Consider the following 57,671-nt stretch of genomic DNA (forward strand, 5'->3'; position numbering starts at 1 on the left):
AATTTTCACCTCAAGTCCTTATCTTTTTAATCTTAACTTTTTTATTATCAACCGTTTGTTGTCAATTTAATCCATAGCTTACGTTAATTTAATGAGTTCGTGAATCTGCGCTGCGCTGCGATTTCAGAATGTATCTTTGACGTATTGATAAATACCGTTATTTCCCTGCACAACACAGCAACTTGAGTTGTGATTTGCTTTCAGAATGTATCTTTGACGTATTGATAAATACCTGTTGAAATTTTACTGTAAACTTCATTAGCGTTGTGATTTGCTTTCAGAATGTATCTTTGACGTATTGATAAATACCTTTATGATTACTTCGATAATTTCAAAACCGTTGTGATTTGCTTTCAGAATGTATCTTTGACGTATTGATAAATACCGCAATTGCTTTGGCTTCTGCTAATGAACGGTTGTGATTTGCTTTCAGAATGTATCTTTGACGTATTGATAAATACCCGCAACTAACGTGGCAGGCACAGCGCCAGTGTTGTGATTTGCTTTCAGAATGTATCTTTGACGTATTGATAAATACCGCGTGCAATGTGATTTATCCGGTCAACCACGTTGTGATTTGCTTTCAGAATGTATCTTTGACGTATTGATAAATACCACTTGGCTGAACACTCATTGCAGCACAATAGTTGTGATTTGCTTTCAGAATGTATCTTTGACGTATTGATAAATACCTTATCCATATTGGTTGGAATAACTGTATTGGTTGTGATTTGCTTTCAGAATGTATCTTTGACGTATTGATAAATACCTTCTGCAGGTGCATCGAACGCCTTGCAATAGTTGTGATTTGCTTTCAGAATGTATCTTTGACGTATTGATAAATACCGTTTATGACAGTATTGATCCTGTAGATAATGTTGTGATTTGCTTTCAGAATGTATCTTTGACGTATTGATAAATACCCGAAGAGTTATGGGGAGAAGATGTAAAGAGTTGTGATTTGCTTTCAGAATGTATCTTTGACGTATTGATAAATACCTCGTGGGAATTTTTGTCTGTCATTAGTTCAGTTGTGATTTGCTTTCAGAATGTATCTTTGACGTATTGATAAATACCCAATTTAAAAACAAAGCCACCGCACAATTGTTGTGATTTGCTTTCAGAATGTATCTTTGACGTATTGATAAATACCAGTGATAGCCAATGTCATTATAACCCTGAGGTTGTGATTTGCTTTCAGAATGTATCTTTGACGTATTGATAAATACCTCCGGTTCCCGCAGACCAAGTGTCTTGATGGTTGTGATTTGCTTTCAGAATGTATCTTTGACGTATTGATAAATACCTTCTGCTGCCATATTGTTTGATTTTTAATTGTTGTGATTTGCTTTCAGAATGTATCTTTGACGTATTGATAAATACCAAAGTAAGATAAGGAACATAACCTTATATGTTGTGATTTGCTTTCAGAATGTATCTTTGACGTATTGATAAATACCTTTTTATCGAATTTAAGCGTATTTTTGGGTGTTGTGATTTGCTTTCAGAATGTATCTTTGACGTATTGATAAATACCTGAAGATATGTTACAAACTTTAATTGATGAGTTGTGATTTGCTTTCAGAATGTATCTTTGACGTATTGATAAATACCTTAAATAATGACTACAGCGGAATTTATTCGTTGTGATTTGCTTTCAGAATGTATCTTTGACGTATTGATAAATACCTGTTTAGATTATTCGTTTTACTCATAATAGTTGTGATTTGCTTTCAGAATGTATCTTTGACGTATTGATAAATACCTTACTCTTATAGCGGGCGCTCAGGGTTGCGGTTGTGATTTGCTTTCAGAATGTATCTTTGACGTATTGATAAATACCTTAAAAACATGGAGACTAAATTAGAAGTATGTTGTGATTTGCTTTCAGAATGTATCTTTGACGTATTGATAAATACCGAAGCATACAAAGATTTACGCAAGGCAGTAGGTTGTGATTTGCTTTCAGAATGTATCTTTGACGTATTGATAAATACCTCAGTTGCGGCGTGTATTGACTCGCCTAAGTTGTGATTTGCTTTCAGAATGTATCTTTGACGTATTGATAAATACCCCTTAATAGCCACACCTGATGTAACATCAGGTTGTGATTTGCTTTCAGAATGTATCTTTGACGTATTGATAAATACCTCCAAATAAAATATGTTCTGTTGCCCCTCGTTGTGATTTGCTTTCAGAATGTATCTTTGACGTATTGATAAATACCTTGATTAGCTTGAGCCCGCTGGATCGGGAGGTTGTGATTTGCTTTCAGAATGTATCTTTGACGTATTGATAAATACCCTTAGTAAAATTCTCAATGGCCTTATCTACGTTGTGATTTGCTTTCAGAATGTATCTTTGACGTATTGATAAATACCAGATAGGTCAATAACCTCAACAATATCAATGCTTTCGGGTAGTTTTATCAATACAAAAAATGGGTGTTTATCTTTACAAAATCCCGCTAAAGGCGGGATTTTTTGTTTCTGTACTCACCACCGGCCCTTCTCCGAAGGTGGTGGGGGAGTAGAAAGGCTAAAATAATTCCAATTGTTGGGGTATATCGGGTAATTCCTGCGGTTTTTGTCCGTAAAATATCTCCATTTGCCCGAATTGTTTGTCCGTAATTTGTAATATCCCCACTTTCCCGTGTTCCGGCAGTGATCCTATTGCCCTTTTTCTGTGTACATCCGCGTTTTCGCTGCTGGCGCTATGGCGCACATACATGCTGAACTGGAACATAGAGAATCCATCCTGGAGCAGGTTTTTCCGGAAACGTGCTGCTGCTTTCCGGTCTTTCTTGGTTTCTGTCGGAAGATCATACATTACGAGTGTCCACATAACCCGGTAGGCGTTTAGGCGTTCGGTTGAAGGGCTCATTTTTTATTGCATTAGTCAGTTCAAGCCTATTGTGTGAGTTTGTCAGTTCGAGCCCTTCCAGGATAAACTCCGTCGAGAACGTGGGGAAGCATACTTCCTTGCTTTATGTGATGTCTCGTTCTTACACTCCGCTTCTATCCTTAATTGATCCCAGTTTTCTTGCATAAGGGCTTCTTTCTTTTTTCTGCTCCGGTCTTTAACTCTTTTCTCCCATTTTATAGCCAGGTTAAAATCAGAAAACTGTTCGCAGTAAACCATTTCTACAGGCCGCCTTGAGAATGTATAGCTTTTCTCATTCATGCCCGAATTGTGTTCATTCAGTCGTCTTTCGGGGTCGTTGGTTACCCCCGTATAATAAGTTCCCTCGGGAACACTTTAAAATGTATACGTATAAATATCTTCTTATAGCTCTCATGTTCTGTTTAAAAATAGCCTGCGCATGTTCTCGACTACGCTCGAACTGACATGCGCACTCATAATTCGGGATATAATAATTTACGTGCTTCACCCTCAAAACATTTTACAAGACTTACAGCGGTTCGCTGTGTGGCATTCATCAGCGGGCTTTTTTCACCATCAATTGTTACATCAATAACCGGAATTTTCAATAATTCTGCTTTTATTTCTTTCGGAATGTCTGTGTTGATGCCCTTTTCCTTCACTATGTCGTAAACGATCCTGTCCACATAAGGCCTGTAGGGTTCCATCAGGTCATCGGCCAGGCAATAAGCGTTGTATTTGTTGGCGTGGTGTATGCCCAATGTGGGCAACAATCCGGCGCCAACTATACTCCTGGCCATAGTAGCCCTTAATATAGCATACCCGTAATTCAGATAATTATTGGGTGGCGGGCCTTCTCTGAACCGTATAAATCCGTTCACATGACCGAATATTTTTTGCCAGAAAAATACGGCTGCCGTGGCTTCGCAGTTATCACTATCACCGCTTTTTACGTTTTTGTATAAGGGCACCAGGTAAGACGAGTCAATGTCAAGCTGCTCTAACAGCAAATGCTGGTTCTTTATTTTTTGTACAGTGGTTTGCTGCCACAATTGTTTTTTAAGCGGTTCTGTGGCGTCTAATTGTGCCCTGAAGCGTTCATTCTGTAAAGTATTGCTGCAGAGCGTAAGCAGCAGGCCGGTAGGATGGTGGGTGCTATCGCAGGTTATAACGGCCGCGTTATTGGCCAATAATGCTTCCAGCAGACCTTGTGTAAGGGTTATTTGTTTGTTGTCTAACACAACAATCCCGATATCTTCTACCGGAATTGTAGCCGTGGCTTCTTTTTTAAAAAACTCAGGCAAGTCATCATTCTTTTCTACTTCTGGCAAACGAACGATTAATTGCCCGTTGCTGAGGTTAAGGTAGGCGGGATTGCCGAAGTAGAGGCTGCGCTTAATCATCTTTTTGATTTATTTATTTTCGGAAGCTGAGTGTTGATAAAATCATTTAGTGCACAAACAGTGATGTTCCCTGTTTTGGTATAGGTATCCCCGTCAGGTATAATGATAAAATTATTTGTTGTTTTCAGGTCGTTTACACAGGAATAAAATCCTTTTGAGATTTGTGGCGCGTTCGAGCGTTTAATTTCGATGCAGGCCATAGGGGTTATCCCTTTTACCAAAACCAGATCGCATTCGGCATCCTGGTGTGTGCGGTAATAAAACGCGCGTAAGGTGTCGGGGATCGATTGCAACACTTGTTCTATAACATAACCTTCCCACGATGCTCCCACATGGGTATATCCCTGAAGCGCGTCAAAGTTTTGAATGTTACAGAGGCGGTGCAGCAAACCGGTATCGCGGATATAAATTTTAGGCGCTTTAACCAGGCGTTTCTTCGCGTTCACAAACCATGCCGGCAGCCTGCGTACAAGGTAAGCCCCTTCCAGATAGTCCAGGTACCGGGTTGCTGTATGATTGCTTATGCCCATAGCTCTTCCGAATGAACTGGCATTCCATATACTTCCATGCGCGTGCGCTATCATCGACCAGAAATTTCGTAATTGAACAGGCGTAAAGTCAATGCCAAAAAAATGTGAAAGGTCGCGCTCTACATACGAATTGATAAAATCGCCCGCCCATCTGCCGTACTCGCTGTCATTTTTCGCGGTAAGCGATCTTGGGAATCCACCCCTGAACCAATGCCGGGCCATAGGTATTTTATGCCGCAAAGCTTCCTGTAATGTTACGGGCGGCAGTTCGTGGTACGCTACCCTTCCGGCCAGCGACTCGGAAACACCTCTTACTAATGCGGGATTTGCGGAACCTAACAGGAGAAAGCGTCCCGGTTTTCTTTTCATGTCAATTAACGGGCGAAGCCAGGTGAACAGCGCGGGCAGTTGCTGCACCTCGTCAATAATTACGCATTTGTCGCTATGAGGTTCAAGATAACTGAATCCGTCCGACATTTTTGTGATGTCTGTCGGGTTTTCCAGGTCGAGGTAAAGACATTTCTTTTTTAATTTTTTAGCAATGGTTTTTGCAAGGGTGGTTTTCCCCACCTGCCTGGGTCCCAGTATTACCGTCGCCGGCTGAAACCGCAGGCTTTCAAGCAGCCCTTGCTCATGTATTCGTTTTATCATAAAACAAAGATAGTATTTATCCATGAAAATTGGAAATATAAATTCCAATTTTCATGGATAAATAATTTATGCCGCAATTTTACAAAGTGCGGCACGGGTATTAATTTTTACCCGAAAACACAACATCTCTTTTTTTGTCAATACTTCCGCCTGTATAAGCGCAAACCCCCATACGCGGCGAGTTTACCACAGGGAACGAAGCGTAATCATCAAAATCGGCGCAGTCTTTAGTGTGTTTTTTGGCACATTTGGTACAAAACATGCTGTCTTCGCCCCATTGGTGAGCAGTACATAGCTGTGCAGCAGGGGCGGCCTTGCAGTTATCGCACAAAATTTTAAGCGGTTCGTTACGCGATAACAAAACAATATTCTTTTCGGCAGCGACAAGGTATTCAGCCACAACGCTTATTTTAAGTTCGGTGGTACTGCCAAAATCGTATTGGTATTCCAACACCATATCTTTATAAAGCGCATCTTTTGTTTTCCGGCTTTTTGGGATTTCACCTTTGGCATCTTCCATCATTTTTTCATACTCCTCTGTTTGCCCGTTATCGAGCAGTTTTTCAGCCTCAAAAAAATCCCACATACCGCCTCTCACTTTCTTATTAGCCACATTAACAAACGAACTCATGTGCCCGCAACACTCTAACCAAATTGCGCGCAAAAACTCATCAATGTCTGTAAAGCGCGCTTCCCCATCCACCCACAGCGATAAAAAGTAACCAGCGCGTCCCCATTTGGGCGAAAGCTCAATTTTTAACAAAAGTGATTTGCCCGGTTTGTTATGTATCGCTTTTTCCTGCAAGTGCTTTTGCAAATGCCTGTTAATGGCCACTTTTGAGAATGTTTCATTGCAAAAAATACATTTGCCTTCTGATTTTGGTTTTTGTTCCATGGGTTTATTGTGATTGTTTATAGATGCGTTTGATCATTTTTATACAGGTTTTATATTTCCTAATCGGTCAACTTTTAGTTTTATGCAAATTTCTTTAATCATTGTCCCGTTATCTTTTCTTGTTTCCTTCTCTTTACTGTTTTTTTCGTAGAAAACTTTTCCGTCCCATGCTTTTTCAGATTTATTATTGGCTCCAAGTTCTTTCGTATCAATAATTGGTTTGGAAAGAAAGTTTGGAACAAAAAAACATTGATTACCTGAACAACTCACCATCTTAAAAGTTCGTTCAAATATTTTCTTTTTATTCCTCCAATCAATTGCCTCATCAATTGAAATGTTATTTTTTACTTTACCGAATTCTTCTTGTGTCGGTACATAAACCAGATCATTAGGAGAAAGAATTATTGTTTTGTACCCTTCTCTTTTTTCAGCAAATGATTCACCCTTTACTAAGCGTTCAATAGCTTTATGTGTTGCAAGTGATTTATAATCGTCCCTTTCTTTTGTGGCTTCATTTTCGTAAATAATAAAGTAAGCATTACTACCTGCATCGACTTCCACATACTGATTACGAAATTTACTTTCAGAGCTTTTTTGTTCTGCAATTGTAACTTTGTTGATTGTTTTTCCTTGATTCTTTTTAGCTAATGCTTCTAAACCTTCTCCTGAAAAAGCAAGCCCAGGATCGTTTTTGTATTCAACACATTTTAAATGGTTGAGTAATAATGTTCCAATTACTGATTTCCCTTCCTTTGCATACGGTATTTTCTTAATTTTCTTTTCATCAAATGATTTATCAAGTGTTACTCTTTTAGCTGCATATTCTGTAAATACAGCTATTCTTACATTATAAATTTTTTCACCATTTAAATTCATTGGCTTAAACTTCTTCAAATATTTTTCTATTGCCTCTACTTTACCCCCCGATAATTCAATAATATTTTTCACCATCTCCCTTGTCTCCTGATCGTAGATGTAACTTGCGTGTTTTTGGTTTGGAGTGTTCTGTGCCTCCATCCTTGCAATTTGCAGTTTCACTATATCCAACATTTCTTTATGAGTGCGGAAGCTTTTGGTTTCTATCTCTTTAATATAAACAATGCCTTGAGGTTCTTTGAACATTGACTTACGTACAGCCATCCATTTAGGATTCGATTTTTGTTTAAAAATCACTTTTTCAAAACTTCCATCGGCTTGCTTTTCCCATTTTGTAAACTTATTGTGAGGTTTGCTTACAACTTTATGATTGGTTTTAAAACTAACAATTGTTTCTTCTAATTTAGTTCGGGCATCTTTTGTAAATTCCATCCAAGGTTCTTTAAATTCTCTGATTTTCCCTTTGACTAAGGTTTGTTGAACCTTTTTTAATTCAGCATCAGAATCAACAGCATTCAAGGAATTAAGATAACGAATATGTTCCCGTGTAGTTGCTGCTATTATCAAGGCATCCAAGGCATGGTGGCGGTGGTCAATTCTCTTTAATTCCAATTCTGGATTTTCGGGAACATTAATATCTATATCATTTGCATCAAACTTATTTTGCTGGACATATTCTTTTTTATTTATCTCTTCAAGTCGTTTAAATCTTGGCAATAATAATTTTTTCCATTCCTTATTTAATCCCCATTTTTTCTTTAGTTCAGTAGTAACACTCCCGCCTGTAAAAATTATTCCTGTTTTATCTTTAGCAACAGGGCATAAGAGTTCAGCAACTTTCCTTGTAATGTATCTTGTATCGTTGAGCTGCCTGGATACAAAATCTTCGGGAACTTCTGTAGCGAGAAGGTTTTTTAATTTACTCTTTTGATATTTGAATGTTTCGCTGCATCTATTTTCATAATCATTTTCGCCAAGAATAAAATATTGTTTGCCATTTATAACATGTTCTTTCCCCTTTTCACCTCCAAATGTTTTGATGAAATTTCTTGCTAGAATGTTGCCTTTATAAGGTGGTGGATTAATTGCTGCCTCTGATATTACCAAATTATTCATGCTGTCATTTGCGAATTTTGATTGAGGAATGATATGCTCAATTTCATAGTCTGTTGAAAATAATTTACTGATAGGTATTATTTTTCCTGTGTAAGGAGAACGGCACGATTGTGTCAACCAAAGAATGTACTTTTTTATTTCAGCTTTGGTTGGGACTCTTTCCTTGTTCCCATCTTTGAATAATTTTTCAAATTCATCATCTTTAACATTTGAACCGCTTTTCCAAATCCTGAATTTGTCAATATCTCTTGGACTTTCAGGGTTTGGCTTTACTAAAAATTGCGAAGTAACTTTTTTTTCTTCGTCATTATATTCTTCAAAACTCTCATTCAGTAATTCCTTCAATAGCTTTTTGATGCGTTGTTTTTCAGCATGGTTTTTGTTCTGATTCTTAGTGATTTTTTCTTTTTCTTCCATATTCTTTTTCAATTCTCTTCCAAGCTCAATGTGTATTTCATCGGGCTGTCCATGTTTTTTCCAAACATCTTTTACCAAGAGTAAAGTTTCACGTACTATTTGTTCTACAACTGGATTTCGTAAACTATTATTAGGAATTAATTTTAAAACATCTAATTCATCAATTTTAGTGTAAGTGATATCATTTCCTTTTTCTGAATGTCTGTCATATACCAAGTAACAAGCCTGATAGGTGTTTAATTCTTGAAGAAGATTTTCTTTTTTAATAAAACTCTTTAATAATTGCTTTTGAATGTCATCGTCAGCAATTTCATTTATTTTTCTTTCGTTATAATTTATTTCTTCTAATCGTTTCGTTATTTCCGCTGCTCTTATTTTTACTTCTGAAGTAATTAAATTTTCATTCCAGTATTTACCAACTCGCATTAAAGGCAGTAGTTTTCGGATAGCCTTAGTTGAATAGGCCGCATATTTTTTTTGTTTTTCTAACTCCGGTGAAATAGCAAGTTGATTTATTACATTTTGAGGCAAATCAAATTGATTCGTTTTATTTTCTAAGGCAGACTTAATTCCCTTTACTGATTTTTCAGCATCTGCAGAACTAATAGAGAATAAGATATGCCACAATTTGTAAAACTTTTCGCTATCGTTCAATAATAGTTCTCCTTTCGCTTCGTAATTACACATGTTAAATACTTTTCGGAAATAATATTTTGTTTCATTACCTTGTAATTTTTTATCGACTTTGAAAAACATATTTATACGATGTGTTTTGTCCCTGATTTTTATTACCGAATTGTTATTTATAATTTTAAATACATTTTCTTGGCTTATTTCTTTTGACGTATCAAACTTCTCAAACAACTCCTCTTTTACTTTTGGATTTATAAATTGAGAAGTAACATCGACATCAATTTTTTTATAGCCTTCGACCATTTTTTCCCTTTCGAGAATTTTAATGTTATGAATGTCTTGCCAAATACGAAATTCCTGAAAATCAGGACTTGATTTGGACGCACACTTTGAGCCGTACATTATACCATCAACCCCTTTTTTCTTTTCATATTGACATTCGCCGATAGAATTTTTTTGTGATTTTAATTCTCGTTGATAATAGATAATGTCGTTGCTTATGATATGAAGTAAGTCCTTAGTAAGAAACTCATTGACCTTAGACATTTTTGCTTTTACCTGTGTAGGATAAAGCACTTCAACAATATTTTGTAGTAGAATTGTATCTGTATTTAGTTTTTTCAATTCCTCATTTAATTCTAATTGTTTTTGCCAAATTGCTTCAAGTTCCTTTTTATATTTACTTCTGTATACGGCATATTGTCTGATTTTAAAATCATTTTTATTTTCTTTTAATCCATCAAAAAAGTATTCTCCTGGATGTTTATCACCCATTTTATTGTCTTGAGCTGTCGTACACAAAGCCCAATCGTCAGGCTTTGGTATTTGAGGTTTTAGTTGTTTTTCTTTCCCGGTTTTTTCATCAACTGATACAGTAATCAAAAAAGTGTATTCTTTTTCTTCCCATTCCGGCTTTTTCTTTCTCTCTTCCGTCCATGGTTTTACCCTATCACTATATGGTGTAATTTCATATTTATAGTTCCCTTTTTTATTCTTTTCCTCACTTTCAAGTTTAACGGATTTTATTTTTAAAATCTCTACCCATTTTATTTCTTTTACGTCACCTTCTTTCAAATCTTTTCTACTACTCTTAAATCCTCTTCGCTGGTTCAACATATAAAGGATCCGAGCAAGTTCAGAAAATGTAATCTTTTCAGTAAGTGCTTTTTTTCTCAAATAATAAATTATCCAATCTTCTGATAAAGCTAATTTTCCGTCTTTGTTTTTCACTCCAAGTTCCTTCGTGGCTTCATTAATAGTTTGTTGGGTAAATGGTAAGTAATCACTAATGGAAAACTTAAAATTCTCATCATCTTGTATGTTCTTTTTAAAATTTTCAGGGAACTCTTCATTGAGCCAACCAAGAACTTTAAATACTTTTATTAATCTTGTCCTTCTTAATTTATATCTCTGCTTTAATCTTCTGGAACCTCTTTTTACTCTTCTGAAAGCCGCTTTAGTTTCTACCGGAGAACCTGATTCAAATTTTGTAAGATAATCACCATCCATTGGAATTATTCTGCTACCAAGCCATTCAATACTTCCTTCTTTGCCATAGTCAGCAAATGACTCCGGTAGATTAATTAGAGCTCCACCTATTGAATTCGTACCGATATCAAGTCCAAGAATTTTTTTAGCTTTCATATTTATAATTTATTTATATTTGTAGCGAAGCAAATCACAATAAGGATTTATTCCGTAGTGAGATTCGTCTCAATTAGGTTAGCCCTTGTCCTCAACAGGGGCTTTTTTATCCCCTTGTGAAAACATCTAAAGCGATCCTTCCAAAAGCGGGATCGCTTTTTTACTTACTATGCATTAGTGTAAGTTGCATCAACCACCGGGCAATAATAAGTTAAATTTTAATAAAAAACATCGGTATAAATACTTAATTTTTAGAAGCTGTAAATTGCTTTGAAATTGCACCGGAGATAAAGGGAATATGAGAAATTTTAAGCCGGGTTTTAAGGTTACACCCTAATCCCCACCACCGTCATATTATCGATCTGGTTTTCATTTTTCATCCATTATTTGATGAAATGGTAAAGAACCCGGCTTTGGAATAAAAAAGTAAATGTCGTACCTTTAAGAAGTAATAAAAAATCGCAACCATGACAAGAATAGCATTAAAAAAACAGCTGTACAAAGCCATTGATAATATAGAAGACACAAGCTTTTTAAAAGCGGTATATAATATTTTGAATGACAAAATAAGAGATCGGGCTTATGAATTTACTGATGAGCAAAAGGCAGAGTTAGACGAGCAATTTGCACTACATAAGACAGGTAAAACAAAATCGTACACGGTGAAAGAAGTAAGGGCAATGGCGTTGGCAAGAAAGAAAAAATGAAGCTGAAAGTTGTTGTAAAGCCTTTAGCAGCGACACAAGTAGCCAAAGCGTATGAATGGTACGAAAAGCAGCTTAATGGTTTAGGGCTTGATTTTTTAAAAGAGTGGGAAGCTGTCACTGATTATATTGCTTCGCATCCTGAATCCTTTCAGAAAAAATACAAGCACTTCCGCCAGGGATTATTTAACCGATTTCCATATATGGCGGTGTACATATACGAGGTAAAAGAAAGAAGGATTGTAATTTTCACCGTAATCAGTGCAAAGCAAAAACCTTCAAGACGTTATAAAAGGAAATAAATATTCAGGTTATTGGGTTTAACAGTCTCCTACACCCTAACCCCCACCACCGTCATATCATCAATCTGATTTTCATTTTTCATCCATTCTTTAATCGTATAATAAAGCGCTTCTCTCTGCTCGTTCATTGGTAATGTGCAAATGTCGAGTAATAGTAACTGGAATGGAGGGTAGTAAAATTTTTTTCGCATGTCGCCGCCTTTCTGGTCGGCATAGCCATCGCTGAATAAATACAAAATGTCGTTTTTTTCTAACTGAAATGTATGTTGCTCAAATACCTGGCCGAGCTGGTTTCCCATAGCAATCCGGTCGGCTTTGGCTTCCGTTAATTGGCCATTACGAATAATGTACATGGAGTTATGCGCGCCCGCGTATTGCAGCTGCAAAGTGCTGAGATCAATGGAGCAAAAGGCTATGTCCATGCCGTTTTTAAGCGATACTTTTTCATCCTCATCTTTGAAGGTATGGGCAATAGCATTATTAAGTTCCTGTAAAATCAATGCCGGCCCGTAAACCTGTTTTATTTTAACAATGTGTTCGATCATATTATTTCCCGCCAGCGACATGAATGCTCCGGGAACACCATGCCCGGTGCAGTCAACAACGGCAAGTAATGTTTTATTGCCAACCCGGTGGTGCCAGTAAAAATCACCGCTTACTATATCTTTCGGTTTAAAAAACACAAATGAATCGGGAAAGCTTTGTTTAATATCATCTTCGTGCGAAAGTAATGTTTGCTGTATATATTTTGCGTATTCAATACTGTCGAGTATATTCCGTCTGCTGTCATCCAACTGCTTGTATGCTGTTTTTAATTCCACATTTTTAAGTCGCTCAATTTCCGATTCCTTTTTCATGGAGTCGATCTGGCTGAGCAGCATCATGTTCTCAATTTTTTTGGCAGACTCCAGGCTGGAAGCTTCTTCTTTCAGCCGGTAATATTTATTTGTATGTCTCAGGGCGGTCTTATGATCACCAAGGTGTTCATAAGCGTCTGCCAATAGTTTATGACAATAGGAGAGATCTTTTTTGGTTTTCAGATCAGTATAAATAAACAAAGCACGTTTTACCTGGTCTATTGCTTCGGGCAGTTTCCCCTGTACTAAAAATAAGCGGCCTATCGTTTGTAAACAGGCCGCTTCAGTATTCCGGTTGCCAAATTCAACGGCAATTTTCATGCTTTCCATCAGGCATTTCTGGGCATTTTCAAAATCATTCAGCTCAATATAGCAATCGCCTATGTTGTGGAGAGTTGATGCAGTGCCCCTTTTGTCGCCGATATTATTTTTTATGGCAAGGCTTTGAATGTAACACTCAATGGCTTTTTCGTTATCGCCGCTCACCATATATATGCCGCCAATGCCATTCAATACCCTCGACCAGATACTTTTATCATCCAGGTCCCGCGCGATTCTCTCGCTTTGCAAATAGAATTTCAAAGCATTGTCAAAATCTTTTATCGAGGAATATACATTGGCAATATTTAGCAACGAAGATGATTGATCAGATTTTTTTTCGATCTCTTCGCGGATCTTTAAGGCCTGGAAATGGTATCGCAGCGAATTTTCATAATCGCTCATTAAGAAAGAGTCGGTTCCGATACAGGAGTAAATGGTGGCGAGCCCTCTTTTTTCCTGTAGTTCTTCAAAAAATGGAAGCGCTTCGAAGCATAATTTTAAAGAAGTGTCGTAGTTTGAAAGCAGCTGGTTGCAGACAGCCATGTTACGCAAACTGTGTGCTATTCCGCGCTTGTAATTTAATTTTTCTGACAATTCACGGGCTTCCAACGCTAATTCCAAAGCCCGTTCCGTATTTAAATTACGGATAGCCCATGATTCCTCTGTAAGAGTATCAATCCGTTCCTGCCTACTTATTTTATTTGCCGCTTCACTTTCTGACACAAAACCTCGGTTATATCTTTATTCCAATAACAAGCATATCATCTATTTGTTTTTCATTTCCCATCCATTCGTTAATGGTTTCACGAAGTAACCACTTTTGCTTTTCCATTGATTCCGTATATATTTTCAGGAGCAGATTTTTAAATGGTTCATAATAGAATTTTTTTCTCAGAGGTCCGCCTTTTTGGTCAGCAAATCCATCGGTAAAAATATAGATGCAATCACCTTTTTTTAGTTTAATGCGGTGGTTGGTAAATTTAGCTGAAGCGCTGTTTCCTATTGAGATGCTATCTCCTTTATATTCGGTAATGATACCAGACGAAATATGATACAGGGGATTGTGGGCCCCGGCAAACAACAGCTCTGTTTTCGTTTTGTTTATCGAACACATGGCGATATCCATACTGTCGCGTAACCCGCTGTCATCGTGAGCCTTCAGCGTTCGCTCCATAAAATGATTCGTTTCATTTAAAATAAAGGATGGATTTGGCATCCATTGATTAACCGCCACCTGGTTCAAAACACTATTGGCTACTACCGACATAAGAGCCCCTGAAACCCCATGTCCGGTACAATCAACTGCCGCGACAAGAATATCATTTTCTTTTTCATACATCCAGAAAAAGTCCCCGCTGATAATATCTTTCGGCCGCTGAAAAACAAACGATTCGGAAAAGTATTGTTTGAAACTGCCTGCATGCGGCAAAATGGAATCCTGTATATGCTTCGCATAATTTATACTTTCCACAATACTTCTGTTTGTTTTTTCAACCTCCTCATTTAATTTTTTCAGTTCATCATTTACGGCCCGTTGCGATTCGCTTTCTTTTTTAAGCGTTTCAACCTGGTGAAGCACAAGCAGGCTTTGCGTTTTTATATCGGCTTCCCGGCTGAACTCCCGTTCTTTTTCTTTACAAAATAGTTTGTGATAAGACAATGCCTTTTCATAGTCCTTATTTGAAGCCCAGACTTCAGATAAAGACAAATACGCTTCGGCTAAAATGTTTTCTTCGGAAGTAAATTCGGCTTTGGATATTGATCCTTCAAGGTACTGAATGGCCAATTTGTGTTTCCCTCTTTTATGTGCAACCTTGCCAAGCCCGAGCAGGGCTTTCGCTTCTCCAAAATTACTTTCAAGTGATATTGCTTTTTTAAGTCCCAGTAAATAATACTTTTCTGCATTCATCAGGTCTCCGATATTGAAAAATGATTCGGAAATGGATAAAAGGACACCTGTATTGTTTAAGTAGTTATATCGATTTAAACTTTCAAAATAAAATTCAAGTGCCTTTTCATGCTCTTTATTGCGGGAATGAATACTGCCCAGGTTAATCAGCAATATAGCTTCGTCGGCCGGCCGGCCACCAATGGACCTGGCTAGCTCAAGGCCTTTTTCAAAATGTTGTATAGCATGGTGGAAATCTTTTTTGATGCAATATATAGTTCCAATATTTGTAAGTGATACAATAATGCCAGGAATGTCGTTGATTCCCTCCTGGATCTGCCAGCTGAGGATATGATATTTTAAAGAGTTTTCGTAATCTCCTAAGCTATAGCTATTGATACCTAACATTGTAATAATGGCTGCTTCGCCGGACCTGTCCTTAAGTTCACGGAACAATTCAAGGGCTTCAATTGCTTTTTGAAAACTTTGGTCATATTTTGAGAGCACGTAAAAGGCATTCGCCTGGATCCGGAGTGATTCGGCTTTACCTTTAATATAACTTACCTCTAAAGAAGAATTATAGGTAATGGTTGCATTTGCCAATGATCCTTTAATGTCGCTCAGACGAAGCTCCCACGCCAACTGATTTTGAAGATCAATCTTCTCAAAAGTATTCCTTGTCAAATTGATTTTATCCCGTATGTTTTTTAAATTATCAGACATTCTATATTTTGATCATTATAAATTCGCCCCCGCAACCCTGATTTTTTAATAATTCACTTTCCCTTGTTCGTTTTCAAAACATGCTTTAAAATTTAATTTAAAAATTAAATTAACTATATTCGCCCTACTTTATATTTTCATTTTAATGGTGTATATTTAAGTCCCTTATAAAAGTATATACATTAAGTCAATAAAATTAGCAATAATTTAACGATCAGATTTTAGCTTTATGAACACAAACATTTTTCTTGTTCCTACAGATTACAGTAAAGTCGCCGACTGTGCTATTAACCATGCTGTAAGATTGGCCCAGACTTTAAAAGGAGAAATACAGCTGTTGCATGTTGTTGCAAAAGACAGGGATGTTGAAGAAAATAAAACAAAGCTTCAAAAAATAGCTGCTGACATAAATAAGGCAAGCAATGTTAAGGTTGATTATATTGTGCGGGTTGGAAATATTTTTGATGACATCGGCAAGGTGGCCTCGGAAATAAAAGCCCAGCTGATTATAATGGGAACGCATGGTGTAAAAGGATTTCAACACATAACGGGCAGCCATGCATTAAAGGTAATTACCAACTCAAAGGTTCCTTTTATTGTTGTACAACAGCGCAATATCCGGGAAGGATATTCTAAAATTGTATTGCCGCTCGAACTTGCCAAGGAAACAAAACAAAAGATCGCCATTACAATTTCTATGGCAAAATATTTTAACTCAAAAGTGTATGTGTTTTCTCCCCTGGAAACAGATGAGTACCTGAGGAATTCGGCAACACGTAACCTTAATTATACAAAGAGTGAAATGCAGATCCACAAGATTTCTTTTGAAACGGCTACTGCTGAAAAGTCCGGCAACTTTGTAAAACAATTGTTGCATTATGCGTCAAAAATTGACGCGGACCTGATCACTATGCTTAACATACAGGATATAGGTCTAACTGAATTTATTGCGGGGCCCGATGAACAGCAGGTCATTACAAACGAAACTCAGATACCGGTACTTTGTATGAATCCTGTTAACGTTACTGTGAGTGGAGGAAGCATTTTATTTTCCTGATATTCACTTTTATATAATTTCTGATCTCAGGATTGGGCAGCATCAGTTTTAGCTGGGTATTCATCATCATACTTACCTGTTGTATAGCGTTCATTTATTTCCCGGAGATATTTTTGTTTCTTTTCGTCTCTGCGTTTTATTGATGTTGCAGTGAAATATTTATGCTTCCCTAAAAACTTTATTTGTATTTCATCCCACTGACGTTTTGAAGTTATTTTACCCTGTGATACCAATTCCTGGCACAGGGAATCAGCTATATCATGGAAATCATTCCGACCGAGATAATCAAGGTCGGAATCGCATATTATCTGTTCAAGCAGGTCGTTAGGCTGCTGCGGGATCTTTGTTGCCATGATAAGCCGGGCTACCACTTCAATTTGTTTTTTACTATAGCCATATTGCGGCAATACTTCTCTCGCGATCTCAACACCTAATTCTTCATTGTTATCATAACGTTTTATAAATCCGGCGTCATGAAACAGGGCCGCTGTTTTAAGTAAATCTATTTGTTCGGCCTCAACACCTTCCAGTTTACCGATACGTTCCACCGCACTGCATACACCAAGGGTATGATGAATATTATGATAGGTTAATGTTTCCGGCAAAAATTCCGATAATAATTTTATGATGTGCTGGCCGGCATCTTTATAATTCATCCGGTTAGCGAGATTGGTAGATAATAACTTAAAGAAGTCATCGTTTGGCGCACGCCCATCAAGGTTAACTGATAAACGCGGCTTGATCCGATCAACAAAATACATGTCGATCTCACCTTTGTTCTTCGCAGTAATTTTTCCGCGGAAGGTACAATCGAAAAAAGGACTTATATAATCATAGGTTGTTCCTGAAATATTTATTTTCCCGGCTTCTCCGCTTGATTCCATACGGGAAGCAGTGTTAACGGTATCGCCCCATATATCATATGCGAATTTTTTACTTCCCACAATTCCTGCCACAACCGGCCCGGTATGGAGTCCGATCCGGATCTCCCAAAATTCCTGCCCTTTCGCCATTTTTTCCCGTTTCCAGCTCTCTATGAAATCATAGATTTCAAATGCCGCTAATGTTACATCAACAGGATTGCTTCGGTTACGAATAGGAATGCCTCCTGCACACATATACGCATCACCTATAGTTTTAATTTTTTCAATTCCGTAACGACTCATTATCTCATCAAACTTCCGAAAGCAATAATCTAATTCGTATACTAATTGTTCCGGAGTTAGTTTTTCGGCTATTGTAGTAAATCCTTTAAAGTCAGTAAAAAGTACAGTTACCATCTTATAGGAACGGGGTGCCGCCTTTCCATAGTTCTTTAATTCTTCAGCTGTTTCAGTTGGTAAAATATTCAGTAATAATTCTTCCGATCTCTTCTTTTCTTTTTCTCCTTCTTCTTTTTGCTTCATTATTATGGTATTCTTTTCTGCAAGCTCTTTCAGGGCCGCTTTCTTTTGCGAGTAACTTATGTATATTAATATACCGAATAGTAAAAAGATCACCAGTCCGCCAACTAAAAAATAAGATATTAAACGTTGGCGTTTCGCTTCAAGTTCTTTGTATTGATTTTCTTTGACCAAAAGCGCGATCTCTTTTTCTTTCTTATCTGTTTCATACTTGGCGTTTACTTCTGCCATGCCGCGTAAATTCTCTTTATTGAGAATTATATCCTTCGTGGTGCTGAATAACAGGTAATATTGGTAGGCTTTCTGGAAATTATTCTGCCTGGCATATATAGCGGCGAGAGCCCCATATGCATCTCTCATTATTTCCTCGTTATTAAGTTTGGTTGCTATTTCCATTGCACGATTGTGGCTGTTTATGGCATCTGCCATCTTTCCAAGCTTGTCGTGAACAAACCCCAGGTTATTATAGGTAGCGGCAGTGGCGGCATTATCATGCTGCTTCTCCTGAATTTTAAGGGCTTTTTTCTGAAAGTCAAGAGCGAAATCAAGTGTATTCAATTGCAGATAAACATTTCCAAGATTATTATAACACTCAGCCAAAGTCAACGGATTCCTTACTTCTTCTTCAACTCTTAGGGCTTTTTGGTAATATTCCAAAGCCAGTTCATAGTTTTTCTTTTCATAATAAATATTTCCAATATTATTATAAGTTTCGGTAAGCCCGGCTTTGTCGTTTAGTTCGAGCTGAATCTTGAGCGAAGATTGCAGGTAATCAAGCGCCAGCGTATAATTCCCGTCTTTTCTGTAGATCTTGGCGATATTGGTATAGCTGCTCGCTATAGCGGCTTTATCTCCTAACTCTTCCAGCACGGTCAGCATGTTCAGATAGTTTTTAATGGCCAGGGGGAAATACCCTTGTTTGTAATAGATCAGGCCCCGGCTATTATAACAGAGCAGCATGCCCTTTTTATCGTCCAACAGCTCAAATATTTCAAGCGCTTTGGTATGGTTGTCAAGGGCGATATTAAATTCATTGTGGCTATAATGATATAATGCGATATTACGGTACGTATATGCGCGACCCCTGTGAAACTGAAGCTTATTGGCTAATTCAAAGGCCTGGTTGGCATAGTCAAGCGCAACTTCGGGTTCGGTGAGAAGGTACTCCTGACAAATTGCGTTAAGAAGGTTTACACGGGTAGTGTCATTTCCCGCTTTACGTTCCAGTACATACAGTGAATCGAGTATTCTTCTGTTTTGGGCAGGCATAAAATTCTGTATTGCAAAACCTGCAATAACAAGAAATCCAATACTGATTTTCAATTTAAGGTTCCGCATTTGATCCTTTCAAATATAGAAAATGTAATCGTGTGCCGCTGAAATTTATTATTGAATGTATTTGTACGTGTTAAATATGTTTATGTTCGGTTTTTACTATCGTTTTTTACAAAAAATTAGTCATTCCGGGCATTTGTATTAACTTAAAATCATAACTTTAGGCCATGAATAGCACCGTTTTAGATTTTGTCCCGATCGCGCTGATGTTTTTTGTAGCGATTGGCTTTGTAGCCGCTACAATGTTTGTAACTCATCTGTTGGGACCCAATCGCAAAACAAAGATTAAGCAGGAATCATTTGAATGTGGTATTGAAGTGCAGGGCGATGCGCGCACTCCATTCTCTGTAAAATATTTTCTTATCGCCATTTTGTTTGTGTTGTTTGATGTTGAGGTAATATTTATGTACCCCTGGGCGGTAAATTTCAGGGAGCTTGGTATAATTGGATTTATTGAGATGATGACTTTTGTAGCCTTTTTCCTCGTTGGATTCATTTATATTATCAAGAAGGGTGCGTTAAAATGGGAGTAGAGAAAAGTTAAAAGAAGTTAGCAGTTGGCAATGATCAATCTTTTGCCAACTGCCAACTGTCCTTTGTCAACTGAATGCATTTATGAGCGCTGCCGAAATATACGATAAACCAAAATTATCAGGTTCCCCTTTGGGTTATGAAGGGCCCGGTTTTTTTGCAACGTCACTCGATAAAGCGGTTGGAATGGCGCGTAAAAATTCGATCTGGCCGTTACCATTTGCGACTTCATGCTGTGGGATTGAATTCATGGCCACTATGGCTTCTCATTACGACCTTGGCCGCTTTGGGTCTGAGCGATTAAGCTTTTCTCCGCGTCAGGCCGATCTGTTAATGGTGATGGGAACCATTGCCAAGAAAATGGGACCGATTTTGCGCCAGGTGTATGAACAAATGGCAGAACCCAAGTGGGTGTTAAGCATGGGGGCATGCGCTTCCAGCGGAGGAATATTTGATACTTACAGTGTACTTCAGGGAATTGATCGGATTATTCCCGTTGATGTTTATGTACCCGGCTGTCCGCCCCGCCCCGAACAGGTAATTGACGGACTTTTACAGATACAAAAATTAGTTGAAAACGAATCGTTGCGCAGGCGTGACTCGGAAGAATATAAAGCTTTACAGGCAAAATACGGATTGGAGTAATTTATGGAAAACACACTTCTTGCGGAGCTTACTGATAAATTGAAAACTACATTTGGTGATGATATTGTTGGATCGGAACAGCAGTATGATTTTCCGGTCATCACAGTTAAAAAGGAAAAGATAGTTGAGGTAATAAAAGCGTTGCATGCGGATGGGTTTAATTTTCTCACAGATCTTACCGGTATCCATTACCCCGATAATAAAGGGAAAGAGTTAGGTGCAATTTATCACCTGCATGACATGCCGAAAAACAGGCGTGTGCGTTTAAAAGCACTTGCAAGTATTGCCGACCCCTCAATTCCAACGTTGACAGGAGTTTTTCCGGGCGCCAACTGGATGGAGCGTGAAACGTATGATTTTTTCGGAATTAATTTTAAAGGCCACCCCAATCTGAAACGCATTTTGAATATGGATGAAATGAACTATTTTCCAATGCGAAAGGAATATCCGTTAGAGGATGCAAGGCGGGAGGATAAGGATAATACGATGTTTGGAAGGTAAAATAGTTCCGGGTTCCGGGTTCAAAGTTCCAGGTTGTCCACAATCTAACTTTGAACCCGGAACCCGGAACCCCAAAAGATGGCTGAAGTAAAAGACATAGCAGAAAATAAAAAGGCGGAAGAAAAATTCTATTCCACTCTCAACCTCGGCCCTACACATCCTGCCACACATGGTATTTTTCAGAATGTGTTGAAAATGGATGGGGAGATCATTGTTGATGCTGAATCTACTATTGGATACATACACCGTGCATTTGAAAAGATTGCGGAGCACAGGCCCTATAATCAAATTACACCTTTAACCGACCGCCTTAATTATTGTTCATCGCCCATCAATAATATGGGATGGGAAATGACAGTTGAAAAGCTGATAAAAGCAGAGATTCCCAAGCGTGTGCAATACATGCGTATTGTTATTATGGAGCTTTCCCGCATCGCCGACCACCTTGTGTGCAACAGCGTTATTGGTGTGGACACAGGAGCAATGACAGGGTTCTTATATGTGTTCCAGTACCGCGAAAAAATATATGAGATATTTGAAGAGATCTGTGGAGCACGACTCACCACCAATATTGGCCGTATAGGAGGATTCGAGCGCAACTGGAATCAAACAGTCTGGGATAAAATAAACAAGCTCTTGCCTGAACTTGAAAAGGGATTAAAAGAGTTTGAGAACCTGCTTACGCGTAACCGTATTTTTATGGATCGTACTATAAATTGCGGACCCATTACAGCCGAAAAGGCGCTTGCATATAGCTTTACTGGTCCTAATTTACGTGCTGCCGGTGTAGATTACGATGTTCGTGTAATGAACCCATACTCATCCTACGAAGAATTTAAATTTATTATTCCGGTGGGGACAAATGGAGATACCTATGATCGTTTTATGGTGCGTGAAAAGGAAATGTGGGAAAGCATCAGCATAATAAAACAGGCGCTTGAAAAAATAAAAAAAGAGCCTGCAAATATCTTTCATGGTGATGTTCCTGAATTTTATCTTCCTGACAAGCAGGAGGTATATAACAATATGGAGGCGCTTATTTATCACTTTAAAATTATAATGGGTGAGATGGACGTACCTGTTGGTGAGGTTTATCATTCTGTCGAAGGCGGTAACGGTGAACTTGGATTTTACCTCGTTAGTGATGGTGGACGAGCGCCTTTCCGTTTGCATTTCCGCAGGCCCTGCTTTATTTATTACCAGGCTTATGCTGAAATGATAAAAGGCAGGATGTTGAGTGATGCGATCTTAACGATGAGCAGCATGAATGTGATCGCGGGAGAATTGGATGCGTAAAACAATTGGCATTTACCAGTTGGCAAAACATAATCATTGTCACCTGCCAATTGCAAACTAAAGTTAAATGGCTACTAAACAAATAAAATTTTCTGATGATGCGTATGAATTAGTACAGCGCATCATAAAGCGTTACCCGGAAGGGAAGCAGAAATCAGCTATACTTCCTGTACTGCATATTGCGCAAGCGGAGTTTGATGGCTGGCTAAGTGCGCCCGTGATGGATTACGTAGCGTCTATTTTAAGTATTCAGCCCATTGAAGTATACGAAGTGGCTTCATTTTACAGCATGTTCAATTTAAAACCTGTTGGAAAATGTCTGATCGAAGTTTGTCGTACCGGACCATGTTGGTTAATGGGGGCCGAGGACGTAGTAAAATATATTGAGAAGAAATTGAATATAAAGGAAGGCGAAACCTCAAAGGACGGAATGTTTACTTTAAAAACAGTTGAATGCCTTGCCGCATGCGGCTCTGCGCCGATGATGCAGGTTGGGGAGACGTACCATGAGAATTTAACACTTGAAAAAGTCGATTCAATTTTACAGGATTATAAATCGAAAGGCGAATTGGTAACACATTGGGATAAAAAGCATATAAAAAAGTAGTTGTTGGTTGTTAGTTGTCGGTTCTTGGAACTAACAACTAACAACCAACAACTGGCAACTATGAGACAGTTATTAATAGATAACATTACATCTTCCACTTCACTAAGCGATTATAAATCGCATGGCGGATATGCCGCTTTGGAAAAAGCATTGAAGATGAAGCCCGAAGAAATTGTTGCTGAAGTTCAGAAGTCAGGACTGCGTGGCCGCGGAGGTGCAGGTTTCCCAACGGGCATGAAGTGGAGTTTTATTGCGAAGCCGGAAGGTGTTCCCCGTCATTTGGTTTGTAACGCGGATGAAAGTGAGCCGGGAACATTTAAAGACCGGTACCTGATGCAGCATAAGCCGCACATTCTTATTGAAGGCATGATCATTTCCAGTTTCGCGTTAGGTGCAAATCTGTCCTACATATATATACGCGGTGAAATGATGGTGCAGTTCCACATTTTGCAAAAAGCCATTGATGATGCGTATGCAGCGGGTTTGCTCGGTAAAAATATTCTGAACAGCGGCTTTGATCTCGATCTCCATGTGCATTGCGGAGGCGGGGCTTATATATGTGGTGAAGAAACTGCTCTTATTGAATCATTGGAAGGCAAACGCGGCAATCCGCGTATCAAACCTCCATTCCCTGCCATTGCAGGTGTATGGGGACGGCCAACGGTTGTGAATAATGTTGAAACGATCGCTGCAGTCGTTCCTATTATTAATATGACGGGCGATGAATACGCAAAAATTGGTGTTGGTAAAAGTACAGGCACAAAACTTATTTCTGCCAGCGGTCATATTAATAAACCGGGTGTTTATGAAATTGAATTAGGGGTTCCGGTTGAAGAATTTATTTATTCCGAACAATATTGCGGAGGTATAAAAGGAGGGCGAAAATTGAAGGCAGTTGTTGCGGGAGGCTCATCTGTTCCTGTCCTTCCAACTGAACTTATTTTAAAAACTGCAAAAGGCGAACCGCGCTTGATGACCTACGAATCATTAGGTGACGGAGGCTTTGCAACAGGCACGATGCTTGGTTCGGGTGGATTTATTGTGATGGACGAAACAACAAGCATTGTAAAAAACCTGTTTAATTTTTCCCGTTTCTATCATCATGAAAGCTGCGGACAATGCAGCCCATGCCGTGAAGGAACCGGATGGATGGAAAAAATATTGCGAAAGATACTGGATGGTCGCGGAACAATTGCAGACATTGATCTGTTATGGGATATACAAAGTAAAATAGAAGGAAAAACTATTTGTCCGTTGGGTGAAGCTGCTGCATGGCCGGTGGCAGCCGCTATCCGTCATTTCAGACCTGAGTTTGAGGAATATGTAAGGAATCCTCAGAATATTAAAGATGTGAAGCACTATTATAGATTAAATAATTTAGTTGAAGTATAAATGGTTTTGGGTTTCAAGTTTCAGGTTGCCAACCTGAAACTTGAAACCCAAAACCTGAAAACATTTAAAAATGCCTAGAGTAACCATAGACGGACATACTATTGAAGTGCCAAATGGTACAACCATTTTGGAAGCAGCACGTATGATCGGCGGAGAAATTGTTCCGCCTGCCATGTGTTACTATTCAAAATTGAAAACAACTGGTGGTTATTGCCGTACATGTATCGTAAAGGTTAGTAAGGGTTCTGAAAAGGATCCGCGTCCTATGCCAAAGCCGGTAGCATCATGCCGCACAACTGTTATGGACGGAATGGAAGTGCAGAATATTACTTCGCCCGATCTGCTTGAAGCGCGTGCAGGCGTTGTTGAATTTTTATTACTTAATCACCCACTTGATTGTCCGATTTGTGACCAGGCGGGGGAATGTCATTTACAGGATCTTGGTTATCAAAACGGAAAAGTAAAAACCCGTTACGAATTTGACCGCCGGGAATTCGACCCGATTGATATCGGAGATAAGATCAAGCTGCATATGAAACGTTGTATTCATTGTTTCCGTTGTGTGAAACTGGCCGAACAGCTTACTCCTGGCCGTTATCATGGAATGCTGAATCGTGGCGATCATTCTGAAATATCTACATATATAGAACATGCGGTTGATAATGAGTTTTCCGGTAACATGATCGATGTTTGTCCTGTTGGCGCGTTAACTGACAGAACATTCCGTTTTAAAAGCCGTGTCTGGTATACCAATCCTGAAGATGCGCATCGCACTTGCACTAAGTGCTCAGGTAAAGTTCGTTTGTGGTTAAAGGGAGAAGAGGTATTACGTGTTACAGCTCGCAAAGACAAATATGGTGAAGTGATCGATTGGATATGTAACGAATGCCGTTTCGATAAAAAGAAAACAAGTGATTGGGTAATTGAAGGGCCGACACATATTGATCGTCATTCGGTAATTTCTGCGAATCATTACGAGTCGTTGAAATCATTGAAGCTGGATGTTGATAAACAGAAAAGGCAGCTTGTACACACAAAAAATTTATTAGGTGAAGGAGCATTAAATCCGAATAACGAATAATTATGCTTGCATTTTTAATTTATAAATTAATCCTTGTAATAGCTGTGTTCAGTGTGTCACTGTTGGTTGCTATGTATTCCACATATGCCGAGCGCAAAGTGGCAGCCTTTTTACAGGATAGACTTGGACCTAATCGCGCCGGTCCGTTCGGGATATTGCAGCCTCTTGCTGATGGTGTGAAGATGTTCATGAAAGAGGAGATAATTCCTGATGTTTCTAATAAGTGGTTGTTTATTATTGGCCCCTCAATTGCAATGCTCACAGCTTGTATGACCGGTGTAGTTATTCCGTGGGGTGGAACATTAACTATTAATGGCACACAGTATCCGATGCAGATCACTGATATCAATATCGGAATACTGTATTTATTGGGCGTTGTTTCAATTGGAGTGTATGGTATCATGATCGGCGGCTGGGCATCCAATAATAAATATTCTTTGCTTGGTGCTATTCGCGCTTCCTCACAAATGATAAGCTACGAATTGGCAATGGGCTTTGCTATCATAGCCCTGGTAATGCATACAGGTACATTGAGTTTGCGCGACATTGCCGCCATGCAATCCGGCTGGCATTGGAATATTATTTATCAACCGCTCGGATTTTTGATATTTATTATATGTGCTTTTGCTGAGACCAATCGCGCACCTTTCGATTTACCTGAATGTGAAACGGAGTTGGTTGGAGGATATCATACTGAGTATAGTTCAATGAAGCTCGGATTTTATTTGTTCGCAGAGTATATTAACATGTTCATATCATCTGCCATAATATCAACTTTATTTTTTGGCGGCTATAATATGCCATTCATTGGCCGCTTTGTTCATGATCCTAATTTGCTTGCTGTTTTAGGAACAGTGTTTTTATTCGCAAAAATTTTCTTTTTCATATTTTTGTTTATGTGGGTGCGATGGACATTGCCGCGCTTCCGCTACGATCAACTAATGAACCTGGGGTGGAAAATATTAATTCCGCTATCCCTTGTAAATATTGCAGTAACTGGAATCGTAATGTTTCTGGGAGGAAGGCTTCACTAGAAAGTTGGCAAAGGGCAGTTGGCAGTTCGCAATGATTGTCAAGGCCTGATGTTAATTGTAAAACATTAAAAGGATGGGATCTTTTAAAGATTTGACAGTTTATAAAAAGGCATTTTCTTTGTCAATGGATATTTTTAAAGCAAGCAAAAATTTTCCGGACGATGAAAAATATGGGCTTACGAGTCAAATAAGACGTTCGTCTCGTTCGGTATGTTCTAATATTGGGGAAGGATACAGGAAAAGAATATATAGTGCGCATTTTACCAGCAAAGCATCCGATGCTGATATGGAAAATTCAGAAACTCAGGTTTGGTTGGACTTTTCTTTAGCTTGTGAATACATTACAAAGACAACATATGATGAGTTTACGTCAAGATCCGAGGAAATAGGAAGATTAATTAATCATATGGTTGAAAATCCTGAAAATTATAAAGGTAAACTCATTAACAAAAATTAAAGTCGGAACTTTGCCAACTGCAAATTGCCAGCTGCCAACTTTTAAAAAATGCTTACAAACAGGTCTGAAATAGTAGTAAAAAAAGAAATGTCGCTTATTGAGCGGTTGTACATCCCTGCTATTTTAAACGGCATGCGTATAACATTCAGTCACTTCTTTAAAAAGAAAGCCACGATAAATTATCCCGAAGAAAAGCGTCCCTTTAGCGGGGTATACCGCGGACAGCATGTTTTAAAGCGTGATGATGCAGGAGCTGAGCGTTGTACGGCTTGCGGTTTGTGTGCAGTTGCATGTCCGGCTGAGGCGATTACAATGACGGCAGCTGAGCGCAAAAAGGGAGAAGAGGCACTATATCGTGAAGAGAAGTATGCGAGTGTATATGAGATCAATATGTTGCGTTGTATATTCTGTGGATTATGTGAAGAGGCCTGTCCGAAGGAAGCGATATTCCTGACCGACCGTATTGTTCCTTCAACTTTCACACGAGATGAATTTGTTTATGGAAAAAATATATTGGTGGAACCTGTTGATAAAGCCAAGCGGATCGATGTAACCAAACGTCAAACCCAGGCGGTATTAGAATTTAAAAAACATCCGGAGTTTGCACATAACAAACTTTACGATGGGAAACAGTTAAAACAAAAACATTAGGCAATGTATCTGGAGTTGTGGTATACTGCCACTGCCTCCTGCCACTGCCAACTTTAAAGTTATGACAGTATATTTATTTTATCTGCTATCTTTCATCGCCATCATAAGTGCGCTTATGGTTGTGATTTCTAAAAATCCGGTTTACAGCGTATTGTTTCTGATCATGACCTTTTTCGCGATCGCGGGTCATTATGTTTTACTTAATGCCCAATTCCTGGCGGCGGTTCACGTGATCGTTTACGCCGGAGCCATTATGGTGCTGTTTCTTTATGTGATCATGATGATGAACTTCAATAAGGAAGCGGAACCGAGTAAAACGGTCTTCTCTCAGATAATTGCAACCATTGCAGGAGGTATTTTACTGATCACACTGGTAGGTGCCATTCGCATTTATGATATTGAATTTGCTATAAGCACCAATGCCACAAGCATCGGGCTTATAAGCAATTTAGGAAAGGTGTTATTCAGTAAATTTTTATTGCCCTTTGAAATTTCATCGTTGTTGTTTTTGGCAGCGATGACAGGAGTGGTGCTTTTAGGAAAGAATAATACTCATTCATAAATCATGCAGACGTCGTTACAAATACCTGTAAATCTATACATACTGCTTAGTGCGGTTTTATTTTCAATTGGAGTCTTTGGTGTGCTGCTTCGTCGTAACGCCATCATTATTTTTATGTGTGTCGAGTTAATGTTAAACGCTGTAAACTTGTTATTGGTAGCATTCTCAACTTACCTTGGTGATGCCGATGGCCAGGTATTTGTTTTTTTTATTATGGCGGTAGCGGCAGCTGAAGTGGCCGTTGGGCTTGCGATATTGGCTATGATATATAGAAATACCGGCTCTGTTGATATTGAAGTGTTGAATAAGTTGAAGAATTAGTTTTTTAAATTTATGATAAAATTAATTACCTTAATTCCTTTATTGCCGCTTATAGGATTTCTTATTACCGGGCTTTTTGGTAAAAAAATGTCAAAAGGACTTGTCGGATTTGTTGCCTGCGGAAGTGTATTGGGAGGGTTTGTTATATCGTTACTTGTTTTTTTGCAGGTACGCTCGCTGGAATCACATTCTATAACAGTTAATTTATTCGATTGGATATCATCCGGCAAGCTGAATGTTTCTTTTTCATTTTTAGTTGATCCGCTTTCCGCCTTATTCCTTCTCATCATTACCGGTGTTGGCTTTTTGATCCACGTTTATTCGGTTGGTTATATGCATGATGATGAAGGTTTCTCCCGTTTCTTTGCTTACCTCAACCTGTTTGTGTTCTTTATGTTATTGCTGGTATTGGGTTCTAACTACTTACTCATGTTTGTGGGTTGGGAAGGCGTAGGATTGTGTTCGTATCTGCTTATCGGATTCTGGTTTAAGAACACCGCTTATAACAATGCCGCTAAAAAGGCGTTCATCATGAATCGCATTGGTGACCTTGGATTCCTGTTGGGCATCATTCTTATCTTCATCACATTCGGAAGTACTAGTTATGCGGAGGTATTCAGCCAGGCGAAATTTTTCAGCTCGGAAAGGCCTGTTATCACTGCCATTACATTGTTGTTGTTTGTTGGCGCAATGGGTAAAAGCGCGCAGCTGCCATTATACACATGGCTGCCTGATGCTATGGCAGGTCCGACACCTGTATCAGCGTTAATACACGCTGCAACGATGGTTACGGCGGGCATATATATGATCGCACGTTCGAATATATTATACACATTAGCCCCATTCTCAATGGGAGTCGTGGCATTGGTTGGTGTAATCACCGCTTTGTTTGCCGCATCCATCGGCCTGTTCCAGAATGATATTAAAAAAGTGCTGGCCTACTCAACAGTCAGTCAGCTTGGATTAATGTTTCTTGCGTTAGGTGTGGGAGCTTATACCGCAGGGGTGTTTCACGTGATGACACACGCCTTCTTCAAAGCTTTATTATTTCTTGGCGCCGGAAGTGTTATCCATGCCATGAGCGGTGAGCAGGATATCCGTAACATGGGCGGATTGAAAAAACATTTGCCGGTTACATTTACAACTTTCTTTATAGCAACACTGGCCATTTCAGGGATCTTCCCGTTTGCGGGATTCTTTTCAAAAGACGAGATACTGGCGCATACATTTGAGCACAATAAATTATTGTGGTTTCTCGGAACTATTACATCCGCCATGACGGGCTTCTATATGTTTCGTTTATTCTTCCTTACTTTCTATGGAGATTTCCGTGGGACTAAAGAGCAGGCACACCATTTGCATGAATCGCCTAAGTCAATGACTGTTCCGTTAATGGTATTAGCTGTGTTATCGGTTGTTGGCGGATTTGTTGGATTGCCTGCCGCGTTTCATATGCCGCACTTCCTTGAAGGATTCCTTGAACCTGTTTTCGCGGACTCCGACATGAAAATTTTGCCTGTCCACATGGATCACAATACAGAAATTATGTTAATGGCAATCGCCTTGGGCATTGCTCTGGTAATGATTTATCTGGCCTATAGCTTTTATATTAAACAAAAACACGTTCCTGTTGCCGATGGGTCTGAAATTAATCCTGCTCAAAAGGTCGTGTATAATAAATATTATGTGGATGAGCTATACAATGCAATATTCACCAAACCATTGGATTGGTTATCTGATAAGTTTTTCCGTTTTATGGAATTACGTTTTGTGGATGCTATCGTAAATTTTGTTGGTGATGCTGTTAATTGGTGCAGCAGCATGTTGCGATTGCTTCAAACAGGCAGCATTGCGTTTTACATATTAATTATGGTGTTGAGTATAGCGTTGATCTTATTTGTTAAGTAATATCTGGTTAAGAAAAAATAATTTATGATCGCTGTTTTACTTGTCTTTTTTCCACTTATAGCATCGTTGCTGGTTTTACTTGCAAATAATGCAATGGCAAAAAAGGCTGCATTATTCTTTTCTGTAATTGAACTTGTGATCACGGGCTATGCGTGTTACCTGATCCGTACACAACCCGACACGGCAATGCTTCGGTTTAATACCCCCTGGATCTTTGCAATGGGTATTAATTTTCATGTTGTATTGGATGGGATCAGTTTTGTGCTTGTGTTGCTCACTAATATCCTGCTGCCGATCATAGTCCTTTCATCTTTTAAAAGGGAATTTAAAAATGCTAACGCTTTTTATGCATTGGTGTTATTTATGCAGATGGCATTGGTTGGAGTGTTCATGGCAATGGATGGATTCCTGTTTTATATTTTCTGGGAACTGGCGCTTATTCCTATTTATTTTATTTGTTTGTTGTGGGGAGGCGAAGACCGCGCACGTATCACTTTTAAATTTTTTATATACACGTTAGTGGGCAGTTTGTTCATGTTGGTTGGGCTTATCTTTTTATATCAACATACCGGCCCAACACATTCATTCGATATTAATGCTTTGTACAAAGCCGGTCAGGGCTTAACTTTAAAAGCACAAACATTTGTTTTTTGGTGCATGTTCCTGGCGTTTGCCATTAAGATGCCGGTATTCCCGTTCCACACCTGGCAGCCCGACACATACACAACAGCACCAGCACAGGGTACTATGCTCCTTTCAGGTATAATGCTTAAAATGGGAACGTATGGTTTGATCCGTTGGCTTATTCCTATGGTTCCGCTTGGCATTGCAGAATGGGGACAAACCGCTGTTATTCTTTCCATCATTGGGATTATTTATGCCTCTTGTATTGCTATTGTACAAAAAGATTTCAAGCGGCTTATCGCGTACTCATCCATTGCGCACGTTGGTCTTATTGCTGCGGGCACATTCGCGTTTAACATACAAGGGCTCCAGGGTGCAATGGTACAAATGTTCAGTCATGGTATAAATGTGGTTGGGTTATTTTTCATTGTTGATATTATCAGCTCAAGAATGAATACCCGCGAAATAAGTCAGCTGGGAGGCATACGAAACGTAGCTCCGCAATTCGCGGTTTTCTTCCTGATCGTTTTATTGGGAAGCGTCGCACTCCCGCTTACAAATGGTTTTATCGGAGAGTTTTTATTGCTCAACGGTCTTTATCAATACAATGCATGGTATGCAGCAATCGCAGGATTAAGTGTTATCCTCGGCGCTGTTTATATGTTACGAGGCTATCAGAATATTATGCTGGGAGAAACAAATAAACTTACATTGGGTTTCGCGGACCTCGACAGAAATGAAAAGGCTGTTCTTATCCCGTTAATTATTTTAATTATTGGCTTAGGCGTGTATCCAAAACCTTTACTGGATATTACTCAGCCCGCATTGGAAAAATTAATTAATAGTTTTCAGGCGATAGTTAGCAAATAACGTAAGTTATTTACAAACCTGAAACCTGAACCTGGAACTAATTTATGATCGCATTACTTATTATATCGTTGTTGGGAGTAAAGGCAATGGGCGCTGAAATACTTAATTTCAAAAAGCCACTTCCATTTGCTGTATTACTGGGTTTGGCATTAGCTATTGGAGCAGGTGTTTATGAATGGAACCACCCGGTTAATATATCCCTGTTCAACAACATGCTGGTATTTAACCATTATGCACTTGCATTTACAATTAGTTTATGCCTCATCACATTTCTTTGGTTTCTTTTATCACAAAATTATCTTGAAAGTGAAACGGCAGTAACGGATCATTATGCGTTGATCCTGTTTTCGTTGGCCGGGGCTATTATCATGACTTCGTTTGGTCATATGGTGATGTTGTTCCTGGGTATTGAGATCATGTCCATCCCGCTTTATGTTTTGGCGGGGAGCAATAAAAAAAGTCTTGCCTCCAATGAAGCGGCGTTCAAATATTTTTTGATGGGAGCTTTTGCCACCGGGGTTTTACTGTTTGGCATTACTTTAATTTATGGTGCAACAGGCTCATTTGATCTTATTGTTATCAGTGAGTATATTCTTCAGCATGCATTTGAAATGCCCGCATTCTTTTATGCAGGACTGATTTTATTGATAGCCGGCCTTGCTTTTAAGGTGTCGGCCGCTCCGTTTCACTTTTGGGCTCCCGATGTTTACCACGGATCTCCGAATGTGGTTACAGCTTTCATGTCCACCATTGTTAAAACGGCAGCCTTTGCGGCATTCTTCAGGTTGTTCAGCACTTGTTTTCATTCGGTTGAAAATTCCTGGAGCCAGGTAATTTGGGTAATGGCAGCGATCACTTTATTGCTTGGAAACATTACTGCTGTTTACCAGTTATCCTTTAAACGCATGTTGGCGTACTCAAGTATTTCACATGCGGGGTATATTTTGCTTGCTATACTTGCCATGAATAATTATTCCGCAGGAGCTATTTGCTATTATACATTGGCTTACTCTGTTGCGGGTATAACCGCGTTTACTGTTTTGCAACAGGTCTACGCACTAAAGGGCAATGATCTTATTGAAAGTTTTAACGGACTGGCTAAACGCAACCCTTTACTTGCATTTGCACTAACGGTATCTATGCTTTCGTTAGCGGGAATTCCGCCTACAGGAGGCTTCTTTGCCAAGTACACTATTTTTATTGCTGCAATAAATAAGGGCCATATATATCTTGTACTGATCGCCGTAATAGCATCGTTAATTGGGGTTTATTATTATTTCAGGTTGATCATTGCCGCCTATTTCAAACCTGTAAATGATGAAGCAGCAATTGAACTGAGTTTTCAGCATAAACTGCTGCTTATACTTACTATATTGATAACACTCGCCTTGGGTTTATTTCCGAATTACATATTACATTTATTTTCTTAATTTTTTTTCATGAAGTTTAAAGCGCCCAGCCTTGTCCTGCAAATTTTTGTCGGCATGGTGCTTGGTATTACAGTTGGCTATTTTTGCTGGCGGAGTGTATATGCCGGTATAGATATGTCTTCGATTGCAGAAGAGCAGGTAACGGCATTGCAAAACCAGGCTCAACATATTGGCGATAGATTCCAATTGCTCAGTGATATTTTTTTGCGGCTGATCAAAATGATCATTACCCCGCTGGTGTTTTCATTGCTGCTGGTAGGTATCGCTAAAGCCGGCGATTTTAAAGTGGTTGGCCGCCTGGGGTTAAAAACCATTTTATATTTCACATTCGCGGCACTGATCGCTTTGTCTATCGGCCTCGTCATTGTAAATATCTTTGAGCCGGGAGCAGCAATGGATTTGCAAAAGGCATCATCAACAGTTATTGTTCAGCCCAAACCTTTTAACGCGAAAGATTTTATCAGCAATATATTTCCGGAAAGTGTTGTGGAGGAAATGACCAAAAATCATATCCTGCCTATCATCGTATTTGTGTTGTTCTTCGCTATAGCAACAGCATCGATCGGGGAGAAGGGAAAAATAGTGATCGAATTTTTTGACGCTGTGGGTCATGTTATGCTGAAGGTGACCAATTATGTGATGAAGTTTGCTCCTTTCGCGGTGTTTGGTGCTATGGGTGCAATCATTACAACCAAGGGCCTGGCTATACTTACAGGGTATCTTAGTCTTATTGCCTGTTTTTTCGGAGGCTTGTTGTTCTTTGTTTTTGTTGTACTTACGGGCATTTGCCTGGTTATGCGGATCAACTTTTTCAAATTGCTTTCATACATTAAAGAACCTGCTTTGATCGCTTTCAGCACCAGCAGCTCTGAGGCGGCTATGCCTAAAACCATTGAAGCGCTTGAACGTTTTGGTTGCGGTAATCGCATTATCAGTTTTGTTCTGCCCTTGGGTTATTCATTCAACCTGGATGGATCAATAATGTATTCTACATTTGCTACCATGGCAATCGCCCAGGCGTATGGTATGTCGCTTACATTGGGGAATCAGATCTCAATGATGCTGATGTTGATGGTAACCAGTAAAGGCATGGCCGGTGTGCCCCGTGCTTCATTGGTTGTTATTGCGGGAATGCTCGATACTTTTCATATTCCTGTAGAAGGACTAACATTGCTTCTTGCTATCGACTGGCTTCTTGATATGGGACGATCGGCCACCAATGTGGTTGGCAATGCCGTTGCAACAGCCGTTGTGTCGAAGTGGGAAGGAGAGCTTCATGAGTTTAAGAAGGAGAGGGACATTGATCATATAAAACTCGGGTAACATCAACGAATAATTAGTGTAAAAGATTCAGATAACGAATGGTTACGAATTTACAAATGTTCCGTTATTCGTAAATTCGTAACCATTCGCTATCTGTACACCTTGCTTATAAATCCGTCATCCATTGTTCTCAGATATTTGGAATTTTCTTAAAGAACTCACCAACCCGGAATCCATCATTACTTATGGAGGTTGGATGCTGCTGTTTTTTGTGGTGTTTGCCGAAACCGGTCTGCTTGTTGGTTTCTTCCTGCCGGGCGATTCTTTACTATTTACAGCAGGCTTGCTTTGCGGCATACAACTTTTCCCTGTAAATATTGTTTTTCTGGTAAGCGGCCTTTGTATTTCGGCAATAGCGGGAAATATTGCAGGTTATTGGTTTGGGAAAAGGGTAGGGCCCTCATTGTTTAAGCGCGAAGACTCACTTATTTTTAAAAAAAGGTACGTTGAATTAACACGTGGTTTTTATGCTAAGCATGGAGGCAAAGCGCTTGTTCTTGGGCGCTTCCTTCCTATTATCCGAACATTTGCACCCATTTTAGCCGGGGTTATTCAAATTGATTTCAAACGATTTATGATATATAATTTGGTGGGCTCTGTATTATGGGTATTTTCTTTAACGCTAACCGGCTTTTTCCTTGGCCGCCAGTTTCCGTGGATCATTGATTACCTGGAATACATAGTTGTCGGTCTTATTATTATTACAATTATTCCGGTTATTCGAACTTATCGAAAAAGGTAATAAAGGTTTCAAGTTTTGTAACCTGAAACCCTTTAACCATTTACCCTAAAAAACCGGCCATCAAATAAGTTAGTATAAAAATCATGGCTTAATTACATACTTTCGTTGAGGAAGTATCGTTCTTTCACATATGCATTCCAAAATGCGGATATTTGATGAAAAAATAATGATAATTTATACTCAAAATTCTTAAGATTTTGTAATATTGTAAGCCTTTGAAAAAAGGCCCAAAAGTGATTTAAACAAAAGGAAATTAATTAATAAACCCAAAAAAGCGGATCATGAGCAACAAGAATTCATCAGGCGGATTAAAAGCGATGTTTGCAACCATTGCGATACCGGTAGCAATAGGAGTTGGATTGGTTATTTACTGGTTCATACTCGGCGCTCCCGGAAATTTTGATGCCGAAGGCCATCCAAAACCAGGAAATTATCTGGGAATGATGTATAAAGGCGGTTATATTGTCCCTCTTCTAATAGGGATTCTCATCACCATTATTATTTTTTCAGTTGAACGGGCAATAACAGTTAGTAAAGCAAATGGGAAAGGTCGTTTGGATGAGTTTGTTCGTAAAGTAAAAGGTCTGGTTGCAGGTAACGATCTGGATGCTGCGATTGCCGAATGCGACAAACAGCAAGGTTCATTAGCCAATGTAATACGCGTAGGAATAGAAAGACTTAAAATTGTTCAGAATGACGCATCAATGGATAAAGAAACTAAAGTTGCCGCTGTTCAAAAGGAGATTGAAGAGGCTACTGCTCTTGAACTTCCCATGCTTTCTAAAAATCTGGTTATCATATCTACATGTGCTACCATCGCAACCCTTTGGGGTTTGATCGGAACGGTATTGGGAATGATTCGATCATTTGCTGCCTTGTCGAATGCCGGTGCGCCGGATACCACAGCGCTTGCAACCGGTATATCTGAAGCGCTGATAAATACAGCACTTGGAATTACTGGTTCGGTTATCGGTATAATTATGTACAACTACTTCAGTACAAAAATTGATGCCATGACTTATAGCATGGATGAAGCAGGGTTCAGTATCGTACAATCGGTTAACGCAGGAAAATAAGTTATCAGTTATTGAGTTGTTAGTTATTCAGGCGAATGTTCAAATAACTCAATAACTCAATAACCCAATAACCAATAACTTTTAAACTATGCCAAAGATTAAAATGCCACGCAGCAGCCCTGGGTTAGACATGACCCCAATGGTTGATCTGGCGTTCCTTTTGGTTACTTTTTTTATGCTTACGGCTTCGGTGCGTGTGAGTGAGCCGGTTATTGTGGATACTCCTTCTTCTATATCTGAAAAATTGTTGCCCGATAATGCTATGCTTATTAGTATTGATAAGGATGGAAGAGCGTTCTTTAATATTAATAATGTGCAAGTGCGGATAAAAACGCTTGAACGTATGGGTCAGCAATATAAAGTAACATTTACCGACCAGCAGAAAAAGCGGTTTGGAGGGATGACAAGTTTTGGAGTGCCAATTCAAACCTTGGGAGAGTATATCAACATGGAAGACCCTGAACGCTTAAAGGTAAAATCTCCGGGAGTGCCGCTCGATTCAATGAATAATCAGTTAGGCGATTGGATTCAATTTGGTCGGATCGAAGCCGCAAAACAGGCAAAAGCGGAAAAGGACAAGGCCGAAAAACTTGGTCGTGAGTTTAAATATGAGCCAATACGTTTTGCCATTAAAGCTGATGGAGGAGCCACTTATATGGCTGTAAAACAGGTAATCGACGTTTTTAAGAAAAAAGACATTTATAGGTTTAATTTGATAACAAATCTGGAGGACGGAGCAGAATAAAAAAATAATCAGGATAATTATGGAATTTCAAATTCCAATGCATCTAAATACAAAAGAGCTTAAAAAATGGCAGAAGTAAATACAGGCGATGGTGGTGGCGGTCATGGTAAACATGAGAAGAAAAGAGCCAAAAAAATGTCAACACGGATCGACATGACTCCGATGGTTGATTTGGCCTTCCTGCTTTTAACTTTCTTCGTACTTACCTCTACTTTCAATAAGGCCAAAACAATGGAAATTAATTTTCCGGCGGATCCAAAAGACAAAAAGGATCTCATGAAAATAAATAATGCACTGACCTTTTTAATGACGGACGACAATAAAGTTTATTATTACACAGATGAATTTTATCCAAAAGATAATCCAAAGGGGAAACCAGTAACAACTTTAATAAAAACAGATTTCTCTAAAGACGGGGTGAGGAAAGTGTTACTTGAAAAAAATAAACCAACCCGAGAAGCATTAGAAAAACTGGAGGATAAATTTAAAAAGAAAGAAATTGCCGATACTACGTATAAGCGCATGGCAAGGGATGAAAAGAGTAAAAAGGCAGCCTTAACTGTTCTTCTAAAAGCAGACGATAAGGCGACCTACAAAAATATGATCGACCTGATAGATGAATTAAATATTACCCAGGTAGGTAAATACGCGGTTGTTGATCTTATGCCCGCGGAACTGGAATTAATAAAGGCGGCTAATTAAATATATTTAAGATGGCTCAGCACGATAGCACATTATTTAATAAATGGGACAATGTAGTTTCCTCTGTAAGGAACGAAATTGTATTCGAAAGCCGGAACAAGGAATACGGAGCCTACCAGATCCGCAGAGAATATAACAGGGTATTGGTACTTGCGCTTTTATCTACCTGCACAGCTATTTTGCTTATTGCAATAACTCCCAAAATTATTGAACTGATCAAAAATACATCGCAGGAAGTTGTTGTGCCGGTTGATATTACACCGGTTGATCTCACAGCTCCTCCTCCAATTGATGAAACAGAGCCACCGCCACCGCCACCGCCACCGCCACCTGTAATGGAAACGGTAAAGTTCACCCCACCTGTGGTTGTTGATGAAGAAGTAGTGGACGATCCGCCGCCGCCGCAAGAGACTGAAGTACAGGTCAGCACGGTAACACAGGAAGGTACGGATGGTGACATTATTATTCCCGACGAAAAAGGCACTGGTGTTGTAGAGGCGGTTGCAGAGGAAGTATTCACCGTTGTTGAACAGATGCCGGAGTTCCCCGGAGGGATGGCTGAAATGTACAAGTTCATTAATAAGAATATGCAGTACCCGCAGATTGAAAAAGAGAATGGTATATCGGGAACAGTTTATGTAACGTTTGTAGTGGATAAAGCGGGAAACATTAATGATGTAAAAACCCTGCGTGGAGTAGCTGGCGGCCCCAACCTTGAAAAAGAAGCTTTGCGCGTGGTTAAAATGATGCCACCCTGGAAATCGGGCAAACAAAACGGACGAGAAGTGTCAGTTCAGTTTAACCTGCCTATTAAGTTTGTTTTAAAGTAATCCCGGTCATTGGCATCCTTATCCGTTCCGGATGACACAATTTTTATATCCTTGAATAAGATCCTTCTATACTTTAGTTTTTTCATGATAGCTGTCTATATCGGCATCGGACTCATCCTTATTTTTTCTACCCTGTTCTTAAATATAGTTTCTGATAACCGCATCTTGCTGGGGATAGTATTTATTATTTATGCCGGTTTTCGTATTATTCTGACAATACAGCGTATTAGGAAATTAAATCAACATCAAGCGCATTCATGATGAGAATCCCCGCCCCTTTCCTTCGGCCTTCTTACTTCTTATTTCTTACTTGCCTGGCTTCTTGCATAAACCCTCCCGGCATGAAGGAGCCGACCGATACAGCTACTTCGGGGGATGTAAATATTGTAATTGATGAATCATATACATTGTTGTTTGATACTGAAATTCACACTTTTCAGTCACTTTATGTGAATGCAAAAGTGCATGCTAGGTATCTTCCTGAAGATGATGCGATAATCGCGCTCATGAACGACTCGGCCAAAGTAGCGGTGATCAACAGGCCGCTGAAGGAAGAAGAAAAAAAGAATTTCGGGGCGAAGAATATTTTTCCAATTGAAACAAAGATTGCCGAGGATGCTATTGCTTTTGTAGTTAACACCGAAAACCCTGATACGAACATTAAGTTTGAAGAAATTGCCCGGATAATGGCAGGTATTGATACAACATGGAAGCAGGTAAATGAAAAATCAACCACTGGTGGAATAAGAATAATTTTTGACAATCCTAATTCGGCCAACGCAAGGTACATTGCAAACTTTTCAAAGCAGGCGCAGCTGCCTAAAAATGCATACGCGGTTAAGTCGAATGCAGAAGTGATCGAATATGTAAATAACAACAAGAACGCGATAGGTGTTGTAAGTGTAAATTGGATAAGTGACAAAGATGATAGCACAACTATTGGTTTTTTAAAGAAGATCAAGGTGTTGGGCATTAGCAAAGCCGGAAACACCGAAAAATACTATAAGCCTTACCAGGCTTATATAAAAACGAAGGATTATCCCTTTTGCAGGGATGTTTATATGATCAATCGCCAAACCAGGGCCGGGCTTGGCATGGGGTTTGTATCATTTGTGGCAGGAGAGAAGGGGCAGCGTATTATATTAAAAATGGGACTTGTTCCATCAATTGCTCCGACGCGGATGGTGGAGATACATTAAAAGCCTCACCCTGCTTTCACACAGGCATGCGCACCCCTCTCCGAAGGAGAGGGAAAATAGAAACAAAAGATTAAATTTGTAAAAACTGATTTAGAAAAGCTTATGAAAACAATTCTGGGATTTATTTATTTCATTGTATATTGTTCTGTTTTGAATGCTCAAACTCTTAATGAAGCAATCCGCATGACAGAGAACGAACAGTTTGAAAGCGCTAATAAAGTATTTGAAAATCTTGTCATAGCCGAGCCCACTAATGGGAATTATTTCTATTACTATGGCGAAAACTATTTCAAAAACGACTTATTTGACAAAGCCAAAGAGAAATACCAAAAGGGGATAGAGGTAAATCCTAATAACGCCATTAATTATGTTGGCCTGGGTAAGATACAACAGGCGCAGGGAAATCGCACTGATGCGGACGCTAATTTTTTTAAAGCCAAAACAATTTCGCAATCAAAAAGCGCACCTGTGCTGATGGAACTTGCCGATGTTTATATTAATGCGGATGTGAAAAAAATTCCGGAGGCCATTACCCTCCTTAACCAGGCTTCAGTATTAGAGCCTAAAAACCCCGAAATATATACATTGATCGGTGATGCTTACCTGGAGCAGAACGATGGAAATATGGCTATAGCAAATTATGAAAAGGCGTTGAACATTGATAAAAAATTTACCAAAGCTATTTTGCGTGAAGGAAAATTATACAGCCGTGCTAAAAATTACAATCTCGCGCTTGATTATTATAACAAAGCTATAGCGATCGATTCCACTTTTGCTCCGGCATTCCGTGAGCGCGCCGAGTTGCGTTTTAGAGCCGGCCAGGCTGAGCGCGCAACTGCTGATTATGAGAAATACCTGAAGTTGAATGATAACATCAGCGCCCGTATCCGGCATGCTTCGTTCAAGTTTGTAAGTAAAAAATACAAAGAAGCTGTTGAGGAAATTAATGCCATTCAAAAGAAGGACACAACGGATATAAACATGTATCGTTTATTGGGCTATTCCCTTTACGAAACAGGCGATTATGTAAATGGCATGATGAACATGAATAAATTTTTTATCAAAGCCAATGCGGTTGGTAAAAAAATGCTGGCTTCTGATTATGAATACCTGGGGAAGAACCAGGTTAAAGCCGGAAAAGATTCACTGGGTACCATCAGCTTGCTTAAAGCCATTCAAATGGACAGCACGAAAACAGATCTGTACTCTGACATTGCAAGTGGCTGCCTGAAACAAAAAAACTACCCTTGTGCCATTATGTATTATGATAAAAAGATCGAGGCATCAAAAGACAAGATCGGTGGAGCTAATGATTACTATGGACTTGGTCGTGCATATTACTTCAGTAAAGATTATGTGAAAGGTGATTCTGCTTTTGCGCAACTTACGCGCCTGCAGCCCAATTTGCCGGTTGGGCATTTGTGGAGGGCACGTTGCGAAAGCCAGTTCGACCTTGATTCAAAAAAAGGATTAGCCGCTCCACATTATGAAAAATATATTGAGAAAGTCGGAGCCGATGTGGAAAAAAATAAAAAAGATCTTATTGAAGCCTATGAATATCTTGGTTATTACAATATGCTGAAAAAAGATTACCCGAAAGCTAAAGAAAGCTGGAATAAATTAAAAGAGATCGATCCTACGAACGTAAAAGCCAAGAAGGCACTGGCTGATCCGAATTTGAAATAAAAGAGTAGAGAAATTAGAGATGTGATCATCCCCCCACTTAATAATAAACTCAAGAAACCCTTTTCAAACTAAGATCTCTCACCGGTGCAATAACCATTGGAATTGTTTCGATCGAAACAGAGCTGGTATCAAGGCCAAAAGCCTTTTCTTCCGATAGCCCCAAGTGTTTCATTACAGAGTATATATCAAGAATGATCTTTTCGTAGAACGGCAATTCATTTTCGTATGCGAGAATTTTTTCGATAACAATAAAGCGGAAGTCGCCGATCACATTTTGTTTATTAAGTGATTCGTATCGGCTGGTAATATCAACCTCGTGGTTTTTTACCATATCCTGAACTACTTTGCGAAACATGAGGTTAATGCGTGGAGCAACACGGAAGCCCAGCTTAAAATCAATGCGGATAACGTCGTCGTGAATAATTTCATTCACCTTATATTCCATCCTGTAAGGTTCATCTACAACATCCACATGTATAAACCAATAGATGTCGGCACGCTTGGGTTGTTTTTGGAGAATGGAATAAATGATCTTCGACTCGATCTCATCCTGCATATCAGCACTGGTAAGGTATACCAGGTGGGTAGCATATTTAGGAATGGTCATGTCCTTACTTAGTTCAGCTATGGTATCCGCATAATCGGCCATTTTAACAAATTCTACATATCTGTTACGGATCTTACGCGCCTGGTACCAGATAAGCATTGTAACCATGAGTACAGAAGCGATCAGTAATGTCAGCCATCCTCCATGTTCAAACTTGTTAAGATTCGCGATCAAAAAGGATGTTTCAATGAATACATAAATAATAAAAAGCAAAATGATCAATACAGTCGGATAATGTTTAATGCGTAAAAAATATACCAGCAAAGTTGTACTCATTAGCATTGTAAGTATTATTGCCAAACCATAGGCCGCTTCCATATTTGAAGATTCTCTGAAATGCCATACTACAAATACACAGCCGGCCCACAACATCCAATTTATGGAAGGAATATATAATTGCCCTTTTAGAATAGTCGGATAGCTGATCCGCACCTTAGGCCAGAAATTAAGCCGGACAGCTTCGTTTATAAGTGTAAATGAACCGCTTATCATTGCTTGGCTGGCTACCACAGTGGCGGCAGTTGCGATGCTAATACCTGCGTACAGGAACCAATCCGGCATAATAGAATAAAACGGGTTTCCTCCTGCAAACGCAGTCAATGTTTCGCCGCTGTGATTAATGAGCCATGCTCCCTGTCCGAAGTAATTAAGCAGCAAGCACGTTTTCACAAATATCCAGCTTGTGCGTATGTTTTTTTTCCCACAATGGCCAAGATCGGAGTATAATGCTTCGGCACCTGTTGTGCAAAGAAATATTGCCCCCAATAACCAAAATCCCCCCGGGTGTTTCACCAGTAAATTATATCCATAATGCGGACTGATCGCTTTAAGTACTTCTATGCCTTCGGTTAATTGATAAACGCCAAGAATGGCAAGCATGGAGAACCAGGCTAACATTACCGGCCCAAAAAAGCGGCCTACAAACTTTGTCCCGAATTGCTGGAGCATAAACAGGGCGGTAATGATCGCAATCACGATCGGTACTGTTTGAATGTCGGGTTTAATAACACGCAATCCTTCAATAGCTGAAGCAACTGAAATGGGAGGGGTAATAATTCCATCGGCAAGCAAAGCGCTTCCGCCAATTACCGCAGTGAACATAAGCCATTTCACTTTTGTTTTGCGTACGAGGGTATACAAAGAAAAAATCCCACCCTCACCTTTGTTATCGGCTTTAAGCGTAAGTACTACATATTTTAAGGTAGTTTGAAGTGTAAGTGTCCAAAAGATGCAGGAGATACCTCCCATGATCACATCTTTGTTTATCGGGAGATCGCCAACTATTGCTTTAAGTACGTATAATGGCGATGTGCCAATATCTCCGTAGATGATCCCTAACGTTACAAGAAGTCCGGCTGCGGTTACTTTACTGTGGGTGTTATTATCGTGCGGCACAAGAGCGGAAATGAGAATACAAAACTATGAAATATACCAGTTGGAAAAATGTTTTCGAGTGAAAAATGTTTACAGTTAAATGGGGAGAAATATGTTGAAAACGCTGATTTTTTGAACCTTCATAACTTCACTTGTCGCTTTCACTCATTCTTGGTCTCTTTCTTACCCAAATAACAAGCCAAATACCTCTTCCATCTTACCCACCATAATTATTTTGATGCCATATTTTTTAAAATCGAGACCTTTTTTGTTGTATTTCGATATGAAGATTTGTTCGAATCCCAATTTTTCGGCTTCAGATATACGCTGATCTACCCTACTTACGGGACGAATTTCGCCTGACAATCCAACTTCAGCCGCGAAACAAATTTTAGCGGGAATTGGAATGTCCGCATTGGATGATAACACAGCGCAAACTACTGCCAGGTCAATGGCCGGATCTTCAACACGTATGCCTCCTGCTAAATTTAAAAATACATCTTTCGCGCCAAGGCGAAAGCCGCAGCGCTTTTCAAGTACGGCGAGCAGCATTGATAACCTTCGCAGATCAAACCCGGTGGAGGAGCGCTGCGGTGTGCCATACGCAGCAGAACTTACCAAGGCCTGTGTTTCAATAAGCATCGGCCGCATACCTTCCATAGTGGCAGCAATAGCCACGCCGCTCACTTGTTCGTCGCGGTTGGTGATGAGTATTTCGGAGGGGTTGCTTACTTCCCGCAGGCCATCGCCCTGCATTTCATAAATACCTAATTCGTTGGTTGAACCAAACCGGTTTTTAATAGTGCGCAGCAAACGGTAAACATGGTTGCGATCCCCTTCAAACTGTAAAACGGTATCAACCATGTGTTCCAATACTTTCGGGCCTGCCAGGCTGCCGTCTTTTGTAATATGTCCGATCAGGAAAACAGGAGTATTGCTTTCTTTCGCGTAACGGAGTATTTCGCCCGCGCACTCTCGTATCTGCGACACACTGCCGGGCGATGATTCAATGTGCGCCGAGTGTAATGTTTGTATCGAATCAATGATCAATACCTGCGGTTCGAGAATTTCAATTTGTTTAAAAATATTTTGCGTGGAGGTTTCTGTGAGAATGTAGCAACCTGCTTTCGCTGACACTTCGACTCCGCTCAGTGTGCCAGCTTCGGCAGGCAGGTTCGCATTATTCAGTCCGATGCGTTCTGCTCTCATCCGTATCTGCTGTTCGCTTTCTTCGCCGGATATATATAACACTTTCAACCTTTTTAAATTAAGTGCCAACTGCAGCATTAATGTTGATTTACCAATGCCGGGTTCACCGCCAAATAATATTAATGATCCTGGAACAAGTCCTCCGCCCAATGCCCTATCCAGTTCTTTATCGCCTAAAGGAATGCGATGCTCTGTGCCGATACTTATTTCACTCACCAATTGCGGCTTTTGTGAACGTTGTGTGCTTGTACTTACAATGCCGGGAGTTTTTGTTTCATCACCTCTTTGTATCACTTCTTCCACAAACGTGTTCCACTCATTACAGGAAGGACAACGCCCGACCCACTTGGGTGATTGCGCCCCGCAGTTCTGACAGAAATATGTTGTTTTGGTTTTGGCCATTTTAAATTAGTTGGGAGTTGGCCAATAAGTAAGTTTGTTCACAGCTCAAGGGTGTATTTGATTTCTTAAAAAATCCTGAATCGTTTTGCCGATCCTGTTTTTCACTTCAGTCCAAGTGATTTTTTCTTTTATTAATATGGGATCAGATTGCAGATCTGCATCATCAAAGTATAAAAGACTCTTGTATAGCAATGTCAGCTCTACATCCGGATATTTTTCTTTATAAAACCCTGTTATTGTTTTAAAATCGAACAGTTGTAATAAAAAAAATAAGTCATAAAAATCTCTTTTTGCCCCCCTTCCGGTTATTGCAGAAAGTTTCATGGCAGCAATATCCTCAATTGAAAAGAGCCGCAGATTATCCTGTAGAGCAACTGGTGCAATCAGTTTATAGGGATGATAAACAAAATCAAGTTTGACATCATTTACAAAAAGTTGAAGTATATTTTGTGATTGCGAGAAATATTTTTTGTTTTTAAAGTCGTTTAATTGAAGGGAAATGGCATCAGGATTAAATGGTTGTGTTGAAAAAAAATCAAGATCGTAGGATATTCTGTGACCTATTTGCAAGGCTAAAGACGTTCCGCCGGCTAAAGAAAATGTGGAAAAGTCTTTCCGTCCACTAAGTTCTTTCAATAATTCCAGGGCAGGCTTGTCGACTGATGAATAGTATAACATCTGAAGTCTTTTAAAGGAATATTAAAAAGTACACTTACAAAATTCAAGGTTTTCTTATCGAACTCCCTGCACTGTTTCAATTCATTTTTCACTTTTTCCTCACCATAATAATTTAAAATTGTATTAATGTCCTCAATGCTGCCACACATAAAAACACGTTCAATTATATAGCGCGCATGCTGCTTGTAATCAATATTCTTTATGTCTGTATCCCAAAAAAGGTGTTTTCTGAATTGCATTGTAGTGTAAAGTTACGAGTTATTCCCACTTTTATTCTTGTCCCGTATATGGAATGACTATTCCTTACAAAACGCCCTTTACAAATTCTAAATTAATTTGGGATTAAGAAATCATTCACCCTCCCTTTATCTTCTTCTCAATCGCACTTGTAGAATACCCTTTCACCAGCTCGATCAGTTTCACTTCTCCGCCATTTGCAAGCACTATATCGTGCCCTGCAATTTGGTTCACTTTGTAATCGGCGCCTTTAACCAATACATCTGGTTGTATCAGTTTTATTAATTCATAAGGAGTTTCTTCGTCAAACACACATACTATATCCACAAAATGTAAGGCTGCAATTATTGTTGCACGCGATGTCTGATCCTGAATTGGACGGTTGGCTCCTTTGTTTAACAGTTGCACTGAGCTGTCGCTGTTAACGCCAACGATCAATATATTTCCGCAATCAGCGGCTTTGCTTAAATAATCAATATGGCCGAGGTGTAACAGATCAAAGCAGCCATTAGTGAAAACAATTTTCCTGCTTTTCAATCTGTGATGTGCCAATGCCGGCCCTAATGATTCACGGGTTAGTATGCGGTTCTTTATTACTTCAAGCTTTTGCATTTTTTGTTTTGATTTCGGGTTTCAGGTTTCAGGTTGAGTTTGGTTAAACCGCCAACTTGAAACCTGAAACCTTTTCTTAACCAACCTTCAACTGTTTCCTCTTTTCAATATTCAACATTAGAATTGAAACAGATCCCAATACCAGGATCAACAGCATTTGCGATGAGTGAACAATTGTAGCATACATCAAACCTTTACTGATCTCTTTTCCTGTTATCGGGTCGGGATGAGGAATAATCCCGTACAAGGCCAGTCCGCCGGCAACGAGGAAATGATAAGCGCCGATACCTCCCTGTACCGGTGCCGACATCCCTATTCCGCCCAGCACTAAAATAAACAGCGCGGCCGAAAATCCGAGGTCCGTTGTTTCGGGAACAGAGAAAAAGCTAAAGTAGCCTGCAACAAAATACAGGAACCATATTAGTACGGAATGAAATAAAAATGCTTTCCACTTTTTTAATTTCAATACCGATTGCAGACCATCGCCAATCCCTTTTAAAAAAGAAACCACTTTACCGATAAGCGGTATTTTAGCGATGCGTTTTCGCATGGTGTATAATATTACAATGATCGAAAATGCCACAATAGCTGTTATAAAAATAAAAGCGGAGGAGATATGTGACACGAATGAAAGTTTATCGCGGAACAGTGTCATGAAAAAATTACCGAACAGGCTAAAGTTGATGGCAAGTGTTAAAATGATGAGGAATATTAAACTGATGAGGTCGATTACCCGCTCAGCAATGACAGTGCCGAATAATGAATCGATAGACGTTTCTTCCACTTCATACAGAGCAGTGCAGCGTGTAACTTCACCTAAACGTGGGAATGCCATGTTGGCAAAATAACCCAGACACAACGAATAAAACAAATTACTGAATTTAGGGCGTACGTGCAATGGCTCAATGAGCATTCCCCACCTGTATGCCCGGCTCATGTGCGCAACCAATGAGAACAACAGTGAAAACATCACCCATCCGTAGTGCGCTTCTTTCATGTCGTTAAACATTTGCGTCAGATCGACATTGCGGAACGCGAAATACATTAACAGCACACCAACGCCAAGGAAAACAATAAACTTAATGCTTGATTTTAAACGGGCTGACAATTTATTTCTTTAGTTTGTTGGTTTGTGGATCCGGGAAAACTACAGTTGGTCTGAATTGTTTTGCTTCTTCAAAATCCATTGATGCATACGAAAGTATGATCACGTGGTGGCCCAATGATACCTTTAGGGCCGCCGGTCCGTTCAGACAAATAATGCCCGACCCGCGCTTGCCTTTTATTACATAAGTAATAAAGCGTTCGCCGTTATTATAGTTCAACACATGTACCTGTTCATTCTCGATCAGGTTAGCGGCATCCATCAGGTCCTCGTCAATAGTAACACTGCCAATGTAGTTCAGATCAGCCTCTGTAACAGTTACACGGTGTATCTTTGATTTTAATATATCTATCTTCATAGCACAACAAAACTAAGTATTAAATAAGAAGTAAGAAGTGAGAGAGCAGAATTTATTTTAAAATAACATTATCGATCAGCCTCACCTGGCCTACTCTTACCGCAATACAAGCCACTGCACTTTCGGCTTTATCCAGGTTAAGCACAGGTTGCAATGTTCTGGCATCCGCTATTTGAAAATATTCCAGTTCTGTAAGTGAGCTTTCAGCGATCTCACTTTCAACAAGCATGGTAAGTTCATCAACAGATAATTTATCGGCTAATTTCTGTACGGTAAACAATGTCTGCGAAATAATGCAGGCTACTGCCCGTTCAGAAGGGGTTAAACGAATGTTGCGTGAGCTCATAGCAAGTCCGTCCGGCTCACGGACAATCGGGCAGGTAACAATTTGTACCCCATAATTAAGCTGCCGGACCATTTCCTTAATGATGGTTTGTTGCTGAAAATCTTTTTGTCCGAAATAGGCCCTGTCGGGGTTAACAATATCAAGCAGTTTGCTTACAACCTGTATCACTCCTTCAAAATGACCGGGCCGGCGGGTGCCTTCCATTACTTTATCGAGGTCGCCTAAGTTTACCTGTAAATACCGATTGTCAGATTTGAGACTGGTTTGCCGGCGCTGAAACTGTGTGTCGGCGGGCAGGTTTTGGACAGTAGTACCAACAATTCCCATATCCGTATTACCAATTCCCTCTCTCACCTTTCGCCCTTCGTCCCTCGTCTCTTTCTTCACGTCCCTTGTCTCTCCGCCTTCCGGGTATATTTCCTTTTCCCCTGGAACAAACAATACATCACAGCCTGTTTTTTCAAGAAGTACTTTATCTGCTTCAATTGGTCTCGGGTATTTTTCCAGATCACTTTTATCATTGAACTGGGTTGGATTAACAAAAATGCTGCAAACCGTCACATCATTTTCGGCCTTTGAGCGTTCAATAAGGGAAATATGACCTTTATGTAAGGCTCCCATGGTTGGAACAAAGCCAATAGTATGACCTTTTTTACGCTGCTCGGTCAGGTGCCTCTCCAGATCGGTTTTTTTCTCAAAAACAAGCATTGGTATCACTTAAAATCGGGTTAAAAGTAATTATTAATTGTTACAGGCTACCGGAATAGTTCGATAATACAGACCCACTTCTGGTTAAAATGTTCTACAAAAGCAATTTTTATGGTACAGCCCCGTTGTATAGCTACTTAGCAATCAATAACATATAAAGAACGTAACGATAAACTTCTGTTTTTTCAAGACAAAGAGCCTTAAACATTAGGTTAATGTTGATAATCTTGTTAATATTTAGTACCTTTGTTTTCCTTTAATATCAACGTACTCACTCAATATACATACCATGAAAAAAGCCAAAATTTTATTTGTATCACAGGAGATCACGCCTTATTTAGAACCAACACCAATGGGAACTCTTTCCCGCCAATTGCCTCAAGGCATACAGGAGCGTGGCAGAGAGATTCGTACATTTATGCCCCGGTTTGGCTCTATTAATGAACGCAGGAACCAATTGCATGAAGTGATCCGCCTTTCAGGGATGAACCTGATCATTAATGATGCTGACCATCCGCTTATAATAAAGGTAGCTTCTATTCAATCGGCCCGCATGCAGGTTTATTTTATTGATAATGAAGACTATTTTCAACGTAAAGCTGTTTTTCAGGATAAAAAGGGACATTTCTTTGATGATAATGACGAGCGTGCTATTTTCTTTTGCCGTGGGGTCATTGAAACCATTAAAAAATTAGGCTGGTCACCCGACATTGTACATTGTCATGGTTGGATGACAAGCTTATTGCCGGTGTATCTTAAAAAGTCATATGCGGAGGATCCGATGTTCGAAAACACCAAGGTAGTTTACTCGGTATATGATGATGAGTTTCCAACAGCCTTGCATAAAGATTTCACTAAAAAAGCTGCTTTTGAGGGAATTGGTAAAAATGACCTGGATGCTGCTAAAGTTCCGTCATTTGCCAATATCAATAAATTAGCGGTGCAATATTCAGATGCTGTGATCAAAGCAAGTCCGAAAATATCTTCTGATGTTGAAAAATACATCAAAAAAGCGGATAAACCTATGCTTGATTATCATTCACCTGCGGATTATATAGATGCTTACAATGATTTTTATGAGCAGGTACTGGCAGAAGAGTTTGCCATGGCATGAACAAAAAGCCATGCCTACCGGCAGACAGGTAAAAAGACAAAATAACCGTTACAATTGTCCCGCCCACGCGGGACAATTGTTTTTAAAAACTCCGACATAACCCCTGACAGGGTTTCAAAACCCTGTCAGGGGTTATGTCGGAGTTTTATTAGTATTTTTGTCTGGCATTGAAAATCCGGGGATGAACGCATATACCAACAATAATTTGATACGTTTTATAACACTGTTTTTTTTAACCTGCGCCGGCATCTATTCATGTAAAAAGGAGGGGAAGATCGGGCTTGATGTTCAGCCTGTAACTGATCTGATCTCTTCTGAATTCAAAGATACTTCCACGGTATTAAGTTATGTGCAGAAAGATGATTCGGTGAAGACCAATAATTCTTCATTGTTATTTTTGGGAAGCTATGTTGATCCTGTTTTTGGTAAAACATCCTGTTCCTTCTTTACTCAATTGAATATTTTTAATAATTCAAACAACATTGATTTTACTAATGGCATTGGCCCCGCTTCCGAGCTGGTGCTGGATTCAGCTGTGCTCACTCTGCAATATCGTACAACCAGCACAGATGGCCGCAAATTATACGGATCGTCTGCGGATCAACAGACGATCAATGTGTATGAACTTACCCAGGGGCTTACAGTTGATAGTACATATTATTCAAACCGGATGTTATCATACAGCAGCCTGATCGGTTCTCAAAAACTTAGTCTTTTTCCCGACAGCAATGTGCTGCTTAAAGGTGTAAAAGTATTGCCTCACCTGCGTATTAAACTTGACAGCGCTTTTGCGGCCGGAATACTCATGCAATCCGGAACCGCTAACCTGGCCGATAATACCGCATTTCATAATTTCTTTAAAGGGATATATGTTGCACCTTCCAATGCAACGCAGGCTTCGGGAGAGGGAGCTGTGTTCTATTTTGATCCGCATGGCACATATACAAAACTTACATTATACTACCGGCGTCATATAAGCAGCCCTGCTGCCGGCGACACTCTTAATTATTCCTTCGAGATAAATGGAACTACCGCCTATTTTAACAATTTTCAGCATGATTACACTTCAACCGCGGTTGATGCAAGGATAAACAATGGTATTAACGACACCGATTATATATATATACAATCTGCTGCAGGCATACGTACCATGTTAATGCTGCCGTATTTAAAAAACTGGACAAGCAAAGGTCCAATTGCTGTTAATAAAGCAGAAGTTGTTTTTAAAGTTGATGGCTCGACCGTTTCAACCGATTACAACGCGCATCCGAAACTTTTCCTGGTTGCAATTGACTCAGTTCCCGGCAAGTTTGATTTTCCGATCGATTTTTATGAGCTGGCATCCGCTTATGGCGGAGAGTATAATGCCACTACACAGGAATACAGATTCAATATCGCAAGACACGTTCAATCTATTTTAGACGGCAGGAAAACAGATCATGGATTTTATTTACTTGCCGCAGGCGGCGCAGTTAACGCTGGCCGTACAGTTCTTTACGGTTCGGGTAAAGTATCAAACAAATTAAAATTTCGTTTAACCTATACCAAACTATATTAAATCATGTGTGGCATAGTAGCATATATCGGAAAAAAGGAAGCCTACCCAATATTAATAAAGGGTCTTCATCGTCTCGAGTACCGTGGATACGATAGCTCGGGAGTGGCATTGCTTAACGGCAGCCTGAATGTATACAAATGTAAAGGCAAAGTAAGTGACCTTGAAAAATTCACGGAAGGCAAAGTAAAGACAGGCACTATTGGAATAGGTCATACACGCTGGGCTACACACGGTGAGCCAAACGATGCCAATGCCCATCCGCATTATTCAGAAAGCAAAAGCATGGTAATGATACACAATGGGATCATTGAGAACTATGCACCATTAAAAGAACAACTTAAAAAGCGCGGACATACATTTACAAGTGATACCGATACAGAGGTACTTGTTCATCTTATTGAGGATATACAACAAACAGATAAACTTAAACTTGGCGACGCGGTGCGCGTAGCATTAAACCAGGTGGTGGGGGCTTACGCAATAGTAGTGCTTTCAAAAACAAATCCCGATGAATTGATCGCGGCTAAAAAAGGAAGTCCGCTTGTGATCGGTATCGGCAGAGATGAGTTTTTTCTCGCTTCGGATGCCACGCCAATTGTTGAGTATACAAAAAACGTAGTGTACCTCGAGGATGAAGAGATCGCTTTTGTGCCGCGCAGCGGGGAGTTGAAAATAAAAACGATCAAAAATAAAGCGGTAACGCCGTATGTGCAGGAATTGCAGATACAACTGGAAGCGTTGGAAAAGGGCGGGTTTGATCACTTTATGATGAAAGAAATTTATGAGCAACCGCGTTCTATAAAGGATAGTATGCGTGGGCGCTTAAGTTCGGATAAGGGAATTGTTAACCTTGGCGGCATTGCGGATTACGAACAGAAATTTGTGAATGCCAAGCGTATAATTATTGTAGCATGCGGAACATCCTGGCACGCGGGACTCGTAGCGGAATATCTTTTCGAAGATCTCGCGAGAATTCCGGTTGAAGTGGAATACGCGTCGGAGTTTCGTTATCGCAACCCGATCATATATGAAGACGATGTAGTGATCGCTATATCGCAATCGGGCGAAACAGCGGATACGCTCGCGGTCATTGAATTGGCAAAATCAAAAGGCGCAACCATTATAGGAGTTTGTAATGTTGTAGGATCAACCATTCCGCGCACTACACATGCGGGGTCATATACCCACGCGGGACCTGAAATAGGAGTGGCATCAACAAAAGCGTTTACCGCGCAGGTCACGGTGCTTACACTTATGGCATTAAGTATAGCACGAAAAAAAGGAAGTATTTCTGAATCCCGCTTCCACCAGTTATTGAATGAACTGGAGGCAATTCCTGAAAAGGTTGAAAAAGTATTAAAGACAAACGAACAGGTAAAATACATAGCTGATATTTACAAAGAATCACGCAATTTCCTTTACCTGGGCCGCGGATATACTTTCCCGGTTGCATTGGAAGGTGCCCTGAAGCTCAAGGAGATATCATATATACATGCCGAAGGTTATCCAGCCGCTGAAATGAAGCATGGCCCGATCGCTCTCATCGATCAGGAAATGCCAGTGGTGGTTATTGCCACGAAGGGCGCCTCTTATGAAAAGGTGGTGAGTAACATACAGGAAGTGAAAGCGCGGAAAGGAAAAATCATTTCAGTTGTTACCGAGGGAGACATTGTTGTAAAGGGCTTGGCTGATTTTACCATTGAGATACCGGAAACGGATGAAATATTGGTGCCGCTAATTTCTGTAGTCCCATTGCAGCTATTATCCTACCACGTTGCTGTAATGCGCGGCTGTAATGTTGACCAGCCAAGGAATCTGGCGAAGTCGGTTACCGTAGAGTAGCAAGAGGAGCGGTCGAAAAAATAGCGTAAATATAGGGGGAGAGCTTTATTGCAGATTTTGAAATTGCCATCATTTGTAGTACATTAGTGCTAAAATTTGTAGCAATGTCAAAAATAGCAAAGAACATCAGACACCTGAGGGCCCTTGAAAATATGTCGCAAGAGCAGCTTGCCGACGAATTAAAGATCACACGGTCCAGGTTAGGATCGTACGAAGAGGGCAGAAGCGAGCCGAGCATAGAAATGCTCATTAAATTATCCGTCTATTTTCATGTGGCCATCGACGCGATGGTAAAAGTTGATCTTACAAAGACCCAGCTTAACACGTTAATGGAAATTGAAAACAATCGGACGTTATTTCCAATTTATTTAGACAAAGAAGGCAACGATCTGATAGAAGTTGTGCCCGCGAGGGCCGCGGCCGGCTACCTGAATGGGTATGCGGATCCTGAGTATTTCGAAAGTTTGCCTAAAATGAATCTCCCTTTTATTCCTGTAGGAAAGCACAGGGCCTTTTCCATCAAAGGCGATTCCATGCCTCCGTTAAAAGATGGCTCATATGTAGTAGGCAAATATGTTGAATCATTAAAAGACATTAAGAACGCCCGGACATACGTATTGCTCACAAAGCACGATGGCATTGTGTACAAGCGTGTATTCAATAATATAAAAAAGGACGGCACATTAATATTACATTCTGATAACCCGCTTTACCAGCCTTACCCCGTTCATTTGCACGATGTGCTTGAAGTATGGGAGTTTACCTGCTGTCTTAATTTATCCGACAGCAAACCCGACGAACTGAATATGAATAGTATAATGACCATGCTCCGGAGTATGAAGGTGGAGCTGGCGAGTATAAAAAAGTAGGAAAATTGTAAAAACAAAAGATCTTTACATAATATGACCTTCTTCTATATTCAGAAAAAATATATTGTTACGTGAGCGTTGGAAGCGACAAAACGCGATGCCGCGTAGCTTTGTGTGGAGGAATCGTTTTGTCTTGATTTCTTTTGTTACTTTTCTTGATCAAGCAAGAAAAGTAAGTGTGGGATTTTTTAGAATAAGCGATTTCAAAGCCACCAGATAATTTCGATATCGTATAAATTTTTTCCATCAAACCCTGAATAGTGTTCGCCATCATCGACATAGAAACCACCGGCGGTTCCTACACCGCCAGCCGCATCACCGAAATTGCAGTCATCATACACGATGGTTTAAGTGTGGTGGATAAATTTACAACACTCATTAACCCAGAAGTAAAGATTCCGTATCATATTACACGCCTTACCGGCATCAGCAACGAAATGGTGGCCGATGCGCCCAGGTTCTACGATATTGCCAAACAACTTATTGAGTTTACAAAGGATAAAATATTTGTCGCGCATAATGTGGGATTTGATTATGGGTTTATCCGGCAGGAATACAAAAGTCTGGGATATGATTTTGCACTACCAAAATTATGTACAGTACAGCTAAGCCGTAAATTATTGCCCGGCAAACGTTCATACAGTTTAGGTAATTTGTGCGATGAGTTAAATATTGGAAATAAAGCACGGCACAGAGCTGAGGGTGATGCCATTGCCACAACCGAATTGTTTGAACTGCTACTTCGGGTAAAGAACGAACATCCCCAATACAAAAATTTCGGAATTGAGCAATTGACCCGTAAAGTGTCTTTTGCCAAAAGCAACGCGCTCATTGAAAAATTGCCGGAAGAAACAGGCGTGTATTATTTCTACAACGATAAAGGAGATATTATTTATATAGGCAAAAGTAATAATATGCGCCAGCGCGCCTTGTCGCATTTCAGGAACAGTACGAGTAAAAAAGCCATTAACTTAATGAACAGCATTGTGAATGTTGATTTTACTGTTACCGGCAGCGAGTTGGTTGCCTTGTTGTTAGAGTCGAACGAAATAAAAATACACAAGCCTTTGTTTAACCATGCCAAACGGCGTTCCGCATTTAATTATGGCATTGAAGCATTTGATGATCTGAATGGGTATAAAAACTTAAGGGTAATTAAAGTCACAAATGAATCTTCACCAATTGCCTCTTTCACTACACACGATGCCGCTAAGGATTATTTACATGAATTGGTGAATGAATACACCCTTTGCCAGAAACTCTCCGGTCTGTATGACTCACAGGCCGCGTGTTTTAATTACCGGTTAAAACAATGCAATGGAGCATGTATAAACCAGGAATCTCCTGAAACATATAACAAGCGGGTTATTCAGGCTATTGAATCAGCAGGTTTAAATAACCGTTCCTTTTTTATGTTCGACAAGGGAAGAACTGTAAATGAAAATTCCATTGTTCAGGTTCGGAATGGAAAATACATTGGGTTCGGTTATATTGATAAAAGCGAAAGTGTTTCGGAGATTGAAATGCTTGAAAGGTACATTACAAAATATCCCGATAACAGAGATGCGCATCAAATCATCAAATCATTTTACATGAATAGAAAAATCAAGAAGATTAAGTGTTAAAATGAAAAACACCAGCAAACTCAAAAATATACTTCAGCTGTACACTATATCCCTCGATATGGACGAGGATAGTAATTTTTATTTAACCGTAATAAGTAAGAGAACAAAAGTTGTGGAAACCTTTATTGACAGATCTTATTCTGTTGTTATCGGAAAGGCATTCAGTCACATGAAGAAGGAGATGAAAAAACTTCTGTTGATGGACAGATGAGTTACCGGAAAACTACATCGCCTGTTTTGCAGGTGTATTTATTATTTTGTAATTTGAGCTTCAAATAAAACCAACCGAAAATGATACGATCCATAACATGTTTTTTAGCATTCATTACACTAACATGCATAAGCAGCGCACAGGATACTGCAGGTGTTAAAACGGTCATATTCCCCAGGGAAAAGCCAACGCATGCTACCAATGACGCTCCATCTTCACGTTTTACGCCAATACCTGATGAGATCACTCTTGTTGATTCTATTGTAAAGGCCCACATTAAAGAAAAATTTCCACAGGCAACAACTGTGCAGGTAGATAAGTATTACAGGCAATACTATGGTTCTATTATGATGTCGCAGAGAATAGTTTATGTAAATGCCTGCTGTACCAAACCGGAAAAATTTTTCGAAGAAATGTATTTTGTTAAAGGCGGCGGGAATTGCTATTTCACGGCAAGGGTAAACCTGCAGAGTAAAAAGATCATGTCGTTCAAGTTTAATGCAGCCAAGTAAAAAAGCCATTTAGCTATATATGGCTAAATGACTTGTTAAGAGTGTGACCTGCGGAGGCTCGAACTCCCGACCCGGTGATTAAGAGTCAACTGCTCTACCACTGAGCTACCGAGTCAACTTGATTTTTTGTTAAAATCAGGGCTCTAAAGGTAATAATTTTCCATAATATTAGATTTTTCATCCTCCATGTTTGCAAAAATCAGCATAAAGTATTGAAATGATTTTTTCATAAACATAACCACCGGTTTTGGTAGTTTATTCCCCATAGTGGGATAACTTTTGCACAATATTTTTTAAGATAACGCAAGGAGAATCGTGAAATAGCCTTGGAATAAGGTTTTCCGGACGAACGTTGTTTTGGTATTCTTCTTGAATAAAGAAATCTGAAATTCTTAACCAGTATTATTAACGCTATAAATACAGAACAAAATGAAATCAAATAGAAATTCAAAA

50 protein-coding genes, 1 pseudogene and 1 CRISPR repeat array (1 of these 52 running past the window's edge) are annotated in these 57,671 nt (G+C 39.6%); of the genes and pseudogenes, 34 read left to right on the plus strand and 17 right to left on the minus strand.

Annotated elements, in window-relative coordinates; translation table 11 throughout:
* Positions 1-646: 646 nt before the first annotated feature.
* Positions 647-2,381: a CRISPR direct-repeat array (repeat unit 47 nt; unit sequence GTTGTGATTTGCTTTCAGAATGTATCTTTGACGTATTGATAAATACC).
* Between the two features lie 157 nt (positions 2,382-2,538).
* The 6 genes and pseudogenes from cas2 to HYU69_01785 form a co-directional block, all read right to left on the minus strand.
* On the minus strand, positions 2,539-2,883 hold the full coding sequence (cas2, locus tag HYU69_01760; GenBank protein ID MBI2269063.1) for a CRISPR-associated endonuclease Cas2: 345 nt from the start codon (positions 2,881-2,883) through the stop codon (positions 2,539-2,541).
* Between the two features lie 42 nt (positions 2,884-2,925).
* Positions 2,926-3,298: pseudogene (locus HYU69_01765) on the minus strand (GIY-YIG nuclease family protein).
* Between the two features lie 58 nt (positions 3,299-3,356).
* Positions 3,357-4,286 (minus strand): type II CRISPR-associated endonuclease Cas1, encoded by a 930-nt coding sequence (gene cas1 / locus HYU69_01770; protein ID MBI2269064.1) that lies wholly within the window; start codon positions 4,284-4,286, stop codon positions 3,357-3,359.
* Complete coding sequence (locus HYU69_01775) at positions 4,283-5,467, minus strand: ATP-binding protein (GenBank protein ID MBI2269065.1); 1,185 nt, start codon at positions 5,465-5,467, stop codon at positions 4,283-4,285. The genes cas1 and HYU69_01775 overlap by 4 nt, the downstream gene beginning before the upstream one ends.
* A 100-nt stretch (positions 5,468-5,567) precedes the next feature.
* Positions 5,568-6,362: a hypothetical protein gene (locus tag HYU69_01780; protein MBI2269066.1), complete on the minus strand. Its 795-nt coding sequence runs from the start codon at positions 6,360-6,362 to the stop codon at positions 5,568-5,570.
* 39 nt (positions 6,363-6,401) lie between these two features.
* The gene (locus HYU69_01785; protein MBI2269067.1) at positions 6,402-11,048 is read right to left on the minus strand and encodes a hypothetical protein; all 4,647 of its coding nucleotides are present in this window, start codon (positions 11,046-11,048) and stop codon (positions 6,402-6,404) included.
* Between the two features lie 467 nt (positions 11,049-11,515).
* On the opposite strand from HYU69_01785, the gene HYU69_01790 reads away from it, so the two are divergent.
* Both HYU69_01790 and HYU69_01795 read left to right on the plus strand, forming a co-directional pair.
* Positions 11,516-11,755 (plus strand): hypothetical protein, encoded by a 240-nt coding sequence (locus HYU69_01790; GenBank protein MBI2269068.1) that lies wholly within the window; start codon positions 11,516-11,518, stop codon positions 11,753-11,755.
* On the plus strand, positions 11,752-12,054 hold the full coding sequence (locus tag HYU69_01795; protein MBI2269069.1) for a type II toxin-antitoxin system RelE/ParE family toxin: 303 nt from the start codon (positions 11,752-11,754) through the stop codon (positions 12,052-12,054). Before HYU69_01790 ends, HYU69_01795 begins: the two co-directional genes overlap by 4 nt.
* A gap of 29 nt (positions 12,055-12,083) precedes the next feature.
* Here the strand turns inward: HYU69_01795 and HYU69_01800 are convergent, their stop codons facing one another.
* Together HYU69_01800 and HYU69_01805 are read right to left on the minus strand one after the other, a co-directional pair.
* Entirely contained in the window at positions 12,084-13,955 is a 1,872-nt protein-coding gene (locus HYU69_01800; GenBank protein MBI2269070.1) for a tetratricopeptide repeat protein, read from the minus strand.
* A 10-nt stretch (positions 13,956-13,965) separates the two neighbouring features.
* Entirely contained in the window at positions 13,966-15,843 is a 1,878-nt protein-coding gene (locus tag HYU69_01805; protein MBI2269071.1) for a tetratricopeptide repeat protein, read from the minus strand.
* Positions 15,844-16,072: 229 nt separating this feature from the next.
* Between HYU69_01805 and HYU69_01810 the strand changes: the two genes are divergently transcribed.
* Complete coding sequence (locus HYU69_01810; GenBank protein ID MBI2269072.1) at positions 16,073-16,900, plus strand: universal stress protein; 828 nt, start codon at positions 16,073-16,075, stop codon at positions 16,898-16,900.
* A gap of 26 nt (positions 16,901-16,926) precedes the next feature.
* Here the strand turns inward: HYU69_01810 and HYU69_01815 are convergent, their stop codons facing one another.
* Complete coding sequence (locus HYU69_01815) at positions 16,927-19,641, minus strand: tetratricopeptide repeat protein (protein ID MBI2269073.1); 2,715 nt, start codon at positions 19,639-19,641, stop codon at positions 16,927-16,929.
* Between the two features lie 164 nt (positions 19,642-19,805).
* Between HYU69_01815 and HYU69_01820 the strand changes: the two genes are divergently transcribed.
* The 23 genes from HYU69_01820 to HYU69_01930 all read left to right on the plus strand — a co-directional run bounded on the left by HYU69_01820 (position 19,806) and on the right by HYU69_01930 (position 41,851).
* Entirely contained in the window at positions 19,806-20,171 is a 366-nt protein-coding gene (locus HYU69_01820) for an NADH-quinone oxidoreductase subunit A (protein MBI2269074.1), read from the plus strand.
* Positions 20,172-20,253: 82 nt separating this feature from the next.
* Positions 20,254-20,814, plus strand: a complete 561-nt coding sequence (locus HYU69_01825; protein MBI2269075.1) for an NADH-quinone oxidoreductase subunit B — start codon at positions 20,254-20,256, stop codon at positions 20,812-20,814.
* Between the two features lie 3 nt (positions 20,815-20,817).
* Positions 20,818-21,315, plus strand: a complete 498-nt coding sequence (locus HYU69_01830) for an NADH-quinone oxidoreductase subunit C (protein ID MBI2269076.1) — start codon at positions 20,818-20,820, stop codon at positions 21,313-21,315.
* A 78-nt stretch (positions 21,316-21,393) separates the two neighbouring features.
* Positions 21,394-22,611: an NADH-quinone oxidoreductase subunit D gene (locus HYU69_01835; protein MBI2269077.1), complete on the plus strand. Its 1,218-nt coding sequence runs from the start codon at positions 21,394-21,396 to the stop codon at positions 22,609-22,611.
* A 67-nt stretch (positions 22,612-22,678) separates the two neighbouring features.
* On the plus strand, positions 22,679-23,218 hold the full coding sequence (gene nuoE / locus HYU69_01840) for an NADH-quinone oxidoreductase subunit NuoE (GenBank protein ID MBI2269078.1): 540 nt from the start codon (positions 22,679-22,681) through the stop codon (positions 23,216-23,218).
* A gap of 60 nt (positions 23,219-23,278) precedes the next feature.
* Complete coding sequence (gene nuoF, locus HYU69_01845; protein ID MBI2269079.1) at positions 23,279-24,610, plus strand: NADH-quinone oxidoreductase subunit NuoF; 1,332 nt, start codon at positions 23,279-23,281, stop codon at positions 24,608-24,610.
* A gap of 70 nt (positions 24,611-24,680) precedes the next feature.
* Positions 24,681-25,691 carry a (2Fe-2S)-binding protein gene (locus tag HYU69_01850; protein MBI2269080.1) on the plus strand — a complete coding sequence of 337 codons (1,011 nt, stop codon included), beginning with the start codon at positions 24,681-24,683 and terminating at the stop codon, positions 25,689-25,691.
* Positions 25,691-26,725, plus strand: a complete 1,035-nt coding sequence (nuoH, locus tag HYU69_01855; GenBank protein ID MBI2269081.1) for an NADH-quinone oxidoreductase subunit NuoH — start codon at positions 25,691-25,693, stop codon at positions 26,723-26,725. Before HYU69_01850 ends, nuoH begins: the two co-directional genes overlap by 1 nt.
* A 73-nt stretch (positions 26,726-26,798) precedes the next feature.
* Positions 26,799-27,182: a four helix bundle protein gene (locus tag HYU69_01860; GenBank protein MBI2269082.1), complete on the plus strand. Its 384-nt coding sequence runs from the start codon at positions 26,799-26,801 to the stop codon at positions 27,180-27,182.
* Positions 27,183-27,230: 48 nt separating this feature from the next.
* Positions 27,231-27,833 carry an NADH-quinone oxidoreductase subunit I gene (locus HYU69_01865; GenBank protein MBI2269083.1) on the plus strand — a complete coding sequence of 201 codons (603 nt, stop codon included), beginning with the start codon at positions 27,231-27,233 and terminating at the stop codon, positions 27,831-27,833.
* 61 nt (positions 27,834-27,894) lie between these two features.
* Positions 27,895-28,395, plus strand: a complete 501-nt coding sequence (locus HYU69_01870) for an NADH-quinone oxidoreductase subunit J (protein MBI2269084.1) — start codon at positions 27,895-27,897, stop codon at positions 28,393-28,395.
* A 3-nt stretch (positions 28,396-28,398) separates the two neighbouring features.
* Positions 28,399-28,716: an NADH-quinone oxidoreductase subunit NuoK gene (gene nuoK, locus HYU69_01875; protein MBI2269085.1), complete on the plus strand. Its 318-nt coding sequence runs from the start codon at positions 28,399-28,401 to the stop codon at positions 28,714-28,716.
* Positions 28,717-28,728: 12 nt separating this feature from the next.
* Positions 28,729-30,624 carry an NADH-quinone oxidoreductase subunit L gene (gene nuoL / locus HYU69_01880; GenBank protein ID MBI2269086.1) on the plus strand — a complete coding sequence of 632 codons (1,896 nt, stop codon included), beginning with the start codon at positions 28,729-28,731 and terminating at the stop codon, positions 30,622-30,624.
* A gap of 24 nt (positions 30,625-30,648) precedes the next feature.
* Positions 30,649-32,118, plus strand: a complete 1,470-nt coding sequence (locus HYU69_01885) for an NADH-quinone oxidoreductase subunit M (GenBank protein MBI2269087.1) — start codon at positions 30,649-30,651, stop codon at positions 32,116-32,118.
* 44 nt (positions 32,119-32,162) lie between these two features.
* Positions 32,163-33,548, plus strand: a complete 1,386-nt coding sequence (locus tag HYU69_01890) for an NADH-quinone oxidoreductase subunit N (GenBank protein ID MBI2269088.1) — start codon at positions 32,163-32,165, stop codon at positions 33,546-33,548.
* Positions 33,549-33,557: 9 nt separating this feature from the next.
* On the plus strand, positions 33,558-34,871 hold the full coding sequence (locus HYU69_01895; protein MBI2269089.1) for a dicarboxylate/amino acid:cation symporter: 1,314 nt from the start codon (positions 33,558-33,560) through the stop codon (positions 34,869-34,871).
* Positions 34,872-35,067: 196 nt separating this feature from the next.
* On the plus strand, positions 35,068-35,613 hold the full coding sequence (locus tag HYU69_01900; GenBank protein MBI2269090.1) for a VTT domain-containing protein: 546 nt from the start codon (positions 35,068-35,070) through the stop codon (positions 35,611-35,613).
* Between the two features lie 281 nt (positions 35,614-35,894).
* The gene (locus HYU69_01905; GenBank protein MBI2269091.1) at positions 35,895-36,689 is read left to right on the plus strand and encodes a MotA/TolQ/ExbB proton channel family protein; all 795 of its coding nucleotides are present in this window, start codon (positions 35,895-35,897) and stop codon (positions 36,687-36,689) included.
* An 88-nt stretch (positions 36,690-36,777) separates the two neighbouring features.
* Positions 36,778-37,434 carry a biopolymer transporter ExbD gene (locus HYU69_01910; GenBank protein ID MBI2269092.1) on the plus strand — a complete coding sequence of 219 codons (657 nt, stop codon included), beginning with the start codon at positions 36,778-36,780 and terminating at the stop codon, positions 37,432-37,434.
* A 66-nt stretch (positions 37,435-37,500) separates the two neighbouring features.
* The gene (locus tag HYU69_01915; GenBank protein MBI2269093.1) at positions 37,501-38,136 is read left to right on the plus strand and encodes a biopolymer transporter ExbD; all 636 of its coding nucleotides are present in this window, start codon (positions 37,501-37,503) and stop codon (positions 38,134-38,136) included.
* Positions 38,137-38,147: 11 nt separating this feature from the next.
* Entirely contained in the window at positions 38,148-38,966 is an 819-nt protein-coding gene (locus tag HYU69_01920; protein MBI2269094.1) for an energy transducer TonB, read from the plus strand.
* A 341-nt stretch (positions 38,967-39,307) separates the two neighbouring features.
* The gene (locus tag HYU69_01925; protein MBI2269095.1) at positions 39,308-40,165 is read left to right on the plus strand and encodes a substrate-binding domain-containing protein; all 858 of its coding nucleotides are present in this window, start codon (positions 39,308-39,310) and stop codon (positions 40,163-40,165) included.
* A gap of 102 nt (positions 40,166-40,267) precedes the next feature.
* Positions 40,268-41,851: a tetratricopeptide repeat protein gene (locus HYU69_01930; protein MBI2269096.1), complete on the plus strand. Its 1,584-nt coding sequence runs from the start codon at positions 40,268-40,270 to the stop codon at positions 41,849-41,851.
* Positions 41,852-41,900: 49 nt separating this feature from the next.
* On the opposite strand, the gene HYU69_01935 is transcribed toward HYU69_01930, so the two are convergent.
* The 8 genes from HYU69_01935 to HYU69_01970 all read right to left on the minus strand — a co-directional run bounded on the left by HYU69_01935 (position 41,901) and on the right by HYU69_01970 (position 49,496).
* A complete protein-coding gene (locus tag HYU69_01935) occupies positions 41,901-43,853 on the minus strand; it encodes a KUP/HAK/KT family potassium transporter (GenBank protein ID MBI2269097.1) in 1,953 nt (650 codons plus the stop codon).
* Between the two features lie 162 nt (positions 43,854-44,015).
* On the minus strand, positions 44,016-45,443 hold the full coding sequence (gene radA, locus HYU69_01940) for a DNA repair protein RadA (protein ID MBI2269098.1): 1,428 nt from the start codon (positions 45,441-45,443) through the stop codon (positions 44,016-44,018).
* A 45-nt stretch (positions 45,444-45,488) separates the two neighbouring features.
* Positions 45,489-46,121, minus strand: a complete 633-nt coding sequence (locus HYU69_01945; GenBank protein MBI2269099.1) for a nucleotidyl transferase AbiEii/AbiGii toxin family protein — start codon at positions 46,119-46,121, stop codon at positions 45,489-45,491.
* Positions 46,076-46,360 carry a hypothetical protein gene (locus HYU69_01950; protein MBI2269100.1) on the minus strand — a complete coding sequence of 95 codons (285 nt, stop codon included), beginning with the start codon at positions 46,358-46,360 and terminating at the stop codon, positions 46,076-46,078. The genes HYU69_01945 and HYU69_01950 overlap by 46 nt, the downstream gene beginning before the upstream one ends.
* Positions 46,361-46,475: 115 nt before the next feature.
* Positions 46,476-46,970 (minus strand): D-glycero-beta-D-manno-heptose 1-phosphate adenylyltransferase, encoded by a 495-nt coding sequence (gene rfaE2 / locus HYU69_01955; protein MBI2269101.1) that lies wholly within the window; start codon positions 46,968-46,970, stop codon positions 46,476-46,478.
* Positions 46,971-47,046: 76 nt separating this feature from the next.
* Positions 47,047-48,078, minus strand: a complete 1,032-nt coding sequence (locus HYU69_01960; GenBank protein ID MBI2269102.1) for a flippase-like domain-containing protein — start codon at positions 48,076-48,078, stop codon at positions 47,047-47,049.
* A 1-nt stretch (position 48,079) separates the two neighbouring features.
* Positions 48,080-48,433 (minus strand): aspartate 1-decarboxylase, encoded by a 354-nt coding sequence (locus tag HYU69_01965; protein ID MBI2269103.1) that lies wholly within the window; start codon positions 48,431-48,433, stop codon positions 48,080-48,082.
* A gap of 52 nt (positions 48,434-48,485) precedes the next feature.
* Positions 48,486-49,496, minus strand: coding sequence for a pantoate--beta-alanine ligase (locus HYU69_01970; GenBank protein MBI2269104.1), 1,011 nt, complete (start codon positions 49,494-49,496; stop codon positions 48,486-48,488).
* Positions 49,497-49,776: 280 nt separating this feature from the next.
* On the opposite strand from HYU69_01970, the gene HYU69_01975 reads away from it, so the two are divergent.
* From HYU69_01975 to HYU69_02010, 8 genes are all read left to right on the plus strand, one after another.
* Positions 49,777-50,601: a glycogen/starch synthase gene (locus HYU69_01975; GenBank protein MBI2269105.1), complete on the plus strand. Its 825-nt coding sequence runs from the start codon at positions 49,777-49,779 to the stop codon at positions 50,599-50,601.
* A gap of 181 nt (positions 50,602-50,782) precedes the next feature.
* Complete coding sequence (locus HYU69_01980) at positions 50,783-52,159, plus strand: DUF4270 domain-containing protein (protein MBI2269106.1); 1,377 nt, start codon at positions 50,783-50,785, stop codon at positions 52,157-52,159.
* Between the two features lie 3 nt (positions 52,160-52,162).
* Complete coding sequence (glmS, locus tag HYU69_01985; protein MBI2269107.1) at positions 52,163-54,001, plus strand: glutamine--fructose-6-phosphate transaminase (isomerizing); 1,839 nt, start codon at positions 52,163-52,165, stop codon at positions 53,999-54,001.
* Positions 54,002-54,105: 104 nt separating this feature from the next.
* A complete protein-coding gene (locus HYU69_01990; protein MBI2269108.1) occupies positions 54,106-54,870 on the plus strand; it encodes a LexA family transcriptional regulator in 765 nt (254 codons plus the stop codon).
* Between the two features lie 260 nt (positions 54,871-55,130).
* Positions 55,131-56,495, plus strand: coding sequence for a GIY-YIG nuclease family protein (locus HYU69_01995; GenBank protein MBI2269109.1), 1,365 nt, complete (start codon positions 55,131-55,133; stop codon positions 56,493-56,495).
* A 1-nt stretch (position 56,496) separates the two neighbouring features.
* Entirely contained in the window at positions 56,497-56,706 is a 210-nt protein-coding gene (locus HYU69_02000; protein ID MBI2269110.1) for a hypothetical protein, read from the plus strand.
* A gap of 80 nt (positions 56,707-56,786) precedes the next feature.
* The gene (locus HYU69_02005; GenBank protein MBI2269111.1) at positions 56,787-57,218 is read left to right on the plus strand and encodes a hypothetical protein; all 432 of its coding nucleotides are present in this window, start codon (positions 56,787-56,789) and stop codon (positions 57,216-57,218) included.
* 429 nt (positions 57,219-57,647) lie between these two features.
* Positions 57,648-57,671 carry the 5' portion of a ferritin-like domain-containing protein gene (locus HYU69_02010; GenBank protein ID MBI2269112.1) on the plus strand. It continues 552 nt past the right edge of the window, so the window shows 24 of its 576 coding nt (coding positions 1-24); its start codon is at positions 57,648-57,650; the stop codon falls past the right edge of the window.

This window comes from Bacteroidota bacterium (genome assembly GCA_016183775.1).
In the GTDB taxonomy this organism is placed as follows: domain Bacteria; phylum Bacteroidota; class Bacteroidia; order JABDFU01; family JABDFU01; genus JABDFU01.

Bases quoted from the DNA above. Each gene is read 5' to 3' on its own strand.
- cas2 (MBI2269063.1), bottom strand. From the start codon at position 2,883: ATGAGCCCTTCAACCGAACGCCTAAACGCCTACCGGGTTATGTGGACA.
- cas1 (MBI2269064.1), bottom strand. From the start codon at position 4,286: ATGATTAAGCGCAGCCTCTACTTCGGCAATCCCGCCTACCTTAACCTC.
- HYU69_01775 (MBI2269065.1), bottom strand. From the start codon at position 5,467: ATGATAAAACGAATACATGAGCAAGGGCTGCTTGAAAGCCTGCGGTTT.
- HYU69_01780 (MBI2269066.1), bottom strand. From the start codon at position 6,362: ATGGAACAAAAACCAAAATCAGAAGGCAAATGTATTTTTTGCAATGAA.
- HYU69_01785 (MBI2269067.1), bottom strand. From the start codon at position 11,048: ATGAAAGCTAAAAAAATTCTTGGACTTGATATCGGTACGAATTCAATA.
- HYU69_01790 (MBI2269068.1), top strand. From the start codon at position 11,516: ATGACAAGAATAGCATTAAAAAAACAGCTGTACAAAGCCATTGATAAT.
- HYU69_01795 (MBI2269069.1), top strand. From the start codon at position 11,752: ATGAAGCTGAAAGTTGTTGTAAAGCCTTTAGCAGCGACACAAGTAGCC.
- HYU69_01805 (MBI2269071.1), bottom strand. From the start codon at position 15,843: ATGTCTGATAATTTAAAAAACATACGGGATAAAATCAATTTGACAAGG.
- HYU69_01810 (MBI2269072.1), top strand. From the start codon at position 16,073: ATGAACACAAACATTTTTCTTGTTCCTACAGATTACAGTAAAGTCGCC.
- HYU69_01815 (MBI2269073.1), bottom strand. From the start codon at position 19,641: ATGCGGAACCTTAAATTGAAAATCAGTATTGGATTTCTTGTTATTGCA.
- HYU69_01820 (MBI2269074.1), top strand. From the start codon at position 19,806: ATGAATAGCACCGTTTTAGATTTTGTCCCGATCGCGCTGATGTTTTTT.
- HYU69_01825 (MBI2269075.1), top strand. From the start codon at position 20,254: ATGAGCGCTGCCGAAATATACGATAAACCAAAATTATCAGGTTCCCCT.
- HYU69_01830 (MBI2269076.1), top strand. From the start codon at position 20,818: ATGGAAAACACACTTCTTGCGGAGCTTACTGATAAATTGAAAACTACA.
- HYU69_01835 (MBI2269077.1), top strand. From the start codon at position 21,394: ATGGCTGAAGTAAAAGACATAGCAGAAAATAAAAAGGCGGAAGAAAAA.
- nuoE (MBI2269078.1), top strand. From the start codon at position 22,679: ATGGCTACTAAACAAATAAAATTTTCTGATGATGCGTATGAATTAGTA.
- nuoF (MBI2269079.1), top strand. From the start codon at position 23,279: ATGAGACAGTTATTAATAGATAACATTACATCTTCCACTTCACTAAGC.
- HYU69_01850 (MBI2269080.1), top strand. From the start codon at position 24,681: ATGCCTAGAGTAACCATAGACGGACATACTATTGAAGTGCCAAATGGT.
- HYU69_01860 (MBI2269082.1), top strand. From the start codon at position 26,799: ATGGGATCTTTTAAAGATTTGACAGTTTATAAAAAGGCATTTTCTTTG.
- HYU69_01865 (MBI2269083.1), top strand. From the start codon at position 27,231: ATGCTTACAAACAGGTCTGAAATAGTAGTAAAAAAAGAAATGTCGCTT.
- HYU69_01870 (MBI2269084.1), top strand. From the start codon at position 27,895: ATGACAGTATATTTATTTTATCTGCTATCTTTCATCGCCATCATAAGT.
- nuoK (MBI2269085.1), top strand. From the start codon at position 28,399: ATGCAGACGTCGTTACAAATACCTGTAAATCTATACATACTGCTTAGT.
- nuoL (MBI2269086.1), top strand. From the start codon at position 28,729: ATGATAAAATTAATTACCTTAATTCCTTTATTGCCGCTTATAGGATTT.
- HYU69_01885 (MBI2269087.1), top strand. From the start codon at position 30,649: ATGATCGCTGTTTTACTTGTCTTTTTTCCACTTATAGCATCGTTGCTG.
- HYU69_01890 (MBI2269088.1), top strand. From the start codon at position 32,163: ATGATCGCATTACTTATTATATCGTTGTTGGGAGTAAAGGCAATGGGC.
- HYU69_01895 (MBI2269089.1), top strand. From the start codon at position 33,558: ATGAAGTTTAAAGCGCCCAGCCTTGTCCTGCAAATTTTTGTCGGCATG.
- HYU69_01900 (MBI2269090.1), top strand. From the start codon at position 35,068: ATGCTGCTGTTTTTTGTGGTGTTTGCCGAAACCGGTCTGCTTGTTGGT.
- HYU69_01905 (MBI2269091.1), top strand. From the start codon at position 35,895: ATGAGCAACAAGAATTCATCAGGCGGATTAAAAGCGATGTTTGCAACC.
- HYU69_01910 (MBI2269092.1), top strand. From the start codon at position 36,778: ATGCCAAAGATTAAAATGCCACGCAGCAGCCCTGGGTTAGACATGACC.
- HYU69_01915 (MBI2269093.1), top strand. From the start codon at position 37,501: ATGGCAGAAGTAAATACAGGCGATGGTGGTGGCGGTCATGGTAAACAT.
- HYU69_01920 (MBI2269094.1), top strand. From the start codon at position 38,148: ATGGCTCAGCACGATAGCACATTATTTAATAAATGGGACAATGTAGTT.
- HYU69_01925 (MBI2269095.1), top strand. From the start codon at position 39,308: ATGAAGGAGCCGACCGATACAGCTACTTCGGGGGATGTAAATATTGTA.
- HYU69_01930 (MBI2269096.1), top strand. From the start codon at position 40,268: ATGAAAACAATTCTGGGATTTATTTATTTCATTGTATATTGTTCTGTT.
- radA (MBI2269098.1), bottom strand. From the start codon at position 45,443: ATGGCCAAAACCAAAACAACATATTTCTGTCAGAACTGCGGGGCGCAA.
- HYU69_01945 (MBI2269099.1), bottom strand. From the start codon at position 46,121: ATGTTATACTATTCATCAGTCGACAAGCCTGCCCTGGAATTATTGAAA.
- HYU69_01950 (MBI2269100.1), bottom strand. From the start codon at position 46,360: ATGCAATTCAGAAAACACCTTTTTTGGGATACAGACATAAAGAATATT.
- rfaE2 (MBI2269101.1), bottom strand. From the start codon at position 46,970: ATGCAAAAGCTTGAAGTAATAAAGAACCGCATACTAACCCGTGAATCA.
- HYU69_01965 (MBI2269103.1), bottom strand. From the start codon at position 48,433: ATGAAGATAGATATATTAAAATCAAAGATACACCGTGTAACTGTTACA.
- HYU69_01975 (MBI2269105.1), top strand. From the start codon at position 49,777: ATGAAAAAAGCCAAAATTTTATTTGTATCACAGGAGATCACGCCTTAT.
- HYU69_01980 (MBI2269106.1), top strand. From the start codon at position 50,783: ATGAACGCATATACCAACAATAATTTGATACGTTTTATAACACTGTTT.
- glmS (MBI2269107.1), top strand. From the start codon at position 52,163: ATGTGTGGCATAGTAGCATATATCGGAAAAAAGGAAGCCTACCCAATA.
- HYU69_01990 (MBI2269108.1), top strand. From the start codon at position 54,106: ATGTCAAAAATAGCAAAGAACATCAGACACCTGAGGGCCCTTGAAAAT.
- HYU69_02000 (MBI2269110.1), top strand. From the start codon at position 56,497: ATGAAAAACACCAGCAAACTCAAAAATATACTTCAGCTGTACACTATA.
- HYU69_02005 (MBI2269111.1), top strand. From the start codon at position 56,787: ATGATACGATCCATAACATGTTTTTTAGCATTCATTACACTAACATGC.